This window comes from Epilithonimonas sp. 33E, from assembly GCF_059372615.1.
In genome coordinates, this window is sequence record NZ_CM182009.1 from 2,018,501 (window position 1) to 2,076,171 (window position 57,671).

Sequence of the window (57,671 nt, forward strand, 5' to 3'; positions counted from 1 at the left end):
GAGATTTCTCTTCACCAATTTCTTCATCATATAATCCATTTCTGATAAAATCTTTAAAAATATTATCATAATTTTTCAAATCAAATTGAACTGATTCTTCAGTTTGTTTTATAAGATAATTAAGATTATCGGTTTTGGAAAAATCGAAAGCTTCTCGATAATGGTCTTTTCCAAACTTTCTATCAATATAGATATTTACACAATCGATAAATCCCTCAATGTTATTTATTTTTTTTCTTCATCAAGAACATTTTTTAGATACCATTCTGAAATTGGATATTTTCTCTTTTCAAAATATTTGAAATTCTTTTTAGGATTATCTAAAAATGCATAATTTTTTGTTGTTTTATGAAGTTCACTTATTTCTTTGTCTAAGAAAAATTTTCGACCATAATTTAAATCGTCGCGTCTTTCATAGTCATTTAAATCAGTTTCAATTACTTCAAACACATCTAAACTTGGATTTACAATTTGAAAATTATCATTTGCTACCAGAAAAAACTGTGAATTATCTAAACCAAATCCGACCCCAATCACATGATAATTTTCAAGCTTTTTAAAATCATCTCTATTTTTGAACTTTATTTTCATAAAATTATGTAGCAATTATTTTCACTAACTTAAGAAAAAATTTCAAAACAAACTCAACTGAATCCCGTCATTCGGTTTCGGAGGTTTTGCATCACCAAAAACAGTTTTCCCACCAAATCGCCAGGCGTTTTGTCGCTCCTCTTCTATCACTTTTTCAAGATTAAAATCCGGCGTGAAATTTTTTTCAGTTTTCACTGCAATCTCGTGTAACTTTTTTATCGCCTGATTCTTATCCGTGTTCCCCAACTTAGATTTCTCGATGCCGGTTCTTAGGATAGAAATCGTTTCGTCATAAGTTTGGGTCGGAACAGGAAACGGATGACCGTCTTTTCCCCCGTGTGCAAAAGAAAAACGAGCCGGGTCTGTAAATCTGGATGGCGCCCCGTGAATCACTTCACTCACTAAAGCCAGAGACTGCATCGTTCGTGGACCAACACCTTTCAGCATCAGCAAATCTTCAAAATTCTCAGGTTCGTTTTCTCTCGCCAGCCAAAGAATATTGCCGAGCTTTTTCATATCAACATCACTTGCCAAAACCTCGTGATGAGCCGGCAAAATCAAACGTTGGAAATCCTGCATCCATTTCTCGGAATCAGTTTTTGTGATGTCAACAATTCCGTTTCGGTTTTGTTCGGCTTCAGAAGATGTGAGATTCAGAATATTTCCACGATTCACGCCGGAGATTCCCGTGTGAGGTTCATTGACAAAAGAAGTTATATTTTCCGACAGCCAATGGTAACGTCTCGCTGTTCCGTCAGAATCGTGCATCCCTTGCTGGACAACCGCCCAATTCCCTTGGTCAGACAAAATAAAATTATGCAGATAAAGCTGGTAACCATCCTGAATCGCCGTGTTATCAACCTTTGCAGACAACTTGCTGCAACGCACCAGTTCATCACCATTCAATCCGGTTGAATCTGCAATTTTCAAAAGTTCATTCGGTGCATCTTTGGAGAATTTTCCCTTTCCTCCGGCGATATAAATGCCGAGAGATTTTGAATTCGGATTAATGGCTCGTTTCAAAGCACCCATTACAGACGTTGTGATTCCTGAAGAATGCCAATCCATGCCCATCACTGCTCCAAAACTCTGGAACCAAAACGGGTCAGCCAACCGTCGCAAGACTTCATCTTTTCCGTAATCTGCAAGAATCACTTCCACAATTGCCAGTCCAAGCCTGGACATACGTTCATACAACCAGGGCGGAACCTTACCGTAATGAAGTGGCAAATCTGCAGTTCCGGAACGTTTCATTTTTTATTTTTTAATCGCAAAGGCGCAAATTTCATTTAGCAATTCAACTTTTTCAAGACGCAAAACTTTGCGACTTTTATAACATAATCATTTAAATTTCTTTCGCGACTTTGCGGTAACTATTTCTCAAAAAATGCATTCAGGTTTTCAAGATTCTTTTTATCGCTTCCTGCAAAAACCTCTTTATCTGTCACAAAAACCGGACGTTTCAGAAAACTGTAATGGTCCAGAATCAATTTCTTAAAATCTTTTTCCTTCAAAGAATTCACATCAATTCCTCTTTCCTTGATTTGCGTCGATTTTTTACTGAAAAGTGCTTCATAAGATTTCGTTTTGTCATACATTTCTTTCAGTTCTGCTTCGGTTACAGGTTGAGATTTTATTTCTCTCATTTCCCAGTCAGAAAGGTCAAGAGGTGTCATTATTTTCTTGTTGGTTCCGCAGGTTTTGAGGTAGAATACTTTTTTCATTTTATTAAAGTCAGGAAATTTAAAATAGAATTTGAGAATTACAAATTTAATGCAAATGTCAAAAGAATAAAACATAAATATTGAAGTTATAATTTAAAATTTCTTCCCTATTTTTGATACATAATTAAGAATAAAATGGAAAACAAACCTGTGACGTTTCAGTTTATTTCTGAACCAACAGACGTTAATTTTGGAGGCAATGTTCACGGCGGAAGCGTGATGAAATGGATAGACCAGGTTGGTTATGCCTGTGCCAGTAATTGGTCGGGAAGTTATTGCGTTACGGTTTATGTTGGTGGAATCCGTTTTTATAAACCCATTAAAATTGGGGAAATCGTGAAGCTGGAATCCAAGGTAATTTTTACGGGAAATTCCAGTATGCACATTTCGATAGATGTATTTTCCAGAAATGTGAAAGAGAAAAAATTCGAGAAGCGAACACATTGTATCATTGTCTTTGTGGCTGTTGACGAAAACGGAAAATCTATCGAAGTGCCTAAATGGAATCCACTCACAGAAAAAGAAATCCAAATGGAACAATACGCCATCAAACTGAAAGACCTCAGAAAAAATATCGAAGATGAGATGAAACCATTTTTATAATTTTTAAAAAAAATAGTTGCAGAATTAAAAATCATTTCTAAATTTGCTCTTATGAAAATAACGAACAACAAAAACTGGTGGTGGCTTTCAAACTCTTTGTCGGGTCTGAAAGGATTATCGGTGTTCTAAATTTTGAACTAACTATAACTCAATCATAATAAGACTTTGACAAATTTTGTTGAAGTCTTTTTTATTTTAAGGATTCGAGAGCCTCAGCCTGACAGAGTTTAGTTTTAATCATTGTCGTCCTGAGCGGAGTCGAAGGATTTTAGAAAAAAAAATTAAATCGTATGAAATTAAATAACATAATCAATATAAAAACCTCTGTTAAATCCCGCTTAGCAGACCTTTATACGCCAATTGGGATTTACCTTCGTCTTCGCGACCAGTTTCGTGACACGATTCTTTTGGAAAGTGCCGGAAATCAGAATTCTGAAAATTCGTTTTCTTTTATCTGTGTCAACGCCATTGCAGGAATCGAAATCCGAAATTATAACGAAGCTGAATTGAAATTTCCTCTGGAAAATCCTACAAAAATCAATCTGAAAAATGAAAAATTGTCTGACTTGATGCAGGAATTTTCCAACTGTTTTAAATGTGAAAAGCCCAACCACGAGATTGGAAAACAAGCGCAGGGATTTTTCGGATATACAAGTTATGATGCGATTCCGTTTTTTGAGAATATCAAATTCAAGGAACAATCGGAAGAAAATAAAATCCCTTTGATGCGTTATCGACTTTATCAATATGTGATTGCAATCAATCATCATAATGACGAAATGTTCCTGATTGAAAATAAAATCAATGGATTGAAATCAGAACTTTCAACATTGGAAAACATCATCAATCAAAAAAACGCACCGGTCTTCCCTTTCGAAATTACTTCAGAAGAAACTTCGAATTTGAAAGATGAAGAATTTTTGGAATCAGTTGAATTTGCCAAAAAACATTGTTTCCGTGGTGATGTTTTTCAGTTAGTTTTAAGCAGAAGATTTGAGCAGAAATTTCAAGGCGATGAGTTCAATGTTTATCGTGCTTTGCGAAATATCAATCCGTCTCCTTATTTATTTTTCTTCGATTATGGCGATTATAAATTAATGGGCTCTAGTCCGGAAAGTCAGTTGATTATCAAAAATAGAAAAGCGATAATTCATCCAATTGCAGGCACTTTCAAACGAACCGGAAACATCGAAAAAGATTTGGAATCTGCAGAAGAACTTAAAAAAGACCCAAAAGAAAATGCGGAACACACAATGTTGGTAGATTTGGCAAGAAACGATTTGAGCATTCACGGAAAAAATACAACGGTTTCCAAACTGAAGGAAATCCATTTTTTCTCTCACGTGATTCATATGGTTTCCGAAGTTGTAACCGATGTTAAAGAAGACCAGAATCCATACGAAATGATTGCCACCACATTTCCACAAGGCACTTTGAGTGGCGCTCCAAAATACCGTGCGATGCAGTTAATCGACGAACACGAGAAAACTTCCAGAAGCTATTACGCCGGTTGTATCGGTTTTGTAGGTTTCGACGGAAGTTGTAATCAGGCGATTATGATTCGAACTTTCCTGAGTAAAAACAACACTTTATTTTATCAAGCCGGTGCGGGAATCACCGCAAAATCAGTTGCAGAAAGCGAACTTCAGGAGGTCAATAACAAATTAGGCGCTTTGAAAAAAGCTATTTTAAAAGCAGAGAAATTATGAAAATTTTAGTATTCGATAATTACGACAGTTTCACATATAATTTGGTTCAGATTATTGAGCAGATTGTTGACGAGAAAGTAGATGTTTACAGAAATGACCAAATTCAGTTGAAAGAAATTGAAAAATACGACAAAATTATTCTTTCGCCCGGTCCAGGAATTCCAGAAGAAGCTGGAATACTGTTAGAAGTGATTAAAAAATATGCACGGACAAAATCGATTTTCGGGGTCTGTCTGGGACAACAAGCGATCGCGGAAGCTTTTGGCGGAAGTCTTATTAATTTGTCTGAAATCTATCACGGTGTTGCGACTGAAGCCACACAAACCAATGAGCATAAAATTTTTAATAATTTACCCGAAACCTTGGAAGTTGGAAGATATCATAGTTGGGCTGTAAATCCTGATGATTTCCCCGAAGAATTAGAAATCACAAGCATCGACAAAAACGGAATGATTATGAGCCTGAAACATAAAACTTACGATGTTCACGCTGTACAATACCACCCAGAAAGCATTCTGACACCAGATGGAAAACAGATTTTAGAAAACTTTCTCAATAATTAAACACAAATGAAACAAATCCTACAATATCTTTTTAATCACCAGACTTTGACGAAAGCTGAAGCCAAAGCTATTTTGATTGAAATTTCACAAAATAAATTTAACGAAAGCGAAGTTATTTCATTCATCACTGTTTTCCTGATGCGAACGATTACTCTGGAAGAACTCGAAGGTTTTCGTGAAGCGTTGTTGCAATTGGCAAAACCTGTCGATTTGGGAACCAAAGATTTGGTTGACATCGTTGGAACCGGTGGAGACGGAAAAAACACCTTCAATATTTCGACTTTAGCGAGTTTTATTGTTGCAGGGACAGGACAAAAAGTGGCTAAACAAGGTAATTACGGTGCATCTTCTATTTCCGGCTCGTCTAATGTTTTGGAAGAATTAGGTTACAAATTCAAGGACAATTCCGAAGATCTGAAAGCCGATTTGGAAAAAGGAAATATCTGTTTTCTCCACGCACCGCTATTTCATCCTGCTTTGAAGTCTGTTGCGCCGTTCAGAAAACAGCTTGGACTGAAAACTTTTTTCAATCTTCTGGGACCGTTGGTCAACCCTTCACGCCCCGATTTCACAATGATTGGCGTGGCAAATCTCGAAATTGCTAGAGTTTATCAATACCTTTTACAAAAACAAAAGAGCGAGTTTATGCTCGTTCACGCTTTGGATGGCTATGACGAAATTTCCTTAACTGGCGATACAAAAATATTCAACAAAAACGGAGAAAAAATCTATTCTGCTGAAGATTTGAAATTCAAAAATATCGCTCCAGAAAGTATTTTCGGAGGTAATACAAAAGAAGAAGCTTCCCAAATTTTCCTCCAAATTCTCGAAGGAAATGGAACCGAAGAACAAAACTCGGTTGTTCTTGCCAATGCTTCAATAGCTCTGCAAAACACAGGAAAATATGGTAACTATGATGATTGTCTGGCATTAGCAAAAGATAGTTTGGAAAGCGGAAAAGCGTTACAAAGTTTGAAAAGTATTATTAAATAAAATTAGAAAAACCACAAAAGCCACAAAAGAAGCGATTGAAAATAAGAATTCAAAAGTGAACAAAACTTAAATAAACTTTTTAAACTTTTGAATTTTCTAAAAAAGGAAAATCTTTTGTGACTTTTGTGGTTAAAAAATAAATATGAGCATCCTAGATAAAATCATAGAAAGAAAAAAACAGGAAGTTGCAGAAGCAAAATCCAAAATCTCTGTTGAACAACTAAAAGATTCGGAATTTTTTGGAAAGCCAACTTTTTCGTTAAAAGAAACCATCAAAACAAAATCCGGAATCATCTCGGAATTCAAAAGACAATCGCCAAGCAAAGGTATAATCAATGATAAAGTTTCACCTTTGGAAGTTGTTTCTCAATATGAAAATTTCGGAGCAAGTGCAGTTTCTATTTTGACAGACAAAGATTTTTTTGGTGGAAGTTTTGACGATATTTTGAGTGTCAGAAATCATATTAATATTCCGATTCTGAGAAAAGATTTTATGATTGATGAATATCAGTTTTACGAAGCCAAATCAATCGGAGCTGACATTATTTTGTTGATTGCAGCTTGTCTTTCACCAACTCAGGTTTCCGAATTTACAGAATTGGCGCATTCTTTAAATCTCGAAGTTTTGTTGGAAATCCATTCCGAAGAAGAACTAAAACATATCAACAAAAATGTTGATCTCGTTGGCATCAATAATAGAAATTTGAAAGATTTCAAAGTCGATTTGCAACATTCCGTAGATTTGAAAAATAAGCTTCCAAACGATATTTTGTCAGTCGCAGAAAGCGGAATTTACAACGAAGAAGATTTCAGATTCCTTAAAGAAAAAGGGTTCGACGGGTTTTTGATGGGCGAGTATTTTATGAAGAATAAAAATCCGGGAGAGAAATTCGAAGAATTTGTTTCTAATGTAATAATTTAAAATAACAACTGTGTCATTCTGAACGCAGAGAAACGAAGTGAAGAAACCTAACGAAGTGGTTAGGCGAAGCCAATCTCTGAGATTCCTCGTTCCTCAGAATGACAACTTGGAAATTGATATTATGATTAAACCAACAATAAAAGTCTGTGGATTAACAAAACTCAATCAGATTCAAGAATTAGTGGATTTGAAAATTGACTTTTTGGGATTTATTTTTTATGAAAAATCGCCAAGATATGTTTTGAATCATTTAAGTTTGGAGCAAATCTCAGAAACCAATCATCCAGGAAAGGTTGGCGTTTTCGTCAATGAAGATTTAGAAAAAATCGTTGAAATTTCAGGAAAAGCAAAACTGAATTTCATCCAGCTTCACGGCGATGAAACGGAAGATTTCATTTCAGAATTAAGACAAAGATTAAACAGAGAAATTAAAATTATAAAAGTTATCAGAATTGGAAATCAAACTTCTGATGAATTACAAAAAACCATCAATCAACAACCGACAACAATCAATTATCTTCTGTTTGACACAGATTCTAAGGCATTTGGTGGAACAGGAAACGCTTTTGATTGGAATGTTTTAAATGATATCGAAATTCCAATTCCTTATTTTTTAAGTGGCGGAATCTCATTAGAAAACTTCAATCAACTGACAACTATCAACCATCAACCAATTGCTCTCGATATCAATTCAAAATTTGAAATCGAAGCTGGAAATAAAGATTTAGAAAAAGTAAAAGAATTTATATCATTAATAGAAAAATGAAGCATCATCAATATAAAAACAAAATCGTCTGGACAGGAAACACCGGCGAATCCACGAAAAACTATCGTTCTTATCAAAGGAATTATACAATTTCTGTCGATGGAAAAGCTGACATTTTAGGCTCATCTGACCCAACATTTTTAGGAAATCCAGAACTTCATAATCCTGAAGATTTGCTGTTAGCTTCGGTTTCTTCGTGTCATCTCTTATGGTATCTTCATCTTTGTTCTGTGAACAAAATTCTGGTTTTGGAATATGAAGATTTTGCAGAAGGAACAATGATGGAAAATGAAAACGGAAGTGGAAAATTCAGTGAAATTATTTTGAAACCAAGGATTGTTGTTGCTGAAAAAGAAATGGTTGAAAAAGCGGTTGAACTTCATCAGAAGGCGAATGAATATTGTTTCATTGCCAATTCTTTGAACTTTGAAGTGAAGCATCAACCAGAGATAACAACAAAATAAATTGAGAAATGCAATATTCTATTAAATGCTCAAAAGACTTATCAAATAACGACATCGAGCTAATTTTAAAATCCTGGGAAATAGAAGATTGGCTTGATTTAGATTCTTCGAGTTTCAAAATGAAATTTGAAAATTCTGAATTTCATTTTTTAAAAAAAGATGACAGAATTGTTTCGCTGGCAAGAATCAATTTTGATTTTAAACTAGAAATACAAGAGAATTTACACAGTTTTGCTGAACTTGTCGGATTGGTTTCTGTAGAAAAAACAAAAGGATACGGCAGTTTTTTGCTTAATAAAATGGTGACCAATTTAAAAGAGAGAGAAATTGATACCATAGGATTTTGTAAATTGGAATTAAGACCATTTTATGAAAGGAATGACATCCAAATCCTTTATGGAAAGGGAATTTTCATAACAGAATTTGATAATAATAAATGGATAGATTCCGATGACGATGATATTTTAATCATCAATACTTCCGAAGAGAACATCAATATATTGCAAAGTCTGAATGAACAGAATAAAGCAATTTTAGTATAACGACTTAGAAAATTTAAAAATAAATGAACTTTCAAAACCCAGATAAAAACGGTTACTACGGCGATTTCGGCGGAGCTTTCATCCCCGAAATGCTTTACCCAAACGTTGCCGAATTACAGGAAAAATATATCCAAATCATCGAATCGGAAGAGTTCCAAGATGAATTTCAGGATTTGCTGAAGAACTATGTTGGCCGCGCTACTCCACTCTATTTCGCAAAAAATCTGAGCGAAAAACACCAGACTCAAATCTATCTAAAAAGAGAAGATCTGAATCACACAGGAGCGCACAAAATCAACAATGCGTTGGGACAAGCTTTACTCGCTAAAAAATTAGGAAAACACAGGATTATCGCAGAAACCGGAGCCGGACAACACGGTGTTGCAACCGCTACAGCTTGTGCTTTACTCGGTTTGGAATGCATTGTTTATATGGGCGAAGTCGATATCCAAAGACAAGCGCCGAACGTTGCCCGAATGAAAATGCTTGGCGCAACAGTAATTCCTGCAACTTCGGGCTCCAAAACTTTGAAAGATGCTGTGAATGAAGCTCTAAGAGACTGGATTAATAATCCTTCTACAACACATTACATTATCGGAAGTGTAGTTGGCCCACATCCGTTTCCTGATTTGGTAGCGAGATTTCAAAGTATCATTTCAAAAGAAATCAAAGAGCAACTGAATGAAAAAATCGGTAGAGAAAATCCGGATTATGTGATTGCCTGCGTCGGTGGCGGTAGTAATGCTGCGGGAACTTTCTATCATTTCGTGAACGAGGAAAATGTGAAAATCATTGCAGCGGAAGCTGGTGGTTTAGGCGTTGATTCAGGGAAATCAGCTGCGACTACTTTTCTTGGAACATTAGGAATTTTGCACGGAAGTCAAAGCCTTGTGATGCAGACTGAGGACGGACAGGTTATTGAACCACACTCGATTTCTGCAGGTTTGGATTATCCGGGAATTGGGCCGATGCACGCTAACCTCTTTAATCAAAAAAGAGCAGAATTTTTCAGCATTAATGATGATGAAGCTTTGAAATCTGCTTTTGAGCTGACAAAAATCGAAGGTATTATTCCCGCTTTGGAGAGTGCGCACGCTTTGGCTGTTTTGGACAAAAAGAAATTTGAAAAAGAAGATGTGGTCGTGATTTGTTTGAGTGGGCGTGGCGATAAGGATATGGAAACGTATTTGAAACATCTTTAAATCTGTAAAATGTAAAACGTATTAATGTATTTATGATTCTCAATCGTTAATACATTTTACGTGAATACTTAATACATTAAACAAAATGAAAAAACTAAACATATACTTTACAGCAGGCGTTCCAAAGTTGGAAGACACCGGAAAAATCGCTAAACTGATTCAGAAATCGGGAGCAGATATGATGGAAATCGGGATTCCTTATTCTGATCCTGTTGCGGATGGACCTGTGATTCAGGAGGCGCATTCTCTGGCTTTGAAAAACGGAATGTCTATCAAAAAACTATTCGAGCAATTAGCCGAAATCAAAGATTCGGTTACAATTCCTAAAATATTAATGGGTTATCTGAATCCGGTTCTTCAGTTTGGGTTTGACAACTTTTGTCAGAAATGTGCAGAAGTTGGTGTTTCAGGATTAATCATCCCGGATTTGCCACCCATTGAATTTGAAAATAAATATGGCGAAATCCTCAAAAAACACAATTTGAATTTCACTTTCCTGGTAACGCCCGAAACTTCGGAAGAACGCATCAAATATCTGGATTCTTTGAGTTCCGGATTCCTATATGCTGTTTCCAGCTCATCGACAACCGGAAACGACAATGCTGTTCTCAAGAACGAAAATTACCTTGACAGACTGGCTTCATTAAACTTGACCAATCCAGTTTTCATCGGTTTTGGAATCAAAAATAAATCTGATTTTGAGAATGTAACAGAAAAAGCACAAGGCGGAATTATCGGAACAGCTTTTGTGAAAATTCTATTGGAAAATCAAGATTGGGAATCTAAAGCAGAAAGCTTTATCCAAAGTGTAAAGAATTAAAAAAAAAGCAGTCTTACTAAGAAATAAGACTGCTTTTTATTTTTAGAAGAAATATTGATTCAGTTCTTCAACAAAACTTTTTTCAGAAGGATTCCATCCTAATTTTTCCCGAGTCTGTAAATTTGTTGCCGGACAATTTTCCTGCACAAAGTACGTCATCCAGGTAAAATATTCCGGTGCTTCTTCTATAGACAAAGATTTTACAGGAATATTTAGTTTTTCACCTATCAGTTCTGCAAATTCTTTCATTGATAATGGTTTATCATTATTAACGGCATTATATCTCGCTCCAGTTTCTCCTTTTTCAAGTGCTAAACGAAATAATTTTGCAGCATCAACACGATGAACAGCAGGCCAGACATTATTTCCCTCTCCGATGTAAGCTGCTAATCCCTTAGCCTTCGCGAGTTCTGCCAACATCACTCCGAAACCTCCTTTGAAACCCGATTCAGAATTACCATAAACACTGGGAGAAAGACGAACAATAGATGCCCTAACACCGGATTCTGATAAATCTGCGAAAGCTTTTTCAGAGAATCTGATTGATTCTGCCGGTGCCTTACTGTCCTCTGTGATTTTCCCGTCGATAAGTGGAAGTCCTAAAGTTCCACCTGTCACCACAATGGATTTATCGGTTCCTTTCAATACTTCGCCCATTGCTTCAATGGCTTTCTGGTCTTTGAGCGCATTAGTCTGGTAATCAGAAAAATCGTGGATAAAAGCTGTATGAATAACGCCATCCGCCTCTCTTGCACCTTTCTGCAGAATATCAAGATTATCTAAATCTCCCATTAAAACTTCTGCTCCTGCTTCTCTGATAGATTTTGCAGATTCTTCCGAACGCGCCAATCCAACTACCTGATGGCCATTTACTAATAATTCTTTTACAACTTCTGAGCCTACAAATCCGGAAGCTCCTGTTACAAATACTTTCATATTTTTAAATTTTTTTTTGTTAAAATTTCTAATACAAATTTAGTTGTGAAAGCATCTCAAAAACGAGGTCATTTGACACAATTTTTATATTAATCCAATAAAAAGAATTAATTTTAAATATAATTTCAGTTTAGAAAATGTCAGAGATTCTTAAAAATTACTTTCAGAGAGTTTTACCCGATTTCACAGAAGAAAAGTTCAATTTCATCTTATATAAAAGTCAATTGATAAAGCTCCAGCGTAAAGAAACTGTGTGCAAACAAGGCGAAGTCTGTAATCTGAAAATCTTTGTTGCCAAAGGGCTTTTACGTAATTATTCTGTCTCCGAAGATGGCAATGAACATATTCTCCAGTTCGTGAACGAAATGTCCTGGACGACAGACCCGGAAAGCTTTTATAACAATTCCCCTTCAAAACTCAACATCGAAGCAATGGAATCTTCGGAAATCTTTGCTTTTAATTTTGAAGATTTTGCTGAACTGAGAGAACAAATCCCTGAACTTAATATTTTTGTAGAAAACATCCTGACAAGAAAATCAATGGAAATCCATAAACGGCTTTTGATGAATATCAGCAGCAGTCCAGAAGAAAAATACCTGGACTTTATCAATACATATCCTGATATTTTCAATAGAGTTCCTTTGCATATGGTGGCTTCTTATTTGGGACTTTCCAGAGAAACTTTGTCTCGTGTCCGAAGGAATATTTTAAAAACTGTTTTGTAATATTAAAGATATACATAAAAATTATCACAGATCTGACTAATTGAGCAAATTCTATCATCTACTTAATTAGTTAAATCTGCGAGAGATAAAAACCCAACAAAAAAGAGTTTCAAAACCTGAAACTCTTTTTTTATTTTAATCGTTGCTTTCGAAAATTGTTGAGAAAGCTGATGTGACCAATGACAGCAGAATACTGAAGAGCAACGCCCAAAGGAAGCCATCCACCTGCATACTGTTCATAAAATAATCGGTTAAAAGTATCATCAATGCATTGATAACAAAGGAAAACAACCCTAATGTTATAATCGTAATAGGCAATGACAGAATCGATAAAATCGGTTTGACGAATACATTCAGGATTCCCAAAACAATAGCGAAAATAATAGTAGAACCAAAGGTGTCAAAATGTACACCTGTAAGGATTTTGCTTAGCAAAAATGCTGAAATCGCAGTAATCAGCAAACGGATAATAAAATTCATAGTTTTAAGGTTTTATTGATTGGTATTTTTCTATTCAAAAACCAGACCTAATTTTTCGGTTTCTGGTAAACTTTCACCTCTTTGTATTGCAATCCTTTTTCATTCCTGAATTTATCAGAAATCAAAATCCCGGAAAGATGATCTATCTCGTGCTGGAAAATCACGGCAGTGAAGCCTTCTACCATCTCGTCGTGCTTCTTATTGTCCAGATCATAATACTCCAAACGGATACTGTAGCTTCTGTAAAAAGGCTCTCTGAATTGGTCAATAGAAAGGTCCCCTTCCGGCCCTTTGTTCAGAAGCTCAGAACGCCAGACTATTTTCGGATTGATGAAATATTCCACCGGATAATCCGTCTTATCAAAGCGCTGAACCAGTATCACCCTTCTATTGATGCCAACCTGTGGCGCAGCAATGCCAACACCGCCTTCGGTCGCTGCCAGAGCCAGTCTCATACGTTCCACAAGAATCGGTAGCGTTTTATCTTTCGGCGAAATCTCTTGTGATTGAGCCAGCAAAACCTTATGCTGCTGTTCATTATTGGTCTGATATATTGGCAAAGCGGTTTTTGCATTATCAGTCAAAATAAAGGCTTTTTCTTCTTTCGTGAATTTCTGTGAAAATCCATTAACGCTTACGATAAGCATCAGCATAAAAGTAAAATTCCGCATCGTTTAATTTTTATCCAAAGTTAAATATTTTGGGAACCTTATCCGCCTTCCGCTCCCAATCTTTTTTGCAGAAAGCTTGGACATCAACAAAAAAGGATTTCCACTCAGCTCGGGGTGCTCTTTGCCGATTAGAAATTGAGAATTTTGAATGAAATTCAGTACAAAATCGAAGCTATTTTTATTAAAAAGATTAATATAGCCCAAAGTGGCTAATAAAGAGTAGTTTACAAGAACCGAAAGTGCTATCGGTAACGATTTAGTAATGGTGCTTACTGCACTCGCTTTCATCTGATTACCTTGTAAATCATTACCGCAAATTTAATTAAAAAAAGGGTTAAGTCGTAGCGTACTTAACCCTTTTTTCTGCTTTTTCCAATATACATCATAAGGCGTTATAAAATAAATCTTCCCCAATATGGGGGCAACCTGTGATATTGGTTCCGATATTATTTCCAAGTTTTGACAAATAAACAAAAATGTAAATCCGAAACGTATGGTGTTAATCTCTAAAAATCTAAGCTATGGAAATCGTGTTGAACAAAATATTATCGGAAATTCAGCGTCAGGAAGATATGCTATCTTCTCAAATGATGCAAACTGCGGATGAGGCTTACCAAATGACCTTATTCTTAAAGGAAATGCTGTTTACTATAAAGATGAAAGTCTTGCAGACCGGATTTAAGGACGAACGGCAGGAAATCAATTTTTTCAAGAATATCAAACCGCAGATTTTAGGAAAACTTATTTATTACAATAAGGTATTCCGCATTGAAACTACCTGCCCCGTAAGTGCAGGGAGAATACACCAAAGTTATTTTCAAAACCAACTGAAAATTCTGAAATCCGAATACAAGGAAAGCATATCCAATGAGGATTTTTACAGGTACTATCGTGCAGGCAGAACTGACCGTGACCACAGTTATTTCAGGCTCGGAAAAATCAATTACCACGATGGTCTAAAAAGTAGTGTATTTGAAATTGACCTTAGCTTTTCTACTTATTACGATAACAAAGTTGCCCATATTATAGCCAATAAATTACTTTATACTTTCTTGCTTACCAAAATAAACCCTGAAAAAAATCCCGATACCATTTCAATAAACGGTGATGGAAACAAAGACATTTCGTGGACGAACTCGCAAAATGCACTGATAGAATTGATTTACGCCCTGTATGTTTCCAAATCTATTGCATACGGGAAAATAGGCATCAGGAAATTAGCATTGATTTTCCAAATCCTCTTCCGAACGCCCTTGAACGATATACATCATTCTTTCAGTACAAAGTCCTTTAAGTCGGCAAGGCTTTGTATGATATGGTGTATAACGGCTTCAATTCTTTTTATGGGGCAGTCGGTTTCAATCTCCAGTTCCTGGATTGCAGTTTCCAATTTAAGATATGTTTCATTGTAAAATTTATCCATTCGCTTCATTTTGATGTAATATATTATTGGTTAATACAGAAAAGCTAACACTGTTCGTATTAGCTTATGATGCAATTACTGCTTAAAAAAATTCAACCTCTACCGTATTGATGATGGAACGATAGATAGATTTTTGTTGCATACTTTAAAGGGTTGTAGTATGATGCAGGTTAGTCTTTGCGAATTACACCTGCATCACCTCCTTTTTTTTACCGATATTTTTTTACGGTTATGCAGTTTACAACCCTTAGTTATTTAATTTTAATAAGTCAATGCCAGCCCCACACCAAAGCCCATATCGCTATCATAGTGGGTACGTATACCTATATTCTTATTAATGATATACCTAAGTTCTCCCATATACTCTAAGTCGGTATTCACCATAAAACCACCTCTTAGTCTTTTTGAAATTGGTATATCTTCACGCATTAACTGCAATCTCACAATTCCATCATGATATACTTCTGCCTGAAAATTGACCAGCATAGGTAACGTATACATAAACCCTAAACTGAACGCCCTGCGGGTGTCTTTCTTGTTGGTTTGTCCAAATATGTTCTTTTCGTGTTCATCTTCTCCCATTTTACGGTAGCGGTAATCAAAACCTACAAAGGGCATGAACCATTGCATCTTTCCAATGTATCTACCTAAATGGGTTTCTACTTCATAACCGTGCATACTATTATAGCCTAAACGCCATTCTGTTCCTAATTGGTAGCGTGCATTCATTAGCATAGCTTCTCCATCATTACCATTGGTTGCAAAATCGTTTTGTGCCATAAAATGAGGCATATTACTTTCTCTTTGCAATTCTTTATAGGCTTTTGCCTTGTCGGGTAGATAGGGGTTATTGTAGTCTCCAACTTCAAAGACCCTGTTCATTCCCGCCATCATGTGATATAATATATGGCAATGAAAGAACCAATCACCTTCCTCATTTGCTAAAAACTCAATGGTATCTGTTTCCATAGGCATGATATCCAACACATTTTTAAGCGGCGATTTTTCGCCTTTTCCGTTTATCACCCTGAAATCAAATCCGTGAAGATGCATTGGATGCCGCATCATTGAATTATTATAAATGGTAATCCGTAGAATTTCTCCTTTTTTTACAGGTATTTTGTCAGTTTCCGAAAGTATTTTATTATCCATGCTCCATACATAGCGGTTCATGTTGCCAGTAAGTGTGAATTTCAACTCTTTTACAGGCGCATCATTTGGAAGAGAGGTGTTATAAGGTGATTGCAACATAGCATAATTTAATGTTTTGATGTCTCCCAAGGCATTAGCGTTGTAACGGTTAGCGTCGTTATCCATATCCATACCCTCATGCTTACTGTGGTCTGCTTTTTTTGTTGCATCTCCGGTAATTTCGGGATACATCACTACATTCATGTCCATTTGGTTAAGGCTCATCTTCATGCCCATATCGTCCAAATCGCCATTCATTTTCATCATATCGTTCATCATCTTCATCCCCTCGAAATACTTCAATCGTGGGAGTGGAGAAATAAGCTGTTTGACCCCATCACCTATAAAGTAACTCGCAGATTGTGTCCTGTCTTCGGTTGTTGCTAAGAACTCGTAAGCCAAACCATCTTGAGGGATAGTCACTACAATATCGTAAGTTTCAGAAACGGCAATGATTAACCTGTCCACCTCTACAGGCTCAACATCATTCCCATCATTCGCTACTACTGTAATTTTTCCTCCAGCATACCGTAGCCAGAAATATGAAGACGCCCCTCCATTGGAAACACGCAATCTGACTTTGTCGCCTGCTTTTAGCTTTTTACCATCAATTGTTTTCAAATCGGTGCTATGGCTACCATTTATTAGGATTTTATCATAGTAAACGTCACTGACATCCATCGCCAGCATCCGCTTCCACTCGTTTTTTACCTTTACCCCTAATTTTCCCTCCTTAATAGCTTCAACATATGATTGTGTTGCGCCTTTCTTAATGGCCGCCCAATCATTTGCATTGTGTAGCATACGGTTGATATTATCGGGGTTAAGATTTGTCCACTCACTTAATATAATTGGAACGGTCGGCAAATCGTCAATTCCTTTTCTGAATGTCTTATCATCGCTTCTTTTCTTCATGATAAAACTTCCGTACATGCCAATCTGCTCCTGCAATCCTGAGTGGGAATGGTACCAGTGCGTACCATGCTGGATAATCGGAAAACGGTAGGTGTAGGTTGTGCCCGGTGCGATGGGTTTTTGTGTAAGCCAGGGCACACCGTCTTCTTTATTGGGCAGGAACACACCATGCCAGTGAAGTGATGTGCTTTCTTTCAATTGGTTGTGCACCACTATTTCGGCAGTGTCGCCCTCGGTAAAGGTAAGGGTGGGCATGGGGATTTGCCCGTTTACGGCAATTGCCCTTTTTTGCTTACCTGCATAGTTGACAAGCGTATCTTTTACATACAGCTCGTAATGCACCACTCTCTGTGCAAACAGCGTTTGCGTGCAAAGCAGTATCAGCACTGTTTGCAAAATTCTTATAGGTATTTTATTATATCTGTTCATGATTTGAAAAATTTTATTTAATGCTGTCTTCCATTGTGCTAAACCACGCTATCAAAACCTGCTTATCCTCCGGTGACAATACTGCATTGCGATGAATTAGTGTGTATGATGACAACGGCATTTCCCCGTCCTTAACCTGCCCGGCCATAGCCCTGAACTTGTTTCGCTGCCTGCGGACAGAATAGTCGCCAAATTCGCTAAAGTTGAGTTCCTCTTTCCCCTTTTTTATATGCTCTGCCATGTACCATGCGCCGGGCTGGATACGGCTGTACCACGGATAATGGGTATTGTTGCTATGGCAGTCATAACAGGACTGAACAAGGATAGCCTTTACATTTTGGGGTACGGCGTACACTCTTTCGATATGGGTGGCTGGCACTTCAACCGCCTGGTTCCGTAAGGGCTGAAAGAACTGTATGGCAATCAGGACGACAGCCAGCCCCAATATGATTTTCTTCTTTATGGTCATAATTATTTTATTGTGGCTTCATCTTTTTGTGTCTACTGTTTTTTCACATACTTGGCATAATTCTCCTTGTTTTCAAAATAAGAAACTTCACCGTTATTTCCTGTCACAGCAATCACCGCATTAGCTTTGTCTACCTGCTTATGGGAATAGGGGTCTATCGCCATCCGCACGGTCGCATCTTTTGGAATACGTTCCTTACACATTTCGCAACATCCGTAATAGGTTTTACCATCAAATTTTACTTCAAACTGCTTTTTGCCCATATAGGCATCATTTACCATGCAGACTTCATCCAATGGCACCAATTCGCCTATTTGGACATCATGTTCGTGGCTTGCCGGAGTTGCCTGCGAATGATGCTGTGCCGCTTCATCCTTATTTGACCCTGTCTGCCCGCAAGCGGTGAATAGCAGAGTTAAAGAGGAAATAAAGCAAATTATTATTTTGCTCATGTTAAAACTATTTTTTGAAATTTTATTATTTACTTTCTTCAAACTCTTTCAGCTTGCGCTTCATCAATTCAATTTCTTCCGCTTGGGTTTCAAGTATGTTTTTTTGCAACTGTATCAGTTCCGGGTCGGTCAGCTTTGCCTTTTCGGACATCAATATTGCTGCTGCGTGATGGGGTATCATACCTTTTACAAATTGTTTGTCCCCCACATTGATTTGCTCCCTTATACCAAACCATGAAAAGATGCCAACGGCGACTGAAAATATGGCTATCATCCAGTTCATTTTCCTGTTAGCGTACATCACTTTCATTACCACTAATTCGATAAGCAACATTGCCGAAGTCATCAGCAGGGTCATATACAAATTGTTGATATTGGGTATAAGGTTGCGCAACCCGTCTATCATAGCGTACATAATAAAATACATTGCACCGAACATTACGACAGCCATAATCGCAAAGCGTTTGTACATGGCTGAAGCATGGCTTGAATTGTGCGCACCATGCCCTGAAGCATGACCTGTATGGTGGTTGTTCTGCATATTTTCCATAACCCTAAATTTATTTACCGTTAATTGTTTGCTGTACCTTACCGCAGCTAATCATTTTTGAACCGTAGTAAGGATTTTTGATTTCTTTGTTTTCGCTGAACCAAACAGCTCCTTTCCCGTCATTGAACATCGGGCAATGGTCTTGATACAATGTTTGTGATGTGCCGAACAAACTAACCAGGTCTTTCAAATCTTCGCTAAGCGACGCTAAATGTTCTCTTTGGTGGTCTATCTTCCCAGCATTTTCGCCAATGTGCTCGGCATTTTCTTTTGCACTTTCAAAAATTTCCATAAACTCTTTATGCTTATCGGCTGGAATAGTTTTCATATCCACCTTATTCAAAGTACCCAACAGCTTTTTTCCTGCATTGGCGGCAGCTTTGTCATTATCTGAAGCAAGTGCGTTCTTTAATGATAGATAATCGGTAACTATGGGCGCAATAGAAAAGTTTTTTGCTTCTTCTTTTCCTGTTGCTTTTGCTTCCTGAACGCTCGGAGTTTCACTCACAACGGGCGCAGCTACCGTATCATCCTCTTTTGGTTGGGAAGCTGACTGTTCTTGTGATACAACAGCAGTATCACTTGAAGACTGCTCGTTTTTGTTGGATGCCTGATTGCATGATACTGTTACAAATGCCATGATAACAGCAATGATTGATAATGTTAGATTTTTCATTTTTATTTATTTTTTGATTTTTAAAAAACTTGCGTTAATAGCCACTACAATGGTGCTTACACTCATCAGCACAGCACCCATAGCGGGACTTAAAACAAAATTCGGATAGAGTACGCCTGCCGCAAGCGGTATTGCCACCACGTTGTAGCCAACCGCCCATATCAGGTTCTGTACCATCTTTTTGTAGGTAAGTTTGCCGAAGTCAATCAGTTTGACCACATCCCTCGGGTCGCTGTCTACCAATATGATATCCGCTGTTTCGGCAGCCACGTCCGTACCGGAACCCACGGCAATGCCCACATCTGCCTGTGCCAGTGCAGGTGCATCATTTACACCATCACCAGTCATTGCTACGATTTCGCCTTTTGCCTGAAACTCCTTTACTTTCTCCTGCTTGTTGTGCGGAAGCACATTAGCCAAATACCCGTCCATACCCAATTTTCCGGCTACGGCAGCAGCAATCCTGTCGTTGTCCCCGGTGAGCAGAAAGGACTTGATGCCCATTTTTTTGAATTCCTCAATCGCCTGTGCCGAACCCTCACGGATGCTGTCTGCCAAAGTAATGATGCCGATTACCCGGTCATCAATGAGGACAAAGTTGACCGTTTCGGCCTCTTGATTGATTTCGTTTGGAATTTCCGGCAGGGAAAGGTGGTTTTCGGTGAAATAATTCGGGCCGCCAGCTACGACATTTTTCCCGTTCACAACACCTTTAACACCTATGCCCTGCATATAGCTGAAGTTTTCAGACTTCCATAAGGCAAGGCTCTTTTCTTTCAATGTAGCCATAATGCCTTTGGCGATATGGTGTTCCGAATTTTGCTGTACTGCGGCAGCATACTGGATAACCTCATCGGCATTATATTCATCCGTTAAGGGAATAACCTTTTCTACCGCATGGGAACCTTTGGTGAGCGTTCCGGTCTTATCAAAAATGACAGTGGAAAGTTTTCGGGTGGTTTCAAATGCCGTACGGTTGCGGATGAGCAGGCCATTGGTCGCCGAAAGCGTTGTGGAAATGGCGACTACCAACGGGATAGCCACGCCCAATGCGTGCGGGCAGGCCGTTACCATTACCGTCACCATTCTTTCAAGCGCAAAGGCAATATCTCCACTGCTTGCATACCAATAGGCAAATGTGCCTATGCCCACGGCAATGGCAATAAAGGTGAGCCATTTGGCAACTTTGTCCGCAAGGTTCTGTGTATTGGACTTAGTAGCCTGCGCCTCCTGCACAAGATTGATAACCCTGTTCAGGTAGCTGTCTTTTCCAACGGCTGTTACCTTAACTTTCAGCGCCCCATCGCCATTGATAGAGCCTGCGATGACCTTTCCGTCCTTTTCCTTTTTTACGGGAACACTTTCTCCGGTAAGCATACTTTCGTTGATATACGAAAGCCCCTCCAGTACCAATCCATCGGCTGGAATTTTTTCACCCGGTTTTATGATAGCTGTTTCACCGCTTTGCAGGTCTTCGAGCTTTATCTTTACGGCTTCTCCGCCACGTTCCACGGTAACATCGTTGGGCAGCAAAGCGACCAATGACTGTAATGCCCGTGAAGCAGCCATTTGGGAACGCATTTCCAGCCAATGCCCTAACAGCATGATGTCAATTAGGGTTGCCAGTTCCCAAAAGAAGTCCATACCCTGCAAGCCAAATACAACGGCTACGGAATAGACATAGGCTACGGATATGGCGATGGCAACAAGTGTCATCATCCCTATGGCTTTGGCTTTCACCTCGCCAATCATTCCCTTTAGGAACGGCAAGCCTCCATAGCAATAAATCACCGTACCCAATGCCAGCAGCACGTATTTATCTCCATTGAAAGCAAGGGAGAAACCCAACCATTGCTGTATCATGTGCGACAGGAGCAGGATAGGGATTGTAATGACAAGGCTTATCCAAAAACTTTTGAGGAAATCGCCTGTATGATGTCCCTCATGTTTATTAAAGTTTTCATCAGCATGGCCATGTTGAGAATGTCCGGAATGCCCATGTTCTGATGTGTGTTCATGAGAAACTGAGCTACCGCCAACGGGAACCAGTGCCATGCCACAGAGCGGGCATTTGCCTGGTTCGTCTTTTAGCACCTGCGGGTGCATGGGACACGTGTATTTTTTCATAATAAGGGGTTTTAAAAGTTATGTTGCACTTAATTTTTTTGCCATCTCATGGGTCATTTCTTCGGCATAAGCACCATAGGCATCCACAAGTACGCCTTTATTCTTACCATCATTGGACGATATGGCATAAATCACGGCATTGTTATCAGGACTGCTGTCGAGGCTTTCAAACCTATGGGTTTCCGTAACCGTAAAATCCTCCGGTTTTAGTTTCAGGCTCCTTGACGCACAGTACAGGCAGTCCGGCAACAGACTAAAGTCCATACTGTATCCACGCTGTCTTAGGTCTTTAAGCGCCTGCACCATGTCATTGTACTGTACCATAGCTTTCAGACCTGTTATTTAATGGTTTCGACCGTACTGCCGCAGGTAAGCATCTGTGAGCCGTAATATGGGTTTTTAACAGCATTCTCTTTACTTAGCCAATTGGCTCCCTTACCTCCATTGTACATAGGGCAGTGCTGGTAATAAACGGGGGTGTCCTGTTTAGACACTTTGGCAAGTGTGTAGATGCTTTCCGAAAGTGCCGCAAAAGCACTTCTTTGTTTTGCAACATCTTTTGATTTTGAAATGCTTTCCGCATTGGCCGTCAAGTCCTGCATCACTTTCATCCAAGCCGTATGTTCCTCTGCCGATAGCTTATTCATATCGACTGCTTTAAGGGATGCAGCCAATTCAGCGGCTTTGGCAGATGCGGTCGCCGCATCGGTTTTTATCAAAGCATCTTTCACTGAAAAGTAGTTGTCAAATACAGCCTTTAGCTGTGATTGGTTTTGGGCTGCATCTTTGTTAGCTGCCATTTGACTATGGTCGTGATTGCCATGTCCGGCATTCATGTCCATTCCCGCCTCCTTGTTTTTGGCAACCGTCTTCACGGGTCTATCATACTGGCAGCAACCAGCCAGTTTAGCATATACGTCATCCGGCGCACGGAACTTCTCACTGTCATAACCAGCCAAAGCAATACGTTTCAGGATTTCATCCTGATTTGTTTTGTCGCCGTCATAGGTGAGCGTAGCCATCTTGGTATCTTTGTTCCAGTCCACGCTGGCTACCTTTTTTACGTTACCTGCTTTTTCGATGGTGGTTTTGCACATACCACAATTGCCGTAAATCTTTACGGTTTCTGTTTTCGCATTCTTGATTTGTGCGAAGCCGTTTATTGATGATAGTAACACGGCGATTACCATCACTATTTTTGATAATGATTTCATAATAATTACATTTTGAGAAACGGGGGATAGATAAACCCGTTTCTGTTTTAAATTTTAAGTAAATGATACAAATAGGGGATTTGCAAAAGCCGGAACAGCTTCTGACAGGACACACCTATGGCTATCAGGCCATAGTTTTAGCTTATTTTAGGCGGTAGCCAAATGGAGAAAAAGCCCGAAGAATAGTAGGCTTCTTTGAAACCGAATTTTTGCTTTTTAGCTGCTGCTAAGTGATTTTTTGCCTTTAATTCGATTATGGTTGGGACATTTAGGGAAGTGGTTGAAGCACCGCACCTGCAAGAGTTGTGTGAACAGCCGCCCCCGCATTTGTCACTTTTGCATTTTTTACAGGATTTGCCCTTGCAACCTTTTTTATGTTCTGATTTTTTGGATTTCTCCTTTGAGCAGGAAGACTGCTCGGTCTTTGTTGAATTTTTGGAACAGGCATAGCTCTGACTTGGCATCATAAAGAAAACCAAACAGAACAATGTCAAAATGCCTATATGTATTCTATAATTTTTCAACGCAACAAAGTTACAAATTAGATTGGTTTTTTATATCGTTTTACGTTTTTTTTGCTATATGGACAAAAAAATGCCATATACGCAATAACCTATCGCCTTTTTTCAGAATTGATAAAATGCCCTTTTTCAGCAACCCAACCTCATAGAAAATTCGGTCGGAAAAAGGGCATTTCAAAAAGTTGTTGGCTTAGGCGTCCAAAGGTTCAATTTTGAAGCCTGCCTTTTGCACGGTCGATATTACTTCCTGCTCGGTAATGCCCTCGGACTTCACTGTAAGTACCTTGTCCTTGTTGGCAGTGTCCACTTCCCAATGGCAGATACCCTCTGCCTTGTCCAAGTGCGGCTTTACAGATGCGATACAACCGCCACAATTGATGTTCGTCTTGAATTGAAATTGTTTATTTTCCATTGTTTACAAATTTTAGAGTTATCTGATAATGCAAATTTCCGTACTATTCAGTTAGTTATTGTTGTGTAATTTCTTGTTTGATTTGTGAGATTTACTGTTTAATTTCTTCCACTTCAACCGCAGGCTGTTACTGACCACGCTCACGCTGCTCAATGCCATTGCCGCACCCGCAATCATCGGGTTGAGCAGGAAGCCGTTAACAGGGTAAAGGATGCCTGCCGCTACCGGAATGCCGATTACGTTGTAGATAAACGCCCAGAACAGGTTTTGCTTGATGGTGGCTACGGTCTGTTTGGACAAGCGTATTGCCTGCGGTATCTTGGTCAGGTCGGACGAAATGATGGTCATCTTGGCTACGTCCATTGCGATGTCGCTGCCTTTGCCCATTGCGATACTTACATCGGCTGTTGCCAATGCGGTGCTGTCGTTGATACCATCGCCCACCATTGCCACTACCTTTCCTTTACTTTGCAGTTCTTTCACAAAGTCGGCTTTATGCTGTGGCAAAACTTCGGCTTTGTAATGCTTGATGCCTGTCTGCTCCGCAATGGCTTTAGCGGTAGCTTCATTATCTCCGGTCAGCATATACAGGTCAATGCCCATTTCCTGCATTTCCCGGATAGCCTGCACCGATGTTTCCTTAATCTTATCGGCGATAGCGATTACAGCAAGAGCCTTTTTGCTGTTTGCAAACCAGATAACGGTTTTAGACTGTTTGCCCCATTCTTCGGACTGGTCTTGTAATTCTCCGGCAATGGCAATGTTGTTTTCTGCCAATAGCTTTTTGTTGCCTACATAATAGGTTTCGTTGTCATGGTCTGCTTTTGCGCCTTTGCCCGTAATGCTGTCGAACATGGATAAAGAGGTGGTCGCTACATCGCCAAGATGCTTCACTACGGCTTCTGCCAATGGATGCTCGGATTGCTTTTCGATGCTCAAAAGGATTTCTTTTGCAGTGTCCTCATTGTTCAGCCATTTAATGCCCGTTACCTGTGGTCTTCCCTCGGTGATGGTTCCGGTTTTGTCCAAAACGATGGCATTTACTTTTTTGGCCAGTTCCAAACTTTCGGCATCCTTTATCAAAATGCCATTTTCAGCACCTTTACCAACGCCTACCATAATAGCGGTGGGTGTCGCTAAGCCTAAAGCACAGGGGCAGGCAATGACCAATACCGTAACGGCTGCCAACAGACCTTGAACAACCCCGTTTTCGCCTCCCAAAATCAACCATAGCGTAAATGTCAGGATGGCAATACCTATCACTGTGGGAACAAAGATGCCCGCAATCCTATCGACCAGTTTCTGTACGGGTGCTTTGCTTCCCTGTGCATCCTGCACCCTTTTGATGATGTGGGCAAGCATGGTTTCTTTGCCCACTTTTACCGCCCTGAACCGGAAGCTGCCTTTTTGGTTAATCGTTCCTGCAAATACTTTTTCTTTTTCTTTTTTCAATACAGGTACAGGCTCACCGCTTAACATGCTTTCGTCCACATACGAATTGCCCGATATGACCATGCCGTCTACCGCAATCTTTTCACCGGGCTTTACGAGTATCACATCGCCTGCGCTTACGTCTTCGATAGCGGTCTGCTTTTCCGTTCCGTCCGCCTGTACCACGATGACCGTTTTTGGCTGCAAGCCCATCAGCTTCTTAATGGCTGAAGAGGTGTTGCCTTTGGCTCTTTCTTCCAGCAGTTTTCCCAAGAGGATGAATGCGATAATAACGGCAGCCGCTTCAAAATATACGTGAGCATGCAGTCCCCGTTGATGCCAAAAGTCGGCAAACAGCATATTGAAAACACTGAACAGGTAGGCAATACCTGTACTCAATGCCACCAGCGTATCCATATTGGCGGAACGGTGCTTTGCCTGCTTCCAAGCGTTTACAAAAAAATCCCTGCCCAACCATATTACAACGGGCGTGGAAAAAAGCCACATTATCGGGTCTGCATAAGGCATATCCATAAAGAACATTCCTATAACTACCACGGGCAGGGAAAGGATAATTGCCCAAATGGTCTTGTTTTTCAGGGTTCGGAATTTCTTTTCGTGGATGGCTTCGAGCGTTTCCTGCTGCTTGGTTTCGTCTTCAATCAATAGGTCGTAACCTACTCCCTGAACCGCCTTTTGCAGCGTTAAGCCATTGGTCATATTGGGAAGATATTCTACCGTAAGATTTCCGGTAGCAAAATTTACCGATGCGTTGACTACTCCCGGCTCGTATTTTACAGTGCTTTCGGCACTACCTGCACAGGATGCGCAGGTCATACCCAGTACAGGAAAAGAGTTTTTAACCGTAGGAACTCCGTAACCTAAATCTTTAATTGCCTTAACAGCCTCGCCTACGGTTTCATTGCTATCTACTGTAATCGCTGCCCTTCGGTTGTTCAGCTCTACTTTATGGGTTTCTACGCCTTTTACCTGTGCCAATCCCTTTTCAACGATTAATGCACAGTGTTCGCTTTCTACATCCTCCAATGGAATGTATATATTTTCTCTGTTTGTCGCCATATTTGCCTGCTTTAATTTACAATACAAAATTGGCTATTATATTTATGGGTACTGGTGTGAAATTTTGGATTTGATTTGTAAGATTTACTTACACTTTATCCAACGGTTTTCTTTTATCCTCTTTAATCTGTTTGAAATGGCTTGGTGTTAGCCCGGTAACTTTTTTAAACTGGTTACTCAAATATGCCACGCTCGAATAATTTAGGCGGTTCGCAATCTCACTTAATGACAACTCATCATACACCAACAATTCTTTGACTTTCTCCACCTTTTGGGCGATAAAGTATTTTTCAATGGTTGTACCCTCTACCTCTGAAAACAGATTGGACAGGTAATTGTAATCGTGATGCAATTTGTCACTCAATACATCGGAAAGGTTGGTTTTTACATCACTATCCTGATGGTGTACCAGGTCAATGATAATGTTCTTTATCTTTTCTATTATCCTGCCTTTTTTATCGTCAATTACTTCAAATCCTAATGGCTCTAAAGTTTTGGACAAATTCTCTTTTTCCAGAGATGTTATTTCTTTGGAAAGAATAACTTCGCCCAGTTTTATATTTTTAGCATCTAATCCCAGTTTTTCCAATTCGTTTTGTACCACCATAATGCAACGGTCGCAAACCATATTTTTAATAAAGATTGTATTCATATTTATTTACTGACTACGTTTAGTATTTAATACATAAGCAATAAACAAATTTACAATTTAAGTTTAATTACTCTGACTTCTTGCCAAGAGGAATAAAGCCTGTGTACATATATACTTACTGTTTTTCATCTTGTTCGTCCATTTTCTTTATCAGTGCTTCACACAGCCTGTCGAGGAATTTCGTTCGGTTTATTTTGCGGGCTTTAAGTTCCATAAACGTATGGTAAAAGTCGCCTAACTCAATATTGAAGGCATCTTCAAACGTTTTGGCTATCAATTTTATTTCTGTATTCCCATTGTTAAATGCACCGTGGGAGTACAGTGCATAAATGAGTTCCGTGAGTGCAGTTTTGCTTGCTGTCCATATCAACGAATTATCTGAAACCTTTTTAACGTTGATGTTATTTAACCTGTCTTCCAAATATACCTGTATCAGGTCATTAGCAATTATCTTGGCAACCTTATAATCGTGCGAAGTAGAAAAGCGATGGTCTGCCTCAAAATAAAAAGTGTCTAACCATAGTCTTATATCGTGCTTGCCACGTACAAAAAATTGTTCGTCAAAGAAAGAATTATTGCTACGGTAATACTTATAAAAATCAAGGTTATTTTCAAAGAACCTTTTTAGCTTTTTCAGTTCTTTGACAAAATATTTCTTGGTACGCTTATTTCCATACGGTCTTCTCGTTTCGATTTTATAGATGGCATTATAATAGATGAGCTTTGAAACGATAATTGGCTTTTGATATTTAAAAAAGCGAATTTCTTCATCAACATTCTTAAATCCTCTTTTTAAAATATATTTTTTTACGTCGAATAAACATTTGATAATAAGTTGTATAACTGCTTCAATGCGTTCTATCGAACAGTCTGCTTCAATCTCAAATTCTTTGATTTCGTTTTCCAGCTTAGCCAGCGTTTCGTTATAAAATTTATCCATCCGTTATCCTAAATCTATTTTTTAAACAATAATAGAGAAGCCCAAATACTGTCATATTTGAAAGAAATTTGCATTTTCGGGTTTCTCTTTTGGAACTTTGGTTTTTGCTCGATACAGAACTAATAAGTCCATTTTTAGTGATAGGGATAGATATAATAGTGTCTAATTTTATGTATATCAAAGCAATAAGACACAGAGCTAAAAAATATCCTAAAAAGTATCATAAAGAGCGAAGGTCTTTTCTTCTTCTTCTTCTCCTTCGACAAATTGACATTTGATAACTTTTGCCTTTCTTACGAATTGTCTGTTTTATTCATCATTAGGATGTTCTAATCTTAAAATTTCATCCGCTGTATCCTTACTGCGTTTAGTATAGCTAATAAGGCAACCCCAACATCGGCAAAAACAGCTTCCCACATAGTCGCTAAGCCCCCAGCTCCCAAAACTAGTACAATAGCTTTTACTCCGAATGCTAAAGCTATATTTTGCCAAACGATTTTCTTTGTCTGCTTGCCTATATTGATTGCCATAGGTATTTTACTCGGTTTGTCGTCTTGTATTACCACATCTGCCGTTTCAATGGTCGCATCGCTTCCCAAACCGCCCATTGCAATACCCGCATCGCTCAAAGCCACAACAGGCGCATCGTTTACACCGTCGCCAACAAAAGCAACGCTTCCGCCTTTGGCTTTAATTTCTTTAACTCTGTTTACTTTATCTTCAGGCAATAAATCTCCGAAAGCATTATCTATCCCCAACTGTTCCGCTACATACTTTACAACCGTACTTTTATCTCCGCTAAGCATAGTAGCTTTAACATTGAGCTTATGCAATAGATTTATGGTTTCCTGTGCGTCTTCTTTTATGCTGTCCGCAATGGTAATGTAACCAACAAACTTTCTATCATAAGCCACTGCGATTACCGTGTAGACAATGCTGTTCGGGTCTATGTCATAAGTAATAGAAAATTTATCCATCAGCTTAAAATTCCCTACCAATAATTCTTTCCCATTTACATTAGCCTTTAGTCCGTGTCCTGCAATTTCCTCTATATTTTCTAATGGGATATTGTGGTTTACATCGCCTACATATTCTTGAATGGCAGTTGCTACGGGGTGGCTACTATGGCTTTCCAAAGCATTGACCATTTCTAAAATTTCTTTCTCATCAAATGCCTTGTCAAATACAACTTCCTGAACTTTAAATACGCCCTCCGTCATTGTACCTGTCTTATCCATTACTACATTTTGTATGCTGGCAAGAACATCCAAAAAGTTGCTTCCCTTAACCAATATTCCATTTTTACTCGCTGCCCCAATTCCGCCAAAGTAGCCTAAAGGAATACTTATTACCAATGCACAAGGGCAAGAGATAACAAGGAATACCAAAGCACGATACAACCATTGGCTGAACACATAATTTTCTACAAAGAAGTAGGGCAATGCTGTAATTAGAATAGCTAACAGTACAACTATCGGTGTGTATATTTTTGCAAACTTTCTAATGAATAATTCTGTCGGTGCTTTTTGAGCAGTAGCATTTTGCACCAATTCTAAAATTTTACTCAGCTTGCTATCAGTATATGCAGTTGTTACTTTTACTTGTACAACGGTATTTAGGTTTATCATTCCTGCTAATACCGTATCATCTTTTGCTTTGGTGTCGGGCTTGCTTTCGCCTGTTAAAGCTGCTGTGTTGAATGATGCAGTTTCGGATAATAATGTTCCGTCTAATCCTAATTTTTCGCCGGGCTTTAATTGTATGATGTCACCAATGGTTACTGTTTCCGCCTTTACTGTTTTCGGTTGATTTTCTTTTAGAATAGTTACTTCATCGGGGCGTTGGTCAAGCAAGCTCTTGATATTTGCTTTCGCTCTTTTAACTGCTAATGACTGAAAGACTTCGCCAACAGCATAAAACAGCATTACAGCGACACCCTCTGGGTATTCACCAATGGCAAAGGCTCCAATAGTGGCAATACTCATTAGCAAAAATTCTGAAAAAACATCGCCTTTGCTAATACTTTCAAAAGCTTCTTTAATTACAGGAAATCCGACTGGTGCATACGCTATTATATACCAAACAGTTCTTACCCAACCTTGAAACCATTCAGGTTTCAAGGCATTGTCTAAGTAAATAGCAATTAGCAATAGTACCAAAGAAATAATTCCTGGTAAAAACATTTTTATAACGCTATTTTTATCAACAGCTTCACTTCGTTCATTACTCTTTTGATTGACTTTTTTATCCGTTGAGCAACAAACATTATCAGTACTCTGCCCTGTATTTGTTTGGGCATCGTTTTTGCTTTCCTCCGTGCAGCAGAGTTGCTTGCCGTGTGCATCATAAATATGCTTGTGATTTTTGTTCGTATTTATCATCGCTTTTGTTTTTATTGTTTAATCTTCGTCTTCGCCAGTATTAGATAATTTAGCATTTACAAAAAATGCTCCTCTTACCACAATTTTTGCATTTGCAGGAATTTGATTTACAAAAGTTATTGCGGTATAGCCCATATCAGATACTCCTTTCAAAACTTCAACTTTTTCAAAATTCATATTGGCTTTATCTTCCTTGCGTTCATTTTCTTCTCCACCCTTATTTTCTTCTTCTTTATGTTCCTCAACTTTTTTATCGGTTTGAATGAAAACATAATATTTCCCATCGGCATTTACAATGGCGTCATTAGGAACAGCAGATGTCGTAATATTATTTAAGCTTACAAAACCTGTAATATTCATTCCATCTATTAAGCCATTTTTATTGCCATTTACCCGACAGTGAACGGCAATGGTTTTACTCTCATTTTCAAATGACGAACCGATACTGAAAACCGTAGCATCATATACGGTTGTAGGATTATTAGTAAGTGTAAAATGAATGATTTGTCCCACTTTTATTTTCGGTAAATCCTTTTCAAAAACCTGTAAATCCAAATGCAAAGAACTGTTATCTACAATTTCTATAACTGGCGAAGAAACATCGACATAGCTTCCAATCTTGGCAAATACATTGCTAACCGTACCATTCAAAGGACTGGTTACCACCAATGCTGATTTCAGATTGTTATTTGAAACGGACCCCGGATTGATACCCATTAATTGTATCTGCTGTTGTAAAGAAGCCCTGCGAGTACGTAAACTATTTAATTCGGCTGTGGCACTTTGCAGATTTTTCTTTGCGCCTGCATTGCCTTCATTTAGCTCTTTCTGTCTTGCTAACTCTTGTTCGGCAAAAGATATTTTGCTTGCAGTACTTAGATATTCTTCCTGTAATTGTATGAACTGCGGATTGGCAATAGTGGCAATTACTTGTCCTTTTTTTACATAATCTCCGATTTGCACATTAAGCATTTTTATAACACCACCATACAAAGAAGTAGCATTACCTTTATTGTTATTGGGCACTTTAAGGTTTCCATTAGCCTTAATGGTTGCCGTTAATTCCTTTTGTTCGATAGTTCCTAATTGTATCCCAACTATTTTTATCTGTTCTTCAGAAAGTGTTGCAATAGTTGGCATTTCTTCTTCGTTGTTTGCTTCTGCTTTTTCGCCAGCTTTGGTTTCGGAAGATTTATTCTCCGCTACTTGCTTATCATTTTTACAGGCTGAAAAAGCTAATAGAACGACAATCATTGCCATTATATACCTTATTTTATTTATATTGAATTTCATTTTTATTTATTAATTAATGAATAAATATTGATTACGGATTGGTTTACTTGCTGAATACTTTTTAGGTAATTCAATTGAATATCAGTTGTGGTTTGCAATGCAAAAAGATATTCCACATAACTGATGTCGCCAGTTTTGTATCCTAATTGAGCTGCCGCTACAATCTCCTTAGCGTTAGGTAATGCTTCCTGCTGAAAATAATTGAACTGATGCATATCCTGTTGGTATTGTTGCAAGGCATTCTGCATTTGCGTTGTCAATACTTTTTGTTGCTGTTGTGCATTGGCTTCGGCTGCTTGCTTTTGGTAATCCAAAGATTTTATCCGGGCTTTAGTAACACCATAAGTTATTGGAATAGCAACACCAATATTTATAGAATTAAAACGGTTACCAGAATTGAAATATTTCTCCGCACCATTTACTGTTTGAAAGCCTATCAAAGATTGATTTGTGTAACCTATCGTAAAATCGGGTAAACCTTGCGAACGTTCTACCTTTTTGGTCTTTTCTGCAATAACTGCATCCTGATATAAGGATTGAATTGCAGGATGATTTGCTACTGCATCATTGTCCAGCAAATTACTGATTTGTAAAGGTTGAAAAATTCCATTTTCTGCAATAATAAAATCTTCTTTAGTATTCATCAATGTTTTCAGACTGGCAACTGCATTATTTAAAAACACTTCATTCTGTTTCAACAATAAATTGATTTCCCCTTTCTTAGCTTCTGCTGTACTTATATCCACTTTTTTAGTATCGCCCGTTTTGTAACGAAGCTTTGCAATGCCTATGAAATCACCATATAAGCTGTCCAATTGTTGCAATTGTTTTTGATTTTGTTGCAGGTACAGAATTTGATAATAATACGTTCGTACCTGATTTTTTAATTCTAAAACACTTAGGCTTTTCTGTATTTCTTTACCTTTTATTTCTGCATTAATCAATTGCTTTTTTGCTCCAAATAATGAAGGAAATGGAATTGTTTGAGCGACCTGAAAAGACTGGTCGAATTTGGTGCTGTTGTATTGTCCCAATTGGGCGTTAAAATCGAGTTTTGGTAATTCTCCGGCTGTTTTTTTCAAAACTTTACTCGCTTCAATTTCCAAATCTGATGCTTTAATACTTTGATTATTTTGAAGGGCAATGCTAATTGCCTCATCAACACCCGATAAATCTTTCGTTTGTGCATTTGCTGTAAAACCTACCAAGGATAGTAGCAATACAATGATAGTTGCAATGGGTTTCACTTTGAATTTTCTTTTTAAATTAATTTTTGAATTGAAAATGATGTACAATAGCGGCAGTACAAATAGGGTAAGGAACGTTGCGGTTACCAAACCACCGATAACTACGGTCGCTAAAGGTTTTTGTACTTCTGCACCTGCACTACTGCTTAATGCCATTGGTAGAAATCCTAAACTGGCTACTGTTGCAGTCATCAATACTGGACGCAGACGAATTTTAGTTCCTTCAATTACTCGTTTCAATACATCTTTTATTCCTTCTTTTTCTAATTGGTTGAAAGTTCCAATCAATACAATTCCGTTGAGAACCGCTACTCCGAATAAAGCGATAAAGCCAATGCCTGCACTGATGCTGAAAGGCATACCACGAAGCAACAAAGCCAACACGCCACCAATGGCACTCATCGGAATAGCGGTAAATATTAAGCCTGCCTGCTTGAAGGAACGGAACGTGAAATAGAGCAATACAAAAATCAATAATAAGGAAACTGGGACTGCTATCATCAATCTATTACTGGCTTCCCGCAAGTTTTCAAACTGTCCGCCATAAGTGAAATAATATCCAGGCGGTAATTTTACCTGCGCATTTAATTTTTGCTGAATTTCTTCTACCACACTTTGTACATCCCTGTCTGCAACGTTGAACCCGATTACAATTCTTCGTTTACCAGCTTCACGGCTTATCTGTGCGGGTCCTAATTTATAATCAATAGTTGCAACTTGTGACAATGGAATTTGATTACCGGTTGGTGTAGGTATCATCAGATTATTTACATCTTCAATACTACTTCGGTAAACGCTATCCAATCGTACTACCAAATCAAATCTTCTCTCATTTTCATAAACTACACCTGCGCTTTTTCCTGCAAAAGCAGTGCTTACCACATTGTTCACATCTTCGACATTAAGCCCATAATTAGCAATACGGGTTCTGTCATATTCTACATTGATTTGAGGTAAGCCGCTTACACGTTCTACCTGTGGAGTGGTAGCGCCTTTTACACTTTGTATTATTTTGCTAACTTTTTCAGCATTCAAAGCAAGTGTATCTAAGTTTTCACCAAATATTTTTACTGCTACATCTTGTTTAATACCTGTCATTAGTTCATTGAAGCGCATTTGAATAGGTTGGCTTTTTTCAACAGTTACACCAGGTATTACACTTAATTTCTCTTCTATTGCATCTCCTAATTCATCATAGGTTTTTCCTGATTTCCACTCACTTTGGGGCTTCAGAATAATCATTAAATCTGTTGCTCCTGGTGGCATAGGGTCAGTAGGTACTTCTCCAGCTCCGGTTTTACCAACGACCATTTTCACTTCATCAAATTGCCTGGCTAATCTCGATGCAAGCATCGAAGTTTCAATACTTTGTGCTAATGAAGTTTCGATTGGCATCTTAAATTCAAACGCAAATTCCCCTTCCTGTAATTGAGGTATAAATTCTCCTCCCATTCGGCTAAATAACAGTAGGGTAAAAGCAAATATGGCAATGGTAATACCCACTAACCAATATTTTATTTTAATGGCTTTTTCTAATAGTGGCTGATACCTTTTTTGTAGCCAGTTCATCATTCTATCTGAAATCGTTTCTTTGTGTGTTGGCTTTTTAGATAGGAATAAAGCACACATCATCGGGATATAGGTTAAAGATAAAATCAACGCTCCAAAGATGGCAAAACCTACCGTCTGTGCCATTGGGCGAAACATTTTTCCTTCTACGCCTACCAATGTAAGGATGGGAATATAAACAATTAATATAATGATTTCTCCAAAAGCTGCACTACTGCGAATTTTGGAAGCGGATGCAAATACTTCATTATCCATTTCCTGCTGAGTAAGCCTTTGTGTGGATTTTCGTAAACCTAAATGATGCAACGTAGCTTCTACAATAATTACCGCCCCATCCACAATTAATCCAAAATCTATTGCTCCCAAACTCATTAAATTGGCACTTACGCCAAAAATGTTCATTAAAGCCAATGCAAATAACAATGCTAAAGGAATGGCAGAAGCTACAATCAATCCGGCTCTGAAATTTCCTAAGAAAAGAACCAATACGAAGATGACAATCAAAGCTCCTTCAATAAGGTTTTTCTTAACAGTATTCATTGCCCTGTCTACCAAATCTGTACGGTCTAAATAAGGTTCTATCACAACATCTTCAGGCAAAGATTTTTGTATAGTGGGTAGTTTCTCTTTTATTTTTTCTACCACATTGTTGGCATTTTCGCCTTTCAGCATCATCACTACGCCACCTACTGCATCTACCTCTCCATTATATGTCATTGCTCCGTAGCGTACTGCATTACCAAAACGAACATCTGCCACATCTTTTATAAAAATGGGGACACTTCCGGTTTCGTTCTTTACACTGATATTTTTTACATCATCTAATGAAGTGACCAAACCGATACCTCGGATGAAATAGGCATTCGGTTTCTTATCAATGTATGCACCGCCTGTATTTTGATTATTTTTTTCTAATGCTGTGAAAATATCGGTAACACTCACACCCATTGCCTTTAAGCGGTTAGGATTTACAGCCACTTCATACTGTTTCAGCTCACCACCAAAACTATTCACTTCTGCAATACCGGGTGTACCGAAAAGCTGACGTGCAACAATCCAATCTTGCATTGTTCGCAGTTCTTTAGCATTGTATTTATTCTCGCTACCCTTCTTTGGGTGGATAATGTATTGGTACACTTCACCCAAGCCTGTACTTACTGGAGCAAGTTCTGGTGTACCAATACCGCTAGGTATATTTTCTTCGGCTTCTTTTAGTTTTTCATTGATAAGTTGCCTGGCAAAATAAATATCTACTTTGTCTTTAAATACAACCGTAATTACTGATAAACCAAATCTTGAAATACTTCGAGTTTCTTCCAAGCCTGGAATGTTGGCAATACTTTGCTCAATGGGAAAGGTTACTAATTGTTCTACTTCCTGACCAGCTAATGTTGGGCAAACTGTAATTATTTGCACCTGATTATTGGTAATATCGGGAACAGCGTCTATTGATACTCTTGTAACACTCCAAACTCCCCAAATGATGAGCAACAAGGTCATTATACCGATGACAAGCTTGTTTTTAATACTGAATTTTATGATACTGTCTAACACAATTCATTTGATTAATGATTAATAATAGTGGATATAAGTTCTTTTTTTAATACAAAAAAATGCCCTTCGCCAAGTCCGATGAATAGGGCATTAAAAAAAGTATTAAAAACAACTTGATGTTTTCATAAAAAGGTCTTGATGTTTTAGTGAAAAGGTCTTGATGTTTTTAGTAAAACATATAGACGTTTTTGAGATTTAATCAAAGTAAACAAAAACGTTCCTCAGGAAGAATCCTTGAGGAACGCAAATAAAAGAGAGAAAAATGTAACAACTATAACTCAAATTAATATTGAGATTTTTAACTCTTAATCTATCACTTCATTCTTACGTCGGTTGAAAATCCAGAAGATAATAGGGAAAATCAAAAGCGTCAAAACAGTTGCGGTAATCAATCCGCCAATGATCACTATCGCCAAAGGTTTCTGAGATTCCGACCCGATTCCTGTAGATAATGCGGCAGGAAGCAAACCAATGGATGCCATCAAAGCAGTCATTACAACCGGTCTGGTTCTTACTTTCACACCTTCCATTATGGATGAATCTAAGGACAAACCATTCTTAACGTTCTGATGAAACTCCGAAATCAAAATCACACCATTCTGGATACAAATTCCAATCAGGGCAATCATCCCGACTCCGGCAGAGATACCGAAATTCATGTGCGTGAGATGCAACGCGATGATAGCTCCAATCAACGCAAAAGGAACATTAGCCATTACAAGAAGCGAATCTTTCATATTACCAAAGAGAATGAACAACAGGAAAAAGATCCCGAGAATACTGATGGGAACTACCTGAGCCAATCGCTTCGTCGCACGCTGCTGATTTTCAAATTGTCCTGTCCACCCAATCGAATAACCGTCCGGCAATTTGATTCTAGCCACTCTCTTCTGAGCATCTGCAATAGTTCCTCCCAAATCCCGGTCACGAATCGAGAATTTAACCCCGATATAACGTTTGATATCATCTCTGTAAATGAAAGCCGCTCCGTTTTCTTTTTCGATGGTACTGATTTCCTTGAGTGGAATCTTGGCGCCATCCTGCGTCGGAACCATCAGAGAGGCAATGTCTTCTTCATTTTTTCTGTAATCTTCGGCATAACGCAATCTTATCGGAAACTTTCTTTCGCCATCAAACATTTCAGACGCTGTTTTCCCACCGAACGCCATTTCCAGAACGGCTTGGGCATCCGCTGGTAAAACGCCATAAGCTGCCATTTTGTTTCGGTCCAGCACTACACTAATTTCGGGTTGACCAATGTTTTTGATGATTCCTGGTTCTTTCACGCCATCCACATCTTTGATAGAAGCCAGAACTTCTTCCGCCAACCTGTCTAATGTATGAAGGTTATCACCATAGATTTTGATTCCGTTTTCTGCTTTGAAACCTGCAACAGCTTCCGCAACGTTGTCTGAAATCGGTTGGGAATAATTGAATGTAATTCCCTGATAATTCTTCAGCTTTTTATCAATCTCTTCCACCAGTTCATCATAAGTGATTTTTCGTTTCCATTCTTCTCTTGGTTTCAGACTTACCGCAAACTGCACGAATCCAAAACCGTTCGGGTCGGTTCCGTCATTACTTCTACCCGTCTGCGCCAGCACGCCTGTCACTTCTGAGAAGCTCATAATATCTTTTTTGAGAACATCAGCCGTTTTCAGAGACTCTTTAAGCGATGAACTCATCGGCATTTCTGCAGTAATCCAAAGCGAACCTTCATTCAATTGAGGTAAAAATTCTGTTCCCAGGAATTTGGCTGAGAACAAAGTAATCGCTAAAATAACTGTGGAAACCAGAAGGCTTATTTTTTTATTTTTAAAAGTGAATTTGAAACCTTTCATTACACTTCTATCCCAAAAATTAACGAATGGATTGTTCTTTTCTCTTACATTTTTCTTTAATAATAAATGTGACATTACAGGAACTAAAGTCAGTGTAAAAATCAATGCACCTAATAATGCAAATCCTAATGTAAATGCTAATGGCGAGAACATTTTACCTTCCACTTTTTGGAAAGAAAAAATTGGTAATAATGAAGTGATGATAATCAGTTTTGAGAAGAAAATCGCTTTTCCCAATCCGGTTCCGGTTTGTTTTATCCAACCTGCTTTTGCCATTTTGTTGAAGCGTTCCATTCCGTATTTGTGGGCTTTGTGGTCTAGCATTACAAATAACCCTTCCACCATTACGACGGCGCCGTCTATGATTATCCCGAAGTCAACCGCTCCTAGTGACAATAAGTTAGCGCTCATTCCCGCCATTCGGAGACAGAAAAATGCAAATAACAGCGATAATGGAATGATGATGGAAACAATCAAGGTAGTTCGCCAGTCTGCCATAAAAATCAGGACGATAACCGTTACGAGAATAATTCCTTCCAAAAGGTTGTGCATTACCGTTTTGGTGGTGAAATCCATCAGATTTTGGCGGTCATAGAAGGTTTTCATCTTCACATCTTTTGGAAGAATCTTGTTGTTCAGCTCATCTATTTTGGCTTTTACCGCAAGCAGAACTTCCTGCGCATTTTCGCCTTTTCGCATCACCACGATTCCTTCAACCGTATCTTTTTCATTATCCAATGATGCCTGACCAACTCTTGGTAAAGAACCTTCGTGAACATCGGCTACATATTTAACCAGGATCGGATTTCCGCCATCACTGTGAACGGTAATATTTTCTATATCCGAAATCGATTTTACTAAGCCAATTCCACGAACAACATAGGCTTGTCCACTTTTCTCTATAACGTCGCCACCGACATTCAGGTTACTGTTGGTTACGGCATCCAGAACTTCGGAAGGTGTAAGGTTATATTTGTCTAATTTTCTTGGGTCGATACTCAATTCAAATACTTTATCCTGACCTCCGAAAACGTTGATATCCGCAACACCTGGAACACTCCGGAGTGCTCTATCGACTACCCAAGTCTGCAAGGTCAATAAATCTCTGGAATCCCGGTCTTTACTTTCCAGCGTATAACGAAAAATTTCTCCGGTTGGTCCGTAAGGTGGCTGAACTTCGGGGTCGATGCCTTCAGGCAAACTTACCGTTCGCAACTGGTTATTGACCATATTCCGGGCAAAGATGTCGTCCACACCGTCTTCGAATAAAATCTTGACAATAGAAAGTCCAAACATTGTAGTACTCCGGACGCTGGTTTTCTTCTGAACCGGACTCATTGCCAACTCTATCGGTGTGGTGACGAATCGTTCAACTTCCTCAGCACTTCGCCCATTCCATTGGGTAATGATGACGATTTGGGTATTGGTAACATCGGGAAATGCTTCAATCGGCATATTTTTGAAACTGATGAATCCCGAGACCGCCAAAATCGCTACCCAAATGAATGTGAAGGCTTTGTTCTTGAGCGAGAATGCTATGATATTTTTGATGAATTTGTTCATACGTTTTATTTTATGATTGAAATTGCAATTAGTTTTAACGCAAAGTCCGCAAAGATTTTTTGACAAACTGAATGCTTTTCAAGTCCGCAAAGCCATTTCACTTAGCGAAGACTTAAAAAATGAATTGCAAATGCGTGAGGGCGGAGGGCATTGTTGGAGCTCCTCGCCGAAGGCGAGAGCGACTGCCCGTAGACCGACCCGCTTGTCCGACATAGTCGGGACAAAGGGACACGCCCAAAATTTAGTTGTTCAAAGAACGGTAAATCAATAGTTGATTATTAGTAACGATGCAGTCGCCCTCAGCAACACCTTGGGAAACGTAGGTAGTTTCGGAGTTCTGCTTCAGGATTTTGATTTCCTTGACCTTAATGTCGGTTGGTGATTTGTATACTACCACGAAATACCTGTTGTCGTCAAAAATCACAGCTTTGGAAGGAATGGCGAGTGCCGTTGTATTTTCCGCAGATGAAACCCGAATGGTCGCCTTGCTGTCCGGAATCAACAATCCTTGTGAGTTGTCCAAAACTACTCTAGCCTGCATCGCATTAGTATCCGGATCTATGATTTTGAAAATTTTATCGATCTGTCCATAAAATACCTTATCAGGATAAGATAATGTGGAAACCTGGGCTTTCATCCCGAGGTTGATTTTATCGATATCAGCCTCATTGACATTCATTATAGCCCAGACATTTTTGGTATTGGCGACATCAAAAATATTTTCGCTACGGTCACTTCTAAGTTCCATATCCTTGTTGATATCTTTGTGAACAATGTAACCGTTAATTGGTGAAATTACACTGTAAATATTCCCTTTTTTCACATTATAAACCGTACTGACATCGTTTGAACGGCGCAGTGCATCTTTGGCTTTTTTGACTTCGCTTTCTGCTTCCAGAACGTCTTTTTCTGTGTTAAGTTTGCCGGCGTACATTTCTTTTGCGACACGAAGGTTGTTTTCGGCTACTATCAAATCGGTTTTTGCGTCGCTCACATCTTTTTGAACCTCTGCCAACTCGGTACTTCTGATTGTTGCCAGAACCTGACCTTTGGTTACGTAATCGCCCAATTCTACATTCACGCTGAGAACATTACCGCCAACTAATGGAAAAATATCGATATATTTATTTTTATCTGCGGATATTTTTCCGTAAAAACTATATTCGTCCTCGATAAATTTCTTTTCAACCTTTGCAAATGTTGTGCTTTTCAACATTGTGTTACTGAGCTCAAAACCCTTCGTTACTTCCGGCTTTACTTCTTCTTGTTTGGAACAGGAAAGTAATGCTGCTGACAGGATAATTGGTATAATTATTTTTTTCATTTCAAGTTTCATTAGCATTAATAAAAGATTTTGGTTTGTACTAATAGGTTCAGCTGTTCTGCGGAAATCATAATCTGCTTTTTCATCTCATAAACCTGCAGAACGGTCTGTCTGTAGCTTTCCATAAAGTCTGTAAAGTCTATCAAACTGACATTGCCGCTTCGGAAATTTTTAAGAATACCGTTGTAAACCGTTTCCAGATTTTCCAGATCAACCGGTTTTAATTCAAAATATTGGTCATAATGATTTTTCCAAGTTTGGTAAGCTGATTCTACCTGAGTTTCTAGATTAAGTTTCTGGTATTCTGAGTTTTTTTCGTTTTGCTGAATCGCATACTTTGCTTTTTCAACATTTCCTTTGTTAACTTTCCAGAGTGGGATTGGAATTCCGATTTTCAAATTGACTTCATTATTGAAGGTTCCGGAAGCCTGGTCATATTCCGCTCCCAGATTAAGATCTGGTGTGTTGAGTGACTTTTGCCATTGTGCATAAAGCTTGCTGTTGTCGATCAATTTGAGGTTATAAAGATAATCTGCATTGTTTTGCAATGCTTTTTGTTGGAGGACTTCCAAGCCTCCGAAAGGCTGTGAAATCAGGATTTCGTTTTCTTCAGTTTTTGGTAAGTTTGGAATCACTTTTTCCTGATTGCCTGTCAGAACTTTCATATTTTGCTGCAAAGCCAGGATATTGTTATTGATTTCGATTTTATCATTATTAAGCTGAATAACGATGCTTTGAAGTCTTACATAATCTTTTAAAGAAATATTTCCTTTGTCTGTCTGGACTTTGTAAGCCATCAAAAGCTCATTCATATACTTCAACTGAGCATCAATACTGATTTGCTTTTTTTGCTCGTAAATCAGATTGTAATAAGTCTCACGAAGTTGTGAACGAAGGTCAACCAATAATTGGTTAAACTGCAATTGTGAAAGTTCTTTGTTAGACTTTGCGAATTGGATTTCGTTTTTCTTCTTTCCACCCAGATAAATCAATTGCGTGATTTCCAAACCTTTTGCCCGCCCTACATCGAAAACTCTTTTGTCTTGAGGATTGATGGCATTAACATAACCTTCTATCTGTGGAAGTTCCCAGATTTTTGCCTGCATAATTTCGGCATCGGCCATACTGATATTGTATTGTGCGGCAAGAAGCTGGAGATTATTTTTTTGAAATGCCAGTTCGCAATCCTGAAGGGACATCTGCTGCTGCCCGGAAAGACAAACAAATGCCGAAACGGATAACACCAGCGTTGTAATTTTGTTCATTCTTATCTCGTTTTGGTTTTGCAAAAATGGCTTTCCGAGATTAAAACGGACTTAAATGTGGCTTAAAAAAAGCTTAATTGTTGTTTGAGAAGAGATAATAGACGGATAGATGATAGATTTTGACAGAATAATATCTCGCAGATTTACTGATCATGCAGATGTCAATAAAATCTGCAAAATTTGCTAAATCTGTGAGAAATATTTTTTTATTTATTGAAAATCACAGTAAAAAGATTCTGGTTTTCAAAAGCTGATGTATAATCAATCTCTGCTTTGTGGTATTCTAAAATACGTTTTACGATGCGTAACCCAAGACCAGAACCTGCTTTGTTATGCGAATTGCCTCCTCTCATAAAAGCATCAAAAAGTTTTTCCCTTTCCTCAACGGGAATTGTGGAACCAAAGGAAAGGACTTTTACAATAATCCTAAAATCGGTCTCCTTGATAGAAATATCAACTTCCTGGTTATCTGAGTACAAAGCCGCATTTTTGAACAAATTAATAAATGTTATTTCCAGTAAAGACTTGACGCCTTTCACCGTTAAAATAGAATCATCAACACTCTCTTCGTCAATCTGAAAATCCATTTTGAATCCCGGGAAGTTACGATGAACAGTCTCAAATGCATCAAAAACAACTTCATCAATTCTGACTTCTTCATAAACACTTGCAATCCCTTCTTTATCAAATTTTGATAATAAAAGCAATGATTTTGTAAGATCCGACAATTGATAAACGTCCTGTAACATCTGCTGCAAAGTAGTTTTAGTTTTGGTAGAATGATTTTCCAACTGAATCAAATTTTCCAATTGGAAAGCCATTCTCGTAAGTGGTGTTCGCATCTCATGCGCCGCACTGGAATTGAAATCCTTTTGTGACTGGAAAACATCATCCAATCGGCTGGTCATCATATTAAAAGATTTTGCCAATACACCAATTTCATCATTGCTGTTTTTCAAAATAATATCAGTAGTGAGTCGATGAACGCTGGTGTCAGAAATTTGATTTTTAAGAATCTCCAAAGGCTGAAGAAATTTGGAAACCAGATAATAGCTGAAAAACCAAATTAATAAAACACTGATTATATAAGAAAAAATCAGTGTGTAGCCGAGGAATGCCAACTTGGACTCGCCGGTGACGTCCTGAGCGCTTGTTAAAATGTAGTAATTTTCGCCTTTAATATTTCGTAATGCAGCGTAAATCTCAGGTTCGGAATGTTCGTTATAAATCGTTTTTTCTTTGTCGAGACTATCGAGCAAATGTTTGTCCCAAGTTACTTTTTTGTCTTTTAAAGTACTGTAAACCAATTCTTTTTCAGCATTCAGTATGATAATATTCTCATTAAGAAGGACATTATCAGAGTTTTCGTCAAAAAACAAAGGTGCTTCTCTTTCAAAATCATTGGCTTTCTCAATAAAATTAACTGTAAAAACCAAACGCTTCTGAAATCTAAGCTTAAACTCATCCCGTCTAAAATCATTGAATGATACGTAAATCACAAACATCATTATCCCGAAAATCAAGGAAAATGCAATGCTTAAGCTAAGTGCGATTTTACGTTTTAATGACATTATTTAATGATAAATGATGAGTGATAAATTATAATTGATTTCGATAAAACTCTCAAACTCTTACAGTGGACTAAGGTAATATCCAAAGCCTGGTCTGGTATGGATCAGTTTAGTTTTAAAATTTTTATCAATTTTCTTTCTCAAAAAGTTGATGTAAACCTCGATAGCATTGTTGGTAGACTGGAACTGGTTTTTCCAGACTTCATCGGAAATATACTGCTTAGAAAGTGTTCTGCCATTGGCTTTGGCTAATAAAACCAATAATTGGAATTCTTTTACGGTCAAATTGATCTCTTCTCCGGAACGGAAAACCTTACTGTCTTCGGGATAAATGATTAGATCTTCGATAACAATTTTTTCTTTTTCTTCCGTTTTTGGCGTTAGCCTTCTCATTTGGGAATTGATTCTCAACAACAATTCTTCCAGCAAAAATGGCTTCACCAAATAGTCATCGGCAGCTCTCAAGAAAGCTTCCTTCTTCTCCTCGATGCCGTCATAGGCAGAAATAATGATAATCGGTGTTTCTGAATTGCTTTCTCTGATGGTTTTGCAAATGTCCAATCCATTGATTTTAGGAACATTGATATCCAAAAGAAAAACGTCGTAAGGCTTCTTAGAAAATATATCGAGAAATTTTTCGCCATCTTCTGCTTTGTCGGTTTTGATGGATTTGGATTCTAGGAAAAGTGCAATTTCTGAAGACAAAACCGCATCGTCCTCTAAAAGTAATGCCTGCATTTGGTGATGATTTATTTTACAAATATGGGAAAAAGTAATTTGAATAAAATAAATAATTTTGACAAGCCTCCTTCATATTACTATTAATCAAAAGATTAAATCCTGTCGGAATAAGATCTGAAAAGACCGTTCAAGCCAATTGAGCTATTAAAACGGCCTTAAATTATTACAAAGCTGCAACCAAATCTTTCCATTCCTGCAGTTCCGGATTGCCTGGTTTTCTTTTCCCAAAAAACTGAACGATAAATTCGCCACCATTGTTGAACACTTCCACTGAAGTGACTTCGCCATCTTCTGTTGGTTTTTTAGTAATCCAGGTTTCACCAATCTTTGTTGTGTCAAGATGCAGGTTAAAATCCGGATCCATCACATTGAACCATTGCTGATGCCAAAGCGTTTTTTTCACTTCACCGGTATGAATCTGGATAATTCCCCTGTTTCCAACGAAAACCATTATCGGAACTTGTTTTTCAGAAGCATCTTCCAATACATTCACAACCTTGGAATTATCTATTTTTTTGGCAAAACCTTCCGGTGCCAATCTCAAAGCCTGTGTTCTGCTAACCCCGAATTTTTTGGTCAGCATAAAGAAATCGTGTGTATCCTTCAAATCTTTCCAGGCCCGTTGGAAACCAGCAACATCAATCTCAGAATCTGTCTTTTCTACAGCTTTCGCAGCAATTGGTTCTGTTACAACCTCTGAAGATTGTTCCGCCGATTTATATTTTTCTGTCAAAGCATCGAATTCTGATTCGTTGCTATTATTCGTCAAATAAATCTTGTGAAGTGCCAATCCATCTTTTCCAAAGAATTGAAAGCTTTTTCTATCGCCTTCAACAACAGAAAATCCGAATTTCCAGGAATTAATAAAGATTCTCAAATCAATGTCTTCACCTACAAAAACCTGTCCGTGCGGATTACTGAAATCAGGGTTCAAATAAATACCTTTTCTCTCATGTACACATTCGTCATTACGTGTCAAAGCCATGACTTTTCCCAGTTTTTCAATTTCCTGTAAAAGGGCTGCGAATTCTGGTTTTAAAACAGTTACACCATTGTCGACATTGGTTGCTAAAAGTTCGACTTCGCTGACACCTAACTGTTCTGCTGCGTTTCTTATTCTAAGGTGTGGGTTTTCTAATTTTAGAGCTTCCCATTGTGCTTTTAATTGGGTTGTAATTGTATTCATAATAAATTATTTTTTATGGTTTAATTTTTTTAGTTGATTTTAATTGTTTTCATTTTAATGCGATAATTTGTTATTCCGACCAAACCCGCAGCCCGACCTGAGCGGTTATCATTTTTGCGAGAGGCTATGCCGAGCAAAAAGATAATAGCGGAGGGCGGAAAAGCTGCCCCAATCTTATCCAAATAAAATCATCGTTTCCTGATTGACAGGGTGTTTACAAATAGTGCATGGGAATTGATAAGCCTTGCTAATCATCTCCTGCGTGAAAACCTCTTCCGGTGAACCGTAAGACAAAACTTTCCCACTTTCCATCAACAGAATTTTATCTGCAAAATGTGCTGCCAAATTGAGATCGTGTAAAACCACAATCGTTGTATTTTTCTTTTGAGTCAATTTTTTTATTAATTCTAAAGTTTTGTATTGATGTTTAACATCCAGATTATTAAGTGGTTCGTCTAGAAATAATAGTCGATGCGTCACGTCATTATCTAACTGAGCTAAAACTCTTACCAGATGCACACGTTGTTTTTCCCCACCGGACAAAGAATTATAATCCCGGTTTTGCAAATGGATGATATCTGTATCTGTCATTGCATTTTCCGCACATTTGAAATCCTCAGAATTAGGTTGAGAATGGAAATATGGATAACGCCCCATCATCACGACATCTTTTACCAAAAGCGGAATATCCTGCGAATTATGCTGGGAAAACTTGGCTTTATGCTTTGATAGATCTTCTAATTTCCAGTCGGTAAGGATTTTGTCTTTGAAAAGAATATGCTGTTTTTTATCAGTTTTGATTTCGTTGGCTAGAACATTAAGAAGACTGGATTTTCCTGCACCATTGGGTCCAACAATAGCCAAAAATTCGCCGTAACCAACTTTGATATCAATACCTTTTAAGATGCTGATATTCTGACTCTGATAGTTGATTTGATGTCCTTTGATCATCTTAAATTATTTTTGAATTTTAACAAAATCGCTATGAAAACCGGGCCACCCATTACGGCTGTCAAAATCCCGATTGGTAATTCTGAAGGTGCAACAATGGTTCTGCTAAGTGTGTCTGCAAACAGTAACAGGATACTTCCGCAAATGGCTGACAACGGTAAAATAAAGTGATAGTCTGACCGGAATAACAACCTTAAAATATAAGGCACTATCAATCCCACAAATCCTATCGTTCCGGAAAAGGCAACGCAAGTTCCCACCATCAATGCGGTGAGAATAACAATCTGTTTTTTCAGAACTTCGACGTTGATCCCCAAATGCTGTGCATCTTTTTCGCCCAACATCATTGCATTCAATGCTTTTCCTTTTGGTAACAATACATAATAGGAAATCAACAAAACTCCAAATAGAATGGCATTCTTTGTCCAGGTTGCCGAAGCCAGACTTCCCAAATTCCAAAAGGTTAAATCTCTCAACTGGTCGTCTTTGGAGATGTAAATTAGCATTCCGGTGATGGCAAAACCGATGGCTGTAATGGCGACACCGCTTAATAGCATCATTACGACGTTTGTTTTTCCGCCGGAAGTTGAAATTCTGTAAACCAAAATCATTGATAACAGTGCACCCAGAAAGGCAGAAACACTAACCAGGGAAAACCTGATCCATTCCGGAAGATAATCCTGGAATGTATGCCCTAAAACAATCGCAATAGCTGCCAAAAGCGTTGCCCCGGAAGTCAGTCCAATTAAATCTCCGGTTGCTAACGGATTTTTGAACATCCCTTGCAAGGTAGTTCCTGAAACAGCCAACATACTCCCAATCAAAACCGCCATAACGATTCTGGAAGCTCGCACTTCCCAAATAACATATTTTTCGCTGAGAGATAATGATGGATTACCGGATATAAGTTTCCAAAAAACTTCATAAGCAGAAGATTTTCCGAACTCATAAACACCGATATTAAGTGCTGTAATCATCATTATAACTAAGGATAACAAGCCGATCGCTATATAAAAGCCGATATTTTTTGATCTCAAAGTCATTAGTTTTAGAAGAATATAGACTTATATTTTCGCTGATAAAAATTTATTTTGAAGATTCTATTAATAATCTGTTCAAATTCAATGCAGCTTCGCCAACTCTTGGCCCGAAGGACGATAATAATCCACCATCCAAAGCAATGATTTTCTTATTCTTACCGGCATTGGTCTGAGAAACGCCCGGCATTTTAAGAGCTCCTTCTGCGCCGCCAGAGCCTTGCAAACCGGTTGTGAAGAATAACAATACATCCGGATTTGATTGTATAACGGCTTCCGGCGTCAAGGGTTTAAAATCTTCGAAATCATTAGCTGCATTTTGCCCTCCTGCAATTTCTATAATGCTTGCCATTGGCGTATTTTTCCCTGCAACCATCATCATATTACCTCTTGCATAGATGAAAAGAACTTTTGGCTTTTTAACAATTGGCCGGATTTGTTTTACATCAGTATCAATTTTATCTAATAATGCCTGCTGATTGGTATTTCCTAAAGCTTTTGCAAGCTGGTCAATCAATTTTTTGGTTCCATTGATTGAAAACTCCTGATTGAATAATTCGGTTTGAATTCCGGAAGATTTGATTTTTTCCAGCAGGTCCGGATTGATATCTTTACTGGAAGCCAAAATCAAAGTTGGACTGAGCTTCATGATCGGTTCAACAGTCATTGAGCGGACGTGGCCAAGATTCTCTGCCGTTTTCTCAAGGCTTTCCGGGTAAGTGCTTGTAACGTCTATTCCAACGATTTCTTTTTCATGTCCAAGAGCCGCGACAATCTCTGTAACGCCACCGCTGATACTTACAATCCTTTGGCTGGAAATAGGAGTTTTTGTTTCTTCTGATTTTGCAACTTTTGTGTCTTCTTTTTTACAGGAAAAACCTGTTAAAAGAAGTGTTGATAAAATAGCTATTTTGATATTTTTCATAAGCTTATTGATTGATTTAAAGTATTTCGTATTCAAATTGTGGATAGCCTCTTTCTCCTTTATCATTCATCATTTTGTTGAATCTTAGTTTAAAGAAAAAACCTTCTGCATCTTTTATTATATAAAATCGATCTCCGTAAACTTGTGCTCCATTACTTCCTGTAACTGTTCGCCAATGATCTCCAATAGCTCTTTGATCATTAAAAATAAATTTAGAAGCATCAATATCACTTGTTTTGAAATTGTTATAATATTGATCCGCATTAGTTCCAGCAGGAATATTAACTTGATATGCACCAACACCATCGGTGATATTACTAATTACAAAGTCCGCATAGACGTAGCTTCCAGCAGAAACTCCCGGTGAATAAAAAACTTCATTAGTAAAAACTGTAAAACCTATATCCCAATTTTTTCTTTTTGGTTGAATTGTAACTTCCTTACCATTTTTCAGGCTGAAAAAATTAAGAGCATAATCTGAATTTTTTGTAAGAATATACTCCATATGAGGATTGGCAGAACTCAGATCTTTGTATTTCAGTTTATAGCCTGTATTGGCTCTTGTAATCTGCAAAAGATACCAGCCTCTTTCATTACCTCCCGTAATTGCTGAACCCGGTGTTATAGTTCCATTATAGATATCTCTACCCATATTGATGAGGTATACGGGATTGTCTCTGTCATTAGCATTAATAGGAGCTATACCTGTCGTCTGAGTTAGAAACATTCCGTTGGGATTATCTACATATTGAAGATTAGAAGCAAGAAAACTTCCTACCATTACTTCGTTTTGTAATGAAGCAACCTGAGCAGATGTAATTGCATCAATATCAGTTGCATCGGGTATTTTGCCAGCCGCCATTATAATTGATCCATTTATGACAACACGAAATTCATCTCCGGAATAGAAGCCTAAATCCCAATCTGTTCTTAAATTAGAGGTCATACTCCTGTCTTTAGGCTCCGAAAGATCAACCCAAACTTGATTTCCTTGTTTTGCACCCCCTAAATCCGGATCTAATGTCTGTCCTGTAATTGGTGGAACACTTACTGGATCATCATCTGCTGCCAAACAGGACTGAAGGCAGATTACAAAAGATAAAATGAATAAAATCTTTACTAATTTCATTACTGTTTTTTTAAAATTGATAGGTTAATCTTGCTATATAACTTCTTCCGTAGAAAAGATTGCTAACACCTGTAGATATCTCGTGCCCAACTGAATTAACAACAGTATTACTGACGGAAGTAACATCGAAAATATTCTTAACACCTACAGACAAATCAAATTGATTTTTCCATAATGGCTGTGTTACAATAAAATCCATCATATGAAAATCACCCATTTTTCCAAGGTCATAACCCGTTCCATTGGAAACATATCTCTGTTCTTCCCCAGAATATTTATAGTACAATGCGAATTGAGTCTGGAATTTTTTAAGACTGTAAGTTGTGGATGCACCTGCCTGTAGATTATATTTAAAATCTGTCGGAGAAGTTTGGGCCAAGTCTATCATTTCTCGGGAAATACCGTTAACTGAAGCTTTTAATCCAAATATGAACTGATCTTTCCTAAAATCCACATTTGCTGAAAACAATAAGCTTTTATAAGCGTTGATATTCAAATATTTAAAAGTGGAAGGAAGTTTTATAGTTACAAGTTCTATTCTATCTTTCACATCAAGATATAATGCATTTAGGCTATAGGCAATTTTCCAATTGCCGGTTGTTGAAAAATTCTGATCCCAAAACATCCCAACAGAAAAGCCTTTTTCAGGATCCAGATCAGGATTACCCTGGACATCGTGATTAGTATTCACAAAATACATGAATAGCTCTTCGTAAGTGGGATATCTGTTTGCACTACCAAAAACACCACGGATATTAGAATTTTCGGATGTTTTATATCTTGCGGATAAGGAATAATTGAATTGATTTTCAAATCTATCGCTCAAAGAAAGCCGTGCGCCTGGTCTTAATGTCAATTTGTCATTCACATTCCATTCGCCAGAGATGAAATTAGCATAAGTAAAAATTTTCCTTTTTATAATATTATTGCCTAAGCCTTCTAATGCAATAAGCGCAGCATAACCATTAGTATGATCTAACTCATAACCTAACTGGAAGTCAAACTTGTTATTATTTAGAAAATTACTGAACATTCCTCTGGAATAGAAAACTTTCGTATCATAATAAGACAGACTTTCATCTTTTGTTCTTATACTTCTTTGAGGAATATCATAAATATAATCACGATATTGGCGATCTTGATTTTGATAAGAGAAATCACCCAAATAATGGATATTCCCCAGCTTAGTCTGAATATTGAATTGATTAATCCAACGTTCTGTATTATACTCCCGATCCTTGCTTGTATAGGTCACGCCACCTTCGCCATCATTTAACGGGTCTCTTTCTACTACAGGATTGTAAAAGTTAAATTTTTCATTCAGATAAGAGATCTTATAGAACAATGATGTGTTTCCTTTAGAATATTTCAACAAAGCATTGATATCATATTGATTCTTGGGGTTCCAGTCATAACCTCTATTGTTATCTCTTTCAAAATATTTATATCCCATTTTACTGCCTTCATAACCCATAAAATCATTATGATTGAAACTCAAACTGAGATACAAATTATTATTCAGATAATATCCTACATTTAAATTTTGTATATGCCTCCCTTTCCCCCGTTTTCTCCAGCTATATCCGTCTCTTACAGATTCTTCCTGAACAGAAGCCCGAAGACTGACCTTTTGTGAAGCAGATTTTTTTGTAATAATATTGATGACTCCTGCCAAAGCTCCATTTCCGTACTCCACCCCCATGCTTCCTTGTACCACCTCTATACGCTCTATATTATTAAGACTTAATTTAGTAAGATCAATATTACTTCCAAGGCCTGTATCTCCGACAACCGGAATATTATCTATAAGAATCTTGACATAATTCCCGTCTAAACCAAGGATGTTGGCTGTGGAATTCCCCGACTTCGTATCAGGTGTTATCAGTATATTCAGGCTTTGATTTAATACTTCGGCAACGTTTGTAGCTGCCATATTCTTTATTTGCTGCTCATTGATTACTTCTACTTTATATATCGATTTGTTGATTGACTGAGGATTATATTGTCCTGTAATAACAACTTCTTCAATAATTTTCTGATTAATTGAATCTTTCTGAGCAAGAACCATATTAATGGACAAAAGCCCTAAAACACTCATCATTTTCTTATCCATAAGAAATAATTTTCGACAAATATATATGTTTATTTAGAATAATTAAAAATAAATATATAGTTTTGTATAATTATTCTAAATAAAAATAATATTAATAAGCAATTATGAAAACAAAACTATTTCTTGCATCAGCTCTGACTTTGGCAGTTAGTCAAACAGTATTATCACAAACAGATGAATATGGATATACTTCCGTAGAACTATCAATGGGAGCTCAGTATGCAAACAGAGTATTCTTTGATTTTTCTGAAAACAAAATCATTTCGCAACCCGCAACCAGTTGGGACATCGCTTTTTACAGAAACTCAGCAATGGATTTTGGAGAAAGAGTGAATGACGCAAACAATGTGAAAGTTTATCAGGTTTCTGCTAATCCTGCAGCATTTGATACTGTTGTACCGGGTGATAAAGCTAACTGGGGTGAGCCACTTTATAATCCGGACAAAACAGACAAGCTACAGGATGGCGCTTTTGATAATGCAACATTGTTACCATCAGGCGGCTTTAACTTCAGTTGGGGGAGTTATGACCTGAGTACTCATAAAATATTGGGAAAGGTCGTGTTTGTTCTGGAATATGGAAATGGGGATTATTACAAATTCTTTATTAATGAATATTCGTCCGGCTATACATTCAAATATGCCAAATGGAACGGAACATCCTGGGATGCAACACAAACAAGAACGATTGCCAGCGGGACAGATGATGCATATTTTAATTATTTTTCATTTACATCCGGAGCAAAAGTTGAAAACATCGAGCCTTCCAAAGCAAAATGGGATCTCATGTTCACAAGATACTGGACTTTCTATAACAATATCATGATGTATCTGATGTCCGGAACAATACAGTCACCGAACGTAACTATTGCATATGTAAAACCTGAAACTCAGGCTACATCAACTTATACTCTACCCTCTGCGGCTATTTTCTCAAAAGAGATTACAACGATTGGACATTCCTGGAAGCCAACTTCAGGAGTATATACAGATGCTGTATATTATATAAAAGAAGGCAGCAACTATTACAGAATGTATTTTACTTCTAATGGCGGTGCTTCTACAGGTAATATGTACTTCAAGTATAAAAATATTACCAGTGAACTATCTGTTGCAGATTTTGGTAAAAAAGGGACATTCGGTATTTATCCCAACCCAACAAAAGAGGATAGAAAAATTAACATCTTATTTGATGTAAAACAAGCCGATTCCAAAAACGGTAATGTTGAAATTTTTGATTTTACCGGAAAGAAAGTTTATGAAACTGCTATCAATAACAAATCTGGTTTCTCTGCACAAGAAGTGGATGTAAAAAATCTAACCGCAGGAATCTATATGGTAAAAATCTCATATGGAGGCAAGACAGAAACAAAAAAACTTGTTGTAAAATAAGTCATATTTCAGATTTTATTCTTTATAGTGACCACCTTCGGGTGGTTTTCGTTTTATTGTGATTTGATGAAATAATGAGTAAATTTGTAGAAATAATTCAATTACAGTGAATTCCATTATCAATAAAAAAGTAGAATTTCAGGACTTGGGAACCAAAGATTACCAGCCATCCTGGGATTATCAGGAAGAATTACTGAAAAAAAATCTCGAAACCAAAATCTTTAATCGGGAAAATCCAGACCATCAAAAAACGACCAATAATTATCTTCTTTTCGTAGAGCATCCGCATGTTTATACGCTTGGGAAAAGTGGTCACGAGGAAAATCTTTTAGCTAACGAAGACAAACTGAAGGAAATCAATGCGACTTATGTCAAAGTAAATCGTGGTGGTGACATTACTTACCACGGATTTGGGCAGATTGTTGGCTACCCTATTTTGGATCTGGAAAATTTTTATACAGATATCCATCGTTACATGCGCGACTTGGAAGAAGTCATTATCCGAACCATTGCAGAATATGGACTGAAAGGAGAACGTTCCAATGGCGAAACAGGCGTCTGGCTGGATGTAGGGCAACCTTATGCAAGAAAAATCTGTGCAATGGGTGTAAAAGCATCACGTTGGGTTACAATCCATGGATTTGCTCTCAATGTAAATACAGATATGCGTTATTTCGAATACATTATCCCTTGTGGAATTACCGATAAACAAGTGACTTCCTTGAAAAGAGAATTAGAACGAGAAGTCAATATGGAAGAAGTCAAAGAAAAAATCAAAAAACATTTTATAGATGTATTTGGTTGCGAATTGATATGAAAAAAATAATCTTCTTTTTTATTTTTAGTTTATTTGATCTATTTGCTTCTCAGATTACAGAACCGAAATTTTTCGACGATTCTATTCTCAATCAAAAATATCCCAACTTTATAAAGTTTCAGGAGATAAAAAATTACACTCCATTCAACAATTCTTATATTGGCAGTTATTGGTTAGAATCTGTAAAAGATATTCCAGAGGAATTAGAGTCATTTTCTAACATCTTCAATTACTTAAAGTTTGAAAAAGTCCAAGATAAAATATATGCTTTGGGAATCAATTCGCTGGGATTTTGGTTAATTATAAATGAAAATAAAAAGACTAAGCCTTATTTTATTGGTATAGCTCAAGATAAATTCATTCATATAAAAATATCATCAATATATCGGCTGATAAAAGATGATAAGCTTCAGCTCGAATGTTCAATTATAAAGCAGACTAGTTTAGGAAGCCGTCCGATGATTTCCGAGGAGGATTTTCCAAAATACAAAGCTTTAAAGGAAAATTTATTATTATCAATCGATATTAATATAATCAAGCAAGATTCTGACGGTGATGGTTACAATGATATCTTCGAAAATTATATTGGACTCAATCCCAAATCAAAAGATTCTGACAATGACGGAATCAATGATGATGTAGACTTTAATCCATTGTACAAATCAATTGATAATGAATATACAAATGCTTTTAACAAATATATAAACGGCGGCTATATTCACAAATTTGATAATTCTAAAACTGTAACGCCAATCTTTGTCAAAGAACATCAAATACAGTCAGATATTAACCCATTCAAATTCGATATTTATATTATAGAAAATACTGCACTTAAAAACATTGCCCCAAAAACGAATCGAGTCTTGTTATTTATGAAGAATAAAGACAGAAATAACTTTAATATAACAGATAGCGAATATAGAGACATTATAAAGACCAATGATAATGAATTTGAGATTACGTCTGCTTACGAAAACGGAAGCACAAGTTGTAGAATTAAAAAAGAAGGCAATGACTGGATTTTAAATTTAATAAGTGCTACTGTTTATTAAATCAATTAGAATTACTTCGCTTACATCGTCATCCCAATATCAATTCCTTTTATTTTTCTATAAAGATCAGTTGCGAAATTATCCGTCATTCCGGAAACGAAATCAATTACACCAAGGACTTTCTGATAATCTGTTCCATCTTCATAAAAGAATTGTTTTGGAAGAAGCTTTAATGCTTTTTTATCGTAAGATTTTCTTTCATCTGCTGTTTTCAAAATTGATGGAATAAAATGATCCAATAATTCGTACATTACATTATAACCGGCATTTTCGATTTCAACAACAGCTTTATGATTGTAGATCTTTTCAATGGAAAAACTTTCGATATCCTGCAGTGTTTTATTTTCGGATTTATAAATATCCAAAAGCCCTTTATCAAGATTTCCTTCAAGAATTTTGTTGAAGTTAGACTTATAAAGCTCAACAGATTTATTGATTAAAGCATTAATAACCTTAGCTCTAAGGTAAGAGATTTGTTCATTTTCATTACTTATCGAATCCAGTTTTTGCTCTATTCTGTTAATATCGTCCGTTTCAGATTTTACCAGTTCGAAGAAAAGATTTTTACAATCGGCAGTGGAAACAATTCCTAATCTGTGTGCATCTTCCATATCAATGATATTGTAACAAATATCGTCAGCAGCTTCTACCAGCCAAACAAATGGATGTCTCCTAAAAATATATGGATTTTCATTTTCCAGGATCATCGAGGTTCCTTTTGCAATCTCCAAGAAAATATCTTTTTCATTCTGGAAAAAACCGAATTTTTTTCTGTGGATAATGCCTTTCTTTTTAGCAATCGCTTCGCAAGGATATTTTGCAATACTAGCCAAAGTTGCAAATGTCAATTGGATTCCGCCGGCATCTTTGCCTTGCTGTTGTTGTGCCAAAACTCTGATTGCATTGGCATTTCCTTCAAAATTCACCAGATCCGCCCATTCTTTTTCATTGAATTTCGATTTCAAATCGCTTTCATTTCTGTCAAAGTAACTGGCAATCGCATCTTCTCCGGAATGTCCAAAAGCAGGATTCCCAACATCATGACAAAGACAGGCTGCCGCAATCACATTTCCTAAATTATGAAGGTAAAAGTTTTTTGATTCTTCATTAAGATCACTGACAAAATTATCGTGGATAAATTCTCCTATCACACTTCCCAAACTACGACCAACAGAGGAAACTTCTAATGAATGCGTCAAACGGTTATGTACAAAAACACTTCCAGGAAGCGGAAAGACCTGCGTTTTGTTCTGCAATCTTCTGAATGCTGACGAGAAAATAATCCTGTCAAAATCCCTCTGAAAATCAGTCCTTGAAACTTTTGTGTGCGGATTATTTCCTGTGCGTTGATTGGTAAAAATTGAATTCAGATCCATAATGGATTCAAAAATAAGGGATATTTTATTTTTAAAGGAATAATATTTGATTTTTCCTGAAAAAAGTTGTTATGCCGGAAGGTCCATCCATAGTTTTGATGAAAGAAGATCTCAACAAATTTGTTGGAGAAAAGGTTACTGCTGCTGTCGGAAATGCAAAGATTGACAAAGGTATTCTTGTCGGTAAAACTTTAAACGAAATCCGACTTTATGGTAAGCAAACTTATTTAATTTTCGACGACATCAATATCAGAATTCATCTCCTCATGTTTGGATCTTACGAGATTGATAAACAGACAAAACCTGACAAAAATCTTCGTCTAGGATTAAGTTTCAAAAACGGAAAAATGCTTTTCTTCACTTGTTCTGTTAAGCTTTTACCCAATGACTTCCTGAAAACTATCGATTGGGAAGCTGATGTGATGAGTGACATTTGGAACCCTGAAAAAGCCAAATTCAAATTAAAATCCAATCCCGAAATGATGGTTTGCGACGCGCTGATGAATCAGGATATTTTCTCCGGTGTCGGCAATATCATCAAGAATGAAGTACTTTTCAGAATTGCCGTTCAGCCGGAAAGTTTGCTTGGACATCTTCCTGCAAAAAAAATAAATGAGCTGATCAAAGAATCCAGAAATTACAGCTTCGATTTTCTAAAATGGAAACGGGAATTCACTTTGAAAAAACACTGGAAAGCGCATCACCAAAAGAATTGTCCAAAATGCGGAAAACCTTTGACAAGTAAAATCACAGGCAAGTCCAAACGGAGAAGTTTCTATTGCGAAACCGACCAAAAATTATACTAAAATCTGTTCTTTTTAGCGAAAACTTAGAATTAAAAGGCTTTTATGAATTTGATTTGAATTTAATTTTGCTTATCATTGGCAAAATTTAGTTTATGAAAAATAAATACTTATTAATTCTATCATTAGTTTCATCATTTGCTTTTGCGCAACAAACCATTTCTTTTGAAGCTTCAGAAGGTTATACTGCTGGAGATATCAATGGACAAAATGGTTGGGAAGTTACACTTAACAATGATGAAGCTCCTATCAACAATCAAACGATTTCTACAGAAAAAGCTTTTGAGGGAACTCAATCTTTGAAAATAAGTGTAGATGAAGCGGAAGATTTTGGTTGGTTTCCTATCTA

General features: G+C 37.6%; 53 protein-coding genes (2 of these 53 running past the window's edge). 17 read left to right on the top strand and 36 right to left on the bottom strand.

Annotation, left to right across the window (positions count from 1 at the left end; translation table 11 throughout):
* The 4 genes from AC5P2S_RS09270 to AC5P2S_RS09285 all read right to left on the bottom strand — a co-directional run.
* A protein-coding gene (locus AC5P2S_RS09270) for a hypothetical protein (RefSeq protein WP_494554727.1) crosses the window boundary here: on the bottom strand, positions 1-79 show its start. Its footprint begins 152 nt before the window's first position; only the first 79 of its 231 coding nucleotides appear in the window; its start codon is at positions 77-79; its stop codon lies beyond the left edge, outside the window.
* 146 nt (positions 80-225) lie between these two features.
* Positions 226-591 (bottom strand): hypothetical protein, encoded by a 366-nt coding sequence (locus AC5P2S_RS09275; protein WP_494554728.1) that lies wholly within the window; start codon positions 589-591, stop codon positions 226-228.
* A 42-nt stretch (positions 592-633) separates the two neighbouring features.
* Entirely contained in the window at positions 634-1,845 is a 1,212-nt protein-coding gene (locus AC5P2S_RS09280) for a DUF763 domain-containing protein (RefSeq protein WP_494554729.1), read from the bottom strand.
* A 119-nt stretch (positions 1,846-1,964) separates the two neighbouring features.
* On the bottom strand, positions 1,965-2,315 hold the full coding sequence (locus AC5P2S_RS09285; RefSeq protein WP_494554730.1) for an arsenate reductase family protein: 351 nt from the start codon (positions 2,313-2,315) through the stop codon (positions 1,965-1,967).
* A gap of 135 nt (positions 2,316-2,450) precedes the next feature.
* Between AC5P2S_RS09285 and AC5P2S_RS09290 the strand changes: the two genes are divergently transcribed.
* From AC5P2S_RS09290 to trpA, 10 genes are all read left to right on the top strand, one after another.
* Positions 2,451-2,918, top strand: coding sequence for an acyl-CoA thioesterase (locus AC5P2S_RS09290; RefSeq protein ID WP_283415484.1), 468 nt, complete (start codon positions 2,451-2,453; stop codon positions 2,916-2,918).
* Positions 2,919-3,208: 290 nt separating this feature from the next.
* Positions 3,209-4,627, top strand: coding sequence for an anthranilate synthase component I family protein (locus tag AC5P2S_RS09295; RefSeq protein ID WP_494554731.1), 1,419 nt, complete (start codon positions 3,209-3,211; stop codon positions 4,625-4,627).
* Positions 4,624-5,190: an anthranilate synthase component II gene (locus tag AC5P2S_RS09300; protein WP_494554732.1), complete on the top strand. Its 567-nt coding sequence runs from the start codon at positions 4,624-4,626 to the stop codon at positions 5,188-5,190. The genes AC5P2S_RS09295 and AC5P2S_RS09300 overlap by 4 nt, the downstream gene beginning before the upstream one ends.
* A gap of 6 nt (positions 5,191-5,196) precedes the next feature.
* The gene (gene trpD, locus AC5P2S_RS09305) at positions 5,197-6,183 is read left to right on the top strand and encodes an anthranilate phosphoribosyltransferase (RefSeq protein ID WP_120214319.1); all 987 of its coding nucleotides are present in this window, start codon (positions 5,197-5,199) and stop codon (positions 6,181-6,183) included.
* A gap of 142 nt (positions 6,184-6,325) precedes the next feature.
* A complete protein-coding gene (gene trpC / locus AC5P2S_RS09310) occupies positions 6,326-7,105 on the top strand; it encodes an indole-3-glycerol phosphate synthase TrpC (RefSeq protein WP_494554733.1) in 780 nt (259 codons plus the stop codon).
* 121 nt (positions 7,106-7,226) lie between these two features.
* Positions 7,227-7,871 (top strand): phosphoribosylanthranilate isomerase, encoded by a 645-nt coding sequence (locus AC5P2S_RS09315; protein ID WP_283415531.1) that lies wholly within the window; start codon positions 7,227-7,229, stop codon positions 7,869-7,871.
* A complete protein-coding gene (locus AC5P2S_RS09320) occupies positions 7,868-8,335 on the top strand; it encodes an OsmC family protein (RefSeq protein WP_283415490.1) in 468 nt (155 codons plus the stop codon). The genes AC5P2S_RS09315 and AC5P2S_RS09320 overlap by 4 nt, the downstream gene beginning before the upstream one ends.
* 8 nt (positions 8,336-8,343) lie before the next feature.
* On the top strand, positions 8,344-8,877 hold the full coding sequence (locus AC5P2S_RS09325; RefSeq protein WP_494554734.1) for a hypothetical protein: 534 nt from the start codon (positions 8,344-8,346) through the stop codon (positions 8,875-8,877).
* A 23-nt stretch (positions 8,878-8,900) separates the two neighbouring features.
* Positions 8,901-10,079, top strand: coding sequence for a tryptophan synthase subunit beta (trpB, locus tag AC5P2S_RS09330; RefSeq protein WP_494554735.1), 1,179 nt, complete (start codon positions 8,901-8,903; stop codon positions 10,077-10,079).
* An 85-nt stretch (positions 10,080-10,164) separates the two neighbouring features.
* The gene (trpA, locus tag AC5P2S_RS09335; protein WP_494554736.1) at positions 10,165-10,899 is read left to right on the top strand and encodes a tryptophan synthase subunit alpha; all 735 of its coding nucleotides are present in this window, start codon (positions 10,165-10,167) and stop codon (positions 10,897-10,899) included.
* Positions 10,900-10,941: 42 nt separating this feature from the next.
* Here the strand turns inward: trpA and AC5P2S_RS09340 are convergent, their stop codons facing one another.
* Positions 10,942-11,835: an SDR family oxidoreductase gene (locus tag AC5P2S_RS09340; RefSeq protein WP_494554737.1), complete on the bottom strand. Its 894-nt coding sequence runs from the start codon at positions 11,833-11,835 to the stop codon at positions 10,942-10,944.
* Between the two features lie 137 nt (positions 11,836-11,972).
* Between AC5P2S_RS09340 and AC5P2S_RS09345 the strand changes: the two genes are divergently transcribed.
* Positions 11,973-12,560 carry a Crp/Fnr family transcriptional regulator gene (locus AC5P2S_RS09345; protein ID WP_494554738.1) on the top strand — a complete coding sequence of 196 codons (588 nt, stop codon included), beginning with the start codon at positions 11,973-11,975 and terminating at the stop codon, positions 12,558-12,560.
* 135 nt (positions 12,561-12,695) lie between these two features.
* On the opposite strand, the gene AC5P2S_RS09350 is transcribed toward AC5P2S_RS09345, so the two are convergent.
* Genes AC5P2S_RS09350 through AC5P2S_RS09360 form a run of 3 tightly spaced genes read right to left on the bottom strand, consistent with a single transcriptional unit; the run spans position 12,696 to position 13,999 of the window.
* The gene (locus AC5P2S_RS09350) at positions 12,696-13,040 is read right to left on the bottom strand and encodes a phage holin family protein (protein WP_494554739.1); all 345 of its coding nucleotides are present in this window, start codon (positions 13,038-13,040) and stop codon (positions 12,696-12,698) included.
* A gap of 47 nt (positions 13,041-13,087) precedes the next feature.
* Positions 13,088-13,711, bottom strand: coding sequence for a peptide deformylase (locus AC5P2S_RS09355; RefSeq protein ID WP_494554740.1), 624 nt, complete (start codon positions 13,709-13,711; stop codon positions 13,088-13,090).
* 3 nt (positions 13,712-13,714) lie between these two features.
* On the bottom strand, positions 13,715-13,999 hold the full coding sequence (locus tag AC5P2S_RS09360; protein WP_494554741.1) for a hypothetical protein: 285 nt from the start codon (positions 13,997-13,999) through the stop codon (positions 13,715-13,717).
* A gap of 233 nt (positions 14,000-14,232) precedes the next feature.
* Between AC5P2S_RS09360 and AC5P2S_RS09365 the strand changes: the two genes are divergently transcribed.
* Positions 14,233-15,123, top strand: a complete 891-nt coding sequence (locus AC5P2S_RS09365; protein ID WP_494554742.1) for an RteC domain-containing protein — start codon at positions 14,233-14,235, stop codon at positions 15,121-15,123.
* A gap of 272 nt (positions 15,124-15,395) precedes the next feature.
* On the opposite strand, the gene AC5P2S_RS09370 is transcribed toward AC5P2S_RS09365, so the two are convergent.
* From AC5P2S_RS09370 to AC5P2S_RS09500, 27 genes are all read right to left on the bottom strand, one after another.
* On the bottom strand, positions 15,396-17,669 hold the full coding sequence (locus AC5P2S_RS09370; RefSeq protein WP_028069432.1) for a multicopper oxidase family protein: 2,274 nt from the start codon (positions 17,667-17,669) through the stop codon (positions 15,396-15,398).
* Between the two features lie 13 nt (positions 17,670-17,682).
* Positions 17,683-18,138, bottom strand: coding sequence for a heme-binding domain-containing protein (locus tag AC5P2S_RS09375; protein ID WP_070566710.1), 456 nt, complete (start codon positions 18,136-18,138; stop codon positions 17,683-17,685).
* 32 nt (positions 18,139-18,170) lie between these two features.
* The gene (locus tag AC5P2S_RS09380; protein WP_245168899.1) at positions 18,171-18,632 is read right to left on the bottom strand and encodes a hypothetical protein; all 462 of its coding nucleotides are present in this window, start codon (positions 18,630-18,632) and stop codon (positions 18,171-18,173) included.
* On the bottom strand, positions 18,616-19,140 hold the full coding sequence (locus AC5P2S_RS09385; protein WP_034735067.1) for a DUF305 domain-containing protein: 525 nt from the start codon (positions 19,138-19,140) through the stop codon (positions 18,616-18,618). Before AC5P2S_RS09385 ends, AC5P2S_RS09380 begins: the two co-directional genes overlap by 17 nt.
* Positions 19,141-19,150: 10 nt before the next feature.
* Positions 19,151-19,816: a DUF3347 domain-containing protein gene (locus tag AC5P2S_RS09390; protein ID WP_494554743.1), complete on the bottom strand. Its 666-nt coding sequence runs from the start codon at positions 19,814-19,816 to the stop codon at positions 19,151-19,153.
* A 6-nt stretch (positions 19,817-19,822) separates the two neighbouring features.
* Positions 19,823-21,922 carry a heavy metal translocating P-type ATPase gene (locus AC5P2S_RS09395; RefSeq protein WP_494557019.1) on the bottom strand — a complete coding sequence of 700 codons (2,100 nt, stop codon included), beginning with the start codon at positions 21,920-21,922 and terminating at the stop codon, positions 19,823-19,825.
* Positions 21,923-21,961: 39 nt separating this feature from the next.
* Positions 21,962-22,192, bottom strand: a complete 231-nt coding sequence (locus AC5P2S_RS09400) for a phosphoribosylpyrophosphate synthetase (RefSeq protein ID WP_228400535.1) — start codon at positions 22,190-22,192, stop codon at positions 21,962-21,964.
* Between the two features lie 89 nt (positions 22,193-22,281).
* Positions 22,282-23,157, bottom strand: a complete 876-nt coding sequence (locus AC5P2S_RS09405) for a DUF3347 domain-containing protein (protein WP_123870318.1) — start codon at positions 23,155-23,157, stop codon at positions 22,282-22,284.
* A 268-nt stretch (positions 23,158-23,425) separates the two neighbouring features.
* On the bottom strand, positions 23,426-23,605 hold the full coding sequence (locus AC5P2S_RS09410) for a hypothetical protein (protein ID WP_002981096.1): 180 nt from the start codon (positions 23,603-23,605) through the stop codon (positions 23,426-23,428).
* 263 nt (positions 23,606-23,868) lie between these two features.
* Positions 23,869-24,090: a heavy-metal-associated domain-containing protein gene (locus AC5P2S_RS09415; RefSeq protein ID WP_002981097.1), complete on the bottom strand. Its 222-nt coding sequence runs from the start codon at positions 24,088-24,090 to the stop codon at positions 23,869-23,871.
* Between the two features lie 51 nt (positions 24,091-24,141).
* A complete protein-coding gene (locus tag AC5P2S_RS09420) occupies positions 24,142-26,601 on the bottom strand; it encodes a heavy metal translocating P-type ATPase (protein ID WP_494554744.1) in 2,460 nt (819 codons plus the stop codon).
* Between the two features lie 88 nt (positions 26,602-26,689).
* Positions 26,690-27,253, bottom strand: coding sequence for a helix-turn-helix domain-containing protein (locus AC5P2S_RS09425; RefSeq protein ID WP_024566623.1), 564 nt, complete (start codon positions 27,251-27,253; stop codon positions 26,690-26,692).
* Positions 27,254-27,368: 115 nt separating this feature from the next.
* Entirely contained in the window at positions 27,369-28,193 is an 825-nt protein-coding gene (locus tag AC5P2S_RS09430) for an RteC domain-containing protein (RefSeq protein WP_002981101.1), read from the bottom strand.
* 335 nt (positions 28,194-28,528) lie between these two features.
* Positions 28,529-30,574, bottom strand: a complete 2,046-nt coding sequence (locus AC5P2S_RS09435) for a heavy metal translocating P-type ATPase (protein ID WP_113664207.1) — start codon at positions 30,572-30,574, stop codon at positions 28,529-28,531.
* 18 nt (positions 30,575-30,592) lie between these two features.
* Positions 30,593-31,867: an efflux RND transporter periplasmic adaptor subunit gene (locus tag AC5P2S_RS09440; RefSeq protein ID WP_494554745.1), complete on the bottom strand. Its 1,275-nt coding sequence runs from the start codon at positions 31,865-31,867 to the stop codon at positions 30,593-30,595.
* A gap of 2 nt (positions 31,868-31,869) precedes the next feature.
* Positions 31,870-36,237: a CusA/CzcA family heavy metal efflux RND transporter gene (locus tag AC5P2S_RS09445; protein WP_494554746.1), complete on the bottom strand. Its 4,368-nt coding sequence runs from the start codon at positions 36,235-36,237 to the stop codon at positions 31,870-31,872.
* A 305-nt stretch (positions 36,238-36,542) separates the two neighbouring features.
* Positions 36,543-39,641 (bottom strand): efflux RND transporter permease subunit, encoded by a 3,099-nt coding sequence (locus AC5P2S_RS09450; RefSeq protein ID WP_494554747.1) that lies wholly within the window; start codon positions 39,639-39,641, stop codon positions 36,543-36,545.
* Positions 39,642-39,882: 241 nt separating this feature from the next.
* The gene (locus AC5P2S_RS09455) at positions 39,883-40,965 is read right to left on the bottom strand and encodes an efflux RND transporter periplasmic adaptor subunit (RefSeq protein WP_494554748.1); all 1,083 of its coding nucleotides are present in this window, start codon (positions 40,963-40,965) and stop codon (positions 39,883-39,885) included.
* Between the two features lie 17 nt (positions 40,966-40,982).
* Positions 40,983-42,230 (bottom strand): TolC family protein, encoded by a 1,248-nt coding sequence (locus AC5P2S_RS09460; protein WP_494554749.1) that lies wholly within the window; start codon positions 42,228-42,230, stop codon positions 40,983-40,985.
* Between the two features lie 206 nt (positions 42,231-42,436).
* Entirely contained in the window at positions 42,437-43,801 is a 1,365-nt protein-coding gene (locus tag AC5P2S_RS09465; RefSeq protein WP_283415500.1) for an ATP-binding protein, read from the bottom strand.
* 60 nt (positions 43,802-43,861) lie between these two features.
* The gene (locus AC5P2S_RS09470) at positions 43,862-44,539 is read right to left on the bottom strand and encodes a response regulator transcription factor (RefSeq protein ID WP_283415501.1); all 678 of its coding nucleotides are present in this window, start codon (positions 44,537-44,539) and stop codon (positions 43,862-43,864) included.
* Between the two features lie 166 nt (positions 44,540-44,705).
* Positions 44,706-45,728, bottom strand: a complete 1,023-nt coding sequence (locus AC5P2S_RS09475) for a hemin-degrading factor (RefSeq protein ID WP_494554750.1) — start codon at positions 45,726-45,728, stop codon at positions 44,706-44,708.
* Positions 45,729-45,902: 174 nt separating this feature from the next.
* Positions 45,903-46,679 carry a heme ABC transporter ATP-binding protein gene (locus AC5P2S_RS09480; RefSeq protein WP_494554751.1) on the bottom strand — a complete coding sequence of 259 codons (777 nt, stop codon included), beginning with the start codon at positions 46,677-46,679 and terminating at the stop codon, positions 45,903-45,905.
* On the bottom strand, positions 46,676-47,722 hold the full coding sequence (locus AC5P2S_RS09485; RefSeq protein ID WP_494554752.1) for a FecCD family ABC transporter permease: 1,047 nt from the start codon (positions 47,720-47,722) through the stop codon (positions 46,676-46,678). The genes AC5P2S_RS09480 and AC5P2S_RS09485 overlap by 4 nt, the downstream gene beginning before the upstream one ends.
* Positions 47,723-47,765: 43 nt before the next feature.
* Positions 47,766-48,641, bottom strand: a complete 876-nt coding sequence (locus AC5P2S_RS09490) for a heme/hemin ABC transporter substrate-binding protein (RefSeq protein ID WP_494554753.1) — start codon at positions 48,639-48,641, stop codon at positions 47,766-47,768.
* Between the two features lie 16 nt (positions 48,642-48,657).
* Positions 48,658-49,770 (bottom strand): HmuY family protein, encoded by a 1,113-nt coding sequence (locus AC5P2S_RS09495; RefSeq protein ID WP_494554754.1) that lies wholly within the window; start codon positions 49,768-49,770, stop codon positions 48,658-48,660.
* Positions 49,771-49,780: 10 nt separating this feature from the next.
* A complete protein-coding gene (locus AC5P2S_RS09500; protein ID WP_494554755.1) occupies positions 49,781-51,883 on the bottom strand; it encodes a TonB-dependent receptor plug domain-containing protein in 2,103 nt (700 codons plus the stop codon).
* Between the two features lie 104 nt (positions 51,884-51,987).
* Here AC5P2S_RS09500 and AC5P2S_RS09505 point away from each other — a divergent pair, with 104 nt between their 5' ends.
* From AC5P2S_RS09505 to AC5P2S_RS09515, 3 genes are all read left to right on the top strand, one after another.
* Positions 51,988-53,274, top strand: coding sequence for a T9SS type A sorting domain-containing protein (locus AC5P2S_RS09505; protein ID WP_494554756.1), 1,287 nt, complete (start codon positions 51,988-51,990; stop codon positions 53,272-53,274).
* 106 nt (positions 53,275-53,380) lie between these two features.
* Positions 53,381-54,091 carry a lipoyl(octanoyl) transferase LipB gene (gene lipB / locus AC5P2S_RS09510; RefSeq protein ID WP_494554757.1) on the top strand — a complete coding sequence of 237 codons (711 nt, stop codon included), beginning with the start codon at positions 53,381-53,383 and terminating at the stop codon, positions 54,089-54,091.
* Positions 54,088-55,143 carry a hypothetical protein gene (locus tag AC5P2S_RS09515; RefSeq protein WP_494554758.1) on the top strand — a complete coding sequence of 352 codons (1,056 nt, stop codon included), beginning with the start codon at positions 54,088-54,090 and terminating at the stop codon, positions 55,141-55,143. Before lipB ends, AC5P2S_RS09515 begins: the two co-directional genes overlap by 4 nt.
* Positions 55,144-55,163: 20 nt before the next feature.
* On the opposite strand, the gene AC5P2S_RS09520 is transcribed toward AC5P2S_RS09515, so the two are convergent.
* Positions 55,164-56,519, bottom strand: coding sequence for a deoxyguanosinetriphosphate triphosphohydrolase (locus AC5P2S_RS09520; RefSeq protein ID WP_494554759.1), 1,356 nt, complete (start codon positions 56,517-56,519; stop codon positions 55,164-55,166).
* A gap of 71 nt (positions 56,520-56,590) precedes the next feature.
* On the opposite strand from AC5P2S_RS09520, the gene AC5P2S_RS09525 reads away from it, so the two are divergent.
* Entirely contained in the window at positions 56,591-57,325 is a 735-nt protein-coding gene (locus AC5P2S_RS09525; protein WP_494554760.1) for a DNA-formamidopyrimidine glycosylase family protein, read from the top strand.
* A 92-nt stretch (positions 57,326-57,417) separates the two neighbouring features.
* Positions 57,418-57,671 carry the start of a T9SS type A sorting domain-containing protein gene (locus AC5P2S_RS09530; RefSeq protein ID WP_283415513.1) on the top strand. The gene runs 664 nt beyond the window's last position, so the window shows 254 of its 918 coding nt (coding positions 1-254); its start codon is at positions 57,418-57,420; the stop codon falls past the right edge of the window.

Coding starts and splice junctions, on each gene's coding strand:
- trpB (WP_494554735.1), top strand. CDS start 8,901: ATGAACTTTCAAAACCCAGATAAAAACGGTTACTACGGCGATTTCGGC.
- AC5P2S_RS09345 (WP_494554738.1), top strand. CDS start 11,973: ATGTCAGAGATTCTTAAAAATTACTTTCAGAGAGTTTTACCCGATTTC.
- AC5P2S_RS09455 (WP_494554748.1), bottom strand. CDS start 40,965: ATGAAAAAAATAATTATACCAATTATCCTGTCAGCAGCATTACTTTCC.
- AC5P2S_RS09300 (WP_494554732.1), top strand. CDS start 4,624: ATGAAAATTTTAGTATTCGATAATTACGACAGTTTCACATATAATTTG.
- AC5P2S_RS09430 (WP_002981101.1), bottom strand. CDS start 28,193: ATGGATAAATTTTATAACGAAACGCTGGCTAAGCTGGAAAACGAAATC.
- AC5P2S_RS09475 (WP_494554750.1), bottom strand. CDS start 45,728: ATGAATACAATTACAACCCAATTAAAAGCACAATGGGAAGCTCTAAAA.
- AC5P2S_RS09350 (WP_494554739.1), bottom strand. CDS start 13,040: ATGAATTTTATTATCCGTTTGCTGATTACTGCGATTTCAGCATTTTTG.
- AC5P2S_RS09320 (WP_283415490.1), top strand. CDS start 7,868: ATGAAGCATCATCAATATAAAAACAAAATCGTCTGGACAGGAAACACC.
- AC5P2S_RS09370 (WP_028069432.1), bottom strand. CDS start 17,669: ATGAACAGATATAATAAAATACCTATAAGAATTTTGCAAACAGTGCTG.
- AC5P2S_RS09490 (WP_494554753.1), bottom strand. CDS start 48,641: ATGAAAAATATCAAAATAGCTATTTTATCAACACTTCTTTTAACAGGT.
- AC5P2S_RS09435 (WP_113664207.1), bottom strand. CDS start 30,574: ATGATAAATACGAACAAAAATCACAAGCATATTTATGATGCACACGGC.
- AC5P2S_RS09280 (WP_494554729.1), bottom strand. CDS start 1,845: ATGAAACGTTCCGGAACTGCAGATTTGCCACTTCATTACGGTAAGGTT.
- AC5P2S_RS09375 (WP_070566710.1), bottom strand. CDS start 18,138: ATGACCATAAAGAAGAAAATCATATTGGGGCTGGCTGTCGTCCTGATT.
- AC5P2S_RS09285 (WP_494554730.1), bottom strand. CDS start 2,315: ATGAAAAAAGTATTCTACCTCAAAACCTGCGGAACCAACAAGAAAATA.
- AC5P2S_RS09520 (WP_494554759.1), bottom strand. CDS start 56,519: ATGGATCTGAATTCAATTTTTACCAATCAACGCACAGGAAATAATCCG.
- AC5P2S_RS09360 (WP_494554741.1), bottom strand. CDS start 13,999: ATGAAAGCGAGTGCAGTAAGCACCATTACTAAATCGTTACCGATAGCA.
- AC5P2S_RS09425 (WP_024566623.1), bottom strand. CDS start 27,253: ATGAATACAATCTTTATTAAAAATATGGTTTGCGACCGTTGCATTATG.
- AC5P2S_RS09485 (WP_494554752.1), bottom strand. CDS start 47,722: ATGACTTTGAGATCAAAAAATATCGGCTTTTATATAGCGATCGGCTTG.
- AC5P2S_RS09340 (WP_494554737.1), bottom strand. CDS start 11,835: ATGAAAGTATTTGTAACAGGAGCTTCCGGATTTGTAGGCTCAGAAGTT.
- AC5P2S_RS09470 (WP_283415501.1), bottom strand. CDS start 44,539: ATGCAGGCATTACTTTTAGAGGACGATGCGGTTTTGTCTTCAGAAATT.
- AC5P2S_RS09295 (WP_494554731.1), top strand. CDS start 3,209: ATGAAATTAAATAACATAATCAATATAAAAACCTCTGTTAAATCCCGC.
- AC5P2S_RS09465 (WP_283415500.1), bottom strand. CDS start 43,801: ATGTCATTAAAACGTAAAATCGCACTTAGCTTAAGCATTGCATTTTCC.
- AC5P2S_RS09290 (WP_283415484.1), top strand. CDS start 2,451: ATGGAAAACAAACCTGTGACGTTTCAGTTTATTTCTGAACCAACAGAC.
- AC5P2S_RS09440 (WP_494554745.1), bottom strand. CDS start 31,867: ATGAAATTCAATATAAATAAAATAAGGTATATAATGGCAATGATTGTC.
- AC5P2S_RS09395 (WP_494557019.1), bottom strand. CDS start 21,922: ATGCACCCGCAGGTGCTAAAAGACGAACCAGGCAAATGCCCGCTCTGT.
- trpC (WP_494554733.1), top strand. CDS start 6,326: ATGAGCATCCTAGATAAAATCATAGAAAGAAAAAAACAGGAAGTTGCA.
- AC5P2S_RS09450 (WP_494554747.1), bottom strand. CDS start 39,641: ATGAACAAATTCATCAAAAATATCATAGCATTCTCGCTCAAGAACAAA.
- AC5P2S_RS09275 (WP_494554728.1), bottom strand. CDS start 591: ATGAAAATAAAGTTCAAAAATAGAGATGATTTTAAAAAGCTTGAAAAT.
- AC5P2S_RS09410 (WP_002981096.1), bottom strand. CDS start 23,605: ATGCCTGTTCCAAAAATTCAACAAAGACCGAGCAGTCTTCCTGCTCAA.
- AC5P2S_RS09315 (WP_283415531.1), top strand. CDS start 7,227: ATGATTAAACCAACAATAAAAGTCTGTGGATTAACAAAACTCAATCAG.
- trpD (WP_120214319.1), top strand. CDS start 5,197: ATGAAACAAATCCTACAATATCTTTTTAATCACCAGACTTTGACGAAA.
- AC5P2S_RS09515 (WP_494554758.1), top strand. CDS start 54,088: ATGAAAAAAATAATCTTCTTTTTTATTTTTAGTTTATTTGATCTATTT.
- trpA (WP_494554736.1), top strand. CDS start 10,165: ATGAAAAAACTAAACATATACTTTACAGCAGGCGTTCCAAAGTTGGAA.
- AC5P2S_RS09405 (WP_123870318.1), bottom strand. CDS start 23,157: ATGAAATCATTATCAAAAATAGTGATGGTAATCGCCGTGTTACTATCA.
- AC5P2S_RS09480 (WP_494554751.1), bottom strand. CDS start 46,679: ATGATCAAAGGACATCAAATCAACTATCAGAGTCAGAATATCAGCATC.
- AC5P2S_RS09355 (WP_494554740.1), bottom strand. CDS start 13,711: ATGCGGAATTTTACTTTTATGCTGATGCTTATCGTAAGCGTTAATGGA.
- AC5P2S_RS09500 (WP_494554755.1), bottom strand. CDS start 51,883: ATGGATAAGAAAATGATGAGTGTTTTAGGGCTTTTGTCCATTAATATG.
- AC5P2S_RS09460 (WP_494554749.1), bottom strand. CDS start 42,230: ATGAACAAAATTACAACGCTGGTGTTATCCGTTTCGGCATTTGTTTGT.
- AC5P2S_RS09525 (WP_494554760.1), top strand. CDS start 56,591: ATGCCGGAAGGTCCATCCATAGTTTTGATGAAAGAAGATCTCAACAAA.
- AC5P2S_RS09420 (WP_494554744.1), bottom strand. CDS start 26,601: ATGGCGACAAACAGAGAAAATATATACATTCCATTGGAGGATGTAGAA.
- AC5P2S_RS09415 (WP_002981097.1), bottom strand. CDS start 24,090: ATGGAAAATAAACAATTTCAATTCAAGACGAACATCAATTGTGGCGGT.
- AC5P2S_RS09365 (WP_494554742.1), top strand. CDS start 14,233: ATGGAAATCGTGTTGAACAAAATATTATCGGAAATTCAGCGTCAGGAA.
- AC5P2S_RS09495 (WP_494554754.1), bottom strand. CDS start 49,770: ATGAAATTAGTAAAGATTTTATTCATTTTATCTTTTGTAATCTGCCTT.
- AC5P2S_RS09325 (WP_494554734.1), top strand. CDS start 8,344: ATGCAATATTCTATTAAATGCTCAAAAGACTTATCAAATAACGACATC.
- AC5P2S_RS09505 (WP_494554756.1), top strand. CDS start 51,988: ATGAAAACAAAACTATTTCTTGCATCAGCTCTGACTTTGGCAGTTAGT.
- AC5P2S_RS09385 (WP_034735067.1), bottom strand. CDS start 19,140: ATGGAAAATATGCAGAACAACCACCATACAGGTCATGCTTCAGGGCAT.
- AC5P2S_RS09390 (WP_494554743.1), bottom strand. CDS start 19,816: ATGAAAAATCTAACATTATCAATCATTGCTGTTATCATGGCATTTGTA.